Source organism: Streptomyces sp. NPDC050856 (assembly GCF_040653855.1).
In the GTDB taxonomy this organism is placed as follows: Bacteria; Actinomycetota; Actinomycetes; order Streptomycetales; family Streptomycetaceae; genus Streptomyces.
This window is the reverse complement of record NZ_JBFAGV010000018.1, coordinates 1-55,977: the sequence shown is the minus strand read 5'-3', so window position 1 is coordinate 55,977 and position 55,977 is coordinate 1. Positions and strand designations below refer to the sequence as shown.

General features: G+C 70.4%; 45 protein-coding genes, 1 tRNA gene and 11 pseudogenes (1 of these 57 only partly in view). 28 read left to right on the top strand and 29 right to left on the bottom strand.

The features are described 5' to 3' along the window. Window positions 1-183, bottom strand: the 5' portion of a protein-coding gene (locus AB0H53_RS18100) for a DUF4190 domain-containing protein (RefSeq protein ID WP_362113662.1). Its footprint begins 231 nt before the window's first position; only the first 183 of its 414 coding nucleotides appear in the window; the start codon lies at window positions 181-183; its stop codon lies beyond the left edge, outside the window. A 955-nt stretch (window positions 184-1,138) separates the two neighbouring features. Between AB0H53_RS18100 and AB0H53_RS18095 the strand changes: the two genes are divergently transcribed. Next, window positions 1,139-1,663 carry an RNA polymerase sigma factor gene (locus AB0H53_RS18095; protein ID WP_362113659.1) on the top strand — a complete coding sequence of 175 codons (525 nt, stop codon included), beginning with the start codon at window positions 1,139-1,141 and terminating at the stop codon, window positions 1,661-1,663. 132 nt (window positions 1,664-1,795) lie between these two features. After that, window positions 1,796-2,563 (top strand): hypothetical protein, encoded by a 768-nt coding sequence (locus AB0H53_RS18090; protein ID WP_362113656.1) that lies wholly within the window; start codon window positions 1,796-1,798, stop codon window positions 2,561-2,563. A gap of 95 nt (window positions 2,564-2,658) precedes the next feature. On the opposite strand, the pseudogene AB0H53_RS18085 reads toward AB0H53_RS18090, so the two are convergent. Beyond that, a pseudogene (locus AB0H53_RS18085) lies at window positions 2,659-2,786 on the bottom strand (ABC transporter permease); the annotation flags it as partial. Between the two features lie 208 nt (window positions 2,787-2,994). On the opposite strand from AB0H53_RS18085, the gene AB0H53_RS18080 reads away from it, so the two are divergent. Further along, window positions 2,995-3,633, top strand: a complete 639-nt coding sequence (locus tag AB0H53_RS18080; protein WP_362113653.1) for a PadR family transcriptional regulator — start codon at window positions 2,995-2,997, stop codon at window positions 3,631-3,633. Window positions 3,634-3,973: 340 nt separating this feature from the next. Here the strand turns inward: AB0H53_RS18080 and AB0H53_RS18075 are convergent, their stop codons facing one another. The 3 genes and pseudogenes from AB0H53_RS18075 to AB0H53_RS18065 all read right to left on the bottom strand — a co-directional run. Next, a complete protein-coding gene (locus AB0H53_RS18075; RefSeq protein ID WP_362113650.1) occupies window positions 3,974-4,561 on the bottom strand; it encodes a pyridoxamine 5'-phosphate oxidase family protein in 588 nt (195 codons plus the stop codon). Between the two features lie 197 nt (window positions 4,562-4,758). Beyond that, a complete protein-coding gene (locus tag AB0H53_RS18070) occupies window positions 4,759-5,199 on the bottom strand; it encodes a GNAT family N-acetyltransferase (protein WP_362113799.1) in 441 nt (146 codons plus the stop codon). 192 nt (window positions 5,200-5,391) lie between these two features. Further along, window positions 5,392-5,617 (bottom strand): annotated as a pseudogene (locus tag AB0H53_RS18065) (amidohydrolase); the annotation flags it as partial. A gap of 527 nt (window positions 5,618-6,144) precedes the next feature. On the opposite strand from AB0H53_RS18065, the gene AB0H53_RS18060 reads away from it, so the two are divergent. Next, window positions 6,145-6,309 (top strand): hypothetical protein, encoded by a 165-nt coding sequence (locus AB0H53_RS18060; protein WP_362113647.1) that lies wholly within the window; start codon window positions 6,145-6,147, stop codon window positions 6,307-6,309. Window positions 6,310-7,169: 860 nt separating this feature from the next. On the opposite strand, the gene AB0H53_RS18055 is transcribed toward AB0H53_RS18060, so the two are convergent. The 3 genes from AB0H53_RS18055 to AB0H53_RS18045 all read right to left on the bottom strand — a co-directional run bounded on the left by AB0H53_RS18055 (window position 7,170) and on the right by AB0H53_RS18045 (window position 10,971). Beyond that, a complete protein-coding gene (locus tag AB0H53_RS18055; RefSeq protein WP_362113644.1) occupies window positions 7,170-8,000 on the bottom strand; it encodes a glycoside hydrolase domain-containing protein in 831 nt (276 codons plus the stop codon). Window positions 8,001-8,836: 836 nt separating this feature from the next. Then, entirely contained in the window at window positions 8,837-10,057 is a 1,221-nt protein-coding gene (locus tag AB0H53_RS18050) for an MFS transporter (RefSeq protein ID WP_362113641.1), read from the bottom strand. Window positions 10,058-10,344: 287 nt separating this feature from the next. Next, complete coding sequence (locus AB0H53_RS18045; RefSeq protein ID WP_362113638.1) at window positions 10,345-10,971, bottom strand: helix-turn-helix domain-containing protein; 627 nt, start codon at window positions 10,969-10,971, stop codon at window positions 10,345-10,347. 175 nt (window positions 10,972-11,146) lie between these two features. Here AB0H53_RS18045 and AB0H53_RS18040 point away from each other — a divergent pair, with 175 nt between their 5' ends. Together AB0H53_RS18040 and AB0H53_RS18035 are read left to right on the top strand one after the other, a co-directional pair. Continuing rightward, window positions 11,147-12,268, top strand: a complete 1,122-nt coding sequence (locus AB0H53_RS18040; protein WP_362113635.1) for an aromatic ring-hydroxylating dioxygenase subunit alpha — start codon at window positions 11,147-11,149, stop codon at window positions 12,266-12,268. Beyond that, the gene (locus AB0H53_RS18035; protein WP_362113632.1) at window positions 12,265-12,894 is read left to right on the top strand and encodes a class I SAM-dependent methyltransferase; all 630 of its coding nucleotides are present in this window, start codon (window positions 12,265-12,267) and stop codon (window positions 12,892-12,894) included. Before AB0H53_RS18040 ends, AB0H53_RS18035 begins: the two co-directional genes overlap by 4 nt. A 447-nt stretch (window positions 12,895-13,341) precedes the next feature. Here the strand turns inward: AB0H53_RS18035 and AB0H53_RS18030 are convergent, their stop codons facing one another. Next, the gene (locus tag AB0H53_RS18030; protein WP_362113629.1) at window positions 13,342-13,935 is read right to left on the bottom strand and encodes a TetR/AcrR family transcriptional regulator; all 594 of its coding nucleotides are present in this window, start codon (window positions 13,933-13,935) and stop codon (window positions 13,342-13,344) included. Between the two features lie 117 nt (window positions 13,936-14,052). Here AB0H53_RS18030 and AB0H53_RS18025 point away from each other — a divergent pair, with 117 nt between their 5' ends. Next, window positions 14,053-14,661 (top strand): flavodoxin family protein, encoded by a 609-nt coding sequence (locus AB0H53_RS18025; protein ID WP_362113626.1) that lies wholly within the window; start codon window positions 14,053-14,055, stop codon window positions 14,659-14,661. A 42-nt stretch (window positions 14,662-14,703) separates the two neighbouring features. After that, a complete protein-coding gene (locus tag AB0H53_RS18020; RefSeq protein ID WP_362113623.1) occupies window positions 14,704-15,819 on the top strand; it encodes a nitronate monooxygenase in 1,116 nt (371 codons plus the stop codon). A 14-nt stretch (window positions 15,820-15,833) separates the two neighbouring features. Here AB0H53_RS18020 and AB0H53_RS18015 read toward each other — a convergent pair whose 3' ends face one another. Beyond that, window positions 15,834-15,983, bottom strand: coding sequence for a hypothetical protein (locus tag AB0H53_RS18015; RefSeq protein ID WP_362113620.1), 150 nt, complete (start codon window positions 15,981-15,983; stop codon window positions 15,834-15,836). A 127-nt stretch (window positions 15,984-16,110) separates the two neighbouring features. Here AB0H53_RS18015 and AB0H53_RS18010 point away from each other — a divergent pair, with 127 nt between their 5' ends. Together AB0H53_RS18010 and AB0H53_RS18005 are read left to right on the top strand one after the other, a co-directional pair. Next, a complete protein-coding gene (locus tag AB0H53_RS18010) occupies window positions 16,111-16,710 on the top strand; it encodes an isochorismatase family protein (protein WP_362113617.1) in 600 nt (199 codons plus the stop codon). 10 nt (window positions 16,711-16,720) lie between these two features. After that, window positions 16,721-17,629 carry a DJ-1/PfpI family protein gene (locus AB0H53_RS18005; RefSeq protein ID WP_362113614.1) on the top strand — a complete coding sequence of 303 codons (909 nt, stop codon included), beginning with the start codon at window positions 16,721-16,723 and terminating at the stop codon, window positions 17,627-17,629. 115 nt (window positions 17,630-17,744) lie between these two features. On the opposite strand, the gene AB0H53_RS18000 is transcribed toward AB0H53_RS18005, so the two are convergent. Beyond that, on the bottom strand, window positions 17,745-19,184 hold the full coding sequence (locus AB0H53_RS18000; RefSeq protein WP_362113796.1) for a dienelactone hydrolase family protein: 1,440 nt from the start codon (window positions 19,182-19,184) through the stop codon (window positions 17,745-17,747). Between the two features lie 570 nt (window positions 19,185-19,754). After that, entirely contained in the window at window positions 19,755-21,089 is a 1,335-nt protein-coding gene (locus AB0H53_RS17995) for a PLP-dependent aminotransferase family protein (protein WP_362113611.1), read from the bottom strand. A gap of 103 nt (window positions 21,090-21,192) precedes the next feature. Here AB0H53_RS17995 and AB0H53_RS17990 point away from each other — a divergent pair, with 103 nt between their 5' ends. Further along, window positions 21,193-21,969 carry a crotonase/enoyl-CoA hydratase family protein gene (locus AB0H53_RS17990; RefSeq protein ID WP_362113608.1) on the top strand — a complete coding sequence of 259 codons (777 nt, stop codon included), beginning with the start codon at window positions 21,193-21,195 and terminating at the stop codon, window positions 21,967-21,969. A 710-nt stretch (window positions 21,970-22,679) separates the two neighbouring features. Here AB0H53_RS17990 and AB0H53_RS17985 read toward each other — a convergent pair. Together AB0H53_RS17985 and uppS are read right to left on the bottom strand one after the other, a co-directional pair. Further along, on the bottom strand, window positions 22,680-24,152 hold the full coding sequence (locus tag AB0H53_RS17985) for an oxygenase MpaB family protein (protein ID WP_362113605.1): 1,473 nt from the start codon (window positions 24,150-24,152) through the stop codon (window positions 22,680-22,682). Next, entirely contained in the window at window positions 24,149-24,835 is a 687-nt protein-coding gene (gene uppS, locus AB0H53_RS17980) for a polyprenyl diphosphate synthase (protein ID WP_362113793.1), read from the bottom strand. Before uppS ends, AB0H53_RS17985 begins: the two co-directional genes overlap by 4 nt. Before the next feature lie 817 nt (window positions 24,836-25,652). Between uppS and AB0H53_RS17975 the strand changes: the two genes are divergently transcribed. Both AB0H53_RS17975 and AB0H53_RS17970 read left to right on the top strand, forming a co-directional pair. Further along, window positions 25,653-26,006: a hypothetical protein gene (locus AB0H53_RS17975; RefSeq protein WP_362113602.1), complete on the top strand. Its 354-nt coding sequence runs from the start codon at window positions 25,653-25,655 to the stop codon at window positions 26,004-26,006. A gap of 862 nt (window positions 26,007-26,868) precedes the next feature. Next, on the top strand, window positions 26,869-27,303 hold the full coding sequence (locus AB0H53_RS17970) for a nuclear transport factor 2 family protein (protein ID WP_362113599.1): 435 nt from the start codon (window positions 26,869-26,871) through the stop codon (window positions 27,301-27,303). Window positions 27,304-27,861: 558 nt separating this feature from the next. Here the strand turns inward: AB0H53_RS17970 and AB0H53_RS17965 are convergent. Beyond that, the gene (locus tag AB0H53_RS17965; RefSeq protein WP_362113596.1) at window positions 27,862-28,602 is read right to left on the bottom strand and encodes a class I SAM-dependent methyltransferase; all 741 of its coding nucleotides are present in this window, start codon (window positions 28,600-28,602) and stop codon (window positions 27,862-27,864) included. A 443-nt stretch (window positions 28,603-29,045) separates the two neighbouring features. Beyond that, window positions 29,046-29,633 carry a hypothetical protein gene (locus tag AB0H53_RS17960; protein ID WP_362113593.1) on the bottom strand — a complete coding sequence of 196 codons (588 nt, stop codon included), beginning with the start codon at window positions 29,631-29,633 and terminating at the stop codon, window positions 29,046-29,048. 9 nt (window positions 29,634-29,642) lie between these two features. On the opposite strand from AB0H53_RS17960, the gene AB0H53_RS17955 reads away from it, so the two are divergent. After that, window positions 29,643-29,774, top strand: coding sequence for a hypothetical protein (locus AB0H53_RS17955; protein WP_362113590.1), 132 nt, complete (start codon window positions 29,643-29,645; stop codon window positions 29,772-29,774). 321 nt (window positions 29,775-30,095) lie between these two features. Here the strand turns inward: AB0H53_RS17955 and AB0H53_RS17950 are convergent, their stop codons facing one another. The 4 genes from AB0H53_RS17950 to map all read right to left on the bottom strand — a co-directional run bounded on the left by AB0H53_RS17950 (window position 30,096) and on the right by map (window position 34,206). Further along, entirely contained in the window at window positions 30,096-30,710 is a 615-nt protein-coding gene (locus AB0H53_RS17950; protein WP_362113790.1) for a restriction endonuclease, read from the bottom strand. A 146-nt stretch (window positions 30,711-30,856) separates the two neighbouring features. Next, entirely contained in the window at window positions 30,857-31,066 is a 210-nt protein-coding gene (locus AB0H53_RS17945; protein ID WP_190043281.1) for a hypothetical protein, read from the bottom strand. Between the two features lie 488 nt (window positions 31,067-31,554). After that, complete coding sequence (locus AB0H53_RS17940) at window positions 31,555-32,112, bottom strand: DUF3291 domain-containing protein (protein WP_362113587.1); 558 nt, start codon at window positions 32,110-32,112, stop codon at window positions 31,555-31,557. 1,311 nt (window positions 32,113-33,423) lie between these two features. Continuing rightward, window positions 33,424-34,206, bottom strand: a complete 783-nt coding sequence (gene map, locus AB0H53_RS17935; RefSeq protein ID WP_362113584.1) for a type I methionyl aminopeptidase — start codon at window positions 34,204-34,206, stop codon at window positions 33,424-33,426. Between the two features lie 64 nt (window positions 34,207-34,270). On the opposite strand from map, the gene AB0H53_RS17930 reads away from it, so the two are divergent. The 3 genes and pseudogenes from AB0H53_RS17930 to AB0H53_RS17920 form a co-directional block, all read left to right on the top strand. Continuing rightward, window positions 34,271-34,573, top strand: coding sequence for a helix-turn-helix transcriptional regulator (locus AB0H53_RS17930; protein WP_362113581.1), 303 nt, complete (start codon window positions 34,271-34,273; stop codon window positions 34,571-34,573). Window positions 34,574-35,802: 1,229 nt separating this feature from the next. Then, a complete protein-coding gene (locus tag AB0H53_RS17925) occupies window positions 35,803-36,774 on the top strand; it encodes a GNAT family N-acetyltransferase (protein WP_362113787.1) in 972 nt (323 codons plus the stop codon). A 637-nt stretch (window positions 36,775-37,411) separates the two neighbouring features. Next, window positions 37,412-37,605 (top strand): annotated as a pseudogene (locus AB0H53_RS17920) (transposase); the annotation flags it as partial. 30 nt (window positions 37,606-37,635) lie between these two features. Here the strand turns inward: AB0H53_RS17920 and AB0H53_RS17915 are convergent. Then, a pseudogene (locus tag AB0H53_RS17915) lies at window positions 37,636-38,478 on the bottom strand (IS5 family transposase). Window positions 38,479-38,583: 105 nt separating this feature from the next. Next, window positions 38,584-40,005, bottom strand: coding sequence for a serine hydrolase domain-containing protein (locus AB0H53_RS17910; protein ID WP_362113578.1), 1,422 nt, complete (start codon window positions 40,003-40,005; stop codon window positions 38,584-38,586). Between the two features lie 349 nt (window positions 40,006-40,354). On the opposite strand from AB0H53_RS17910, the pseudogene AB0H53_RS17905 reads away from it, so the two are divergent. After that, window positions 40,355-41,734: pseudogene (locus tag AB0H53_RS17905) on the top strand (CARDB domain-containing protein); the annotation flags it as partial. A 1,626-nt stretch (window positions 41,735-43,360) separates the two neighbouring features. On the opposite strand, the gene AB0H53_RS17900 reads toward AB0H53_RS17905, so the two are convergent. From AB0H53_RS17900 to AB0H53_RS17890, 3 genes and pseudogenes are all read right to left on the bottom strand, one after another. Next, entirely contained in the window at window positions 43,361-43,756 is a 396-nt protein-coding gene (locus AB0H53_RS17900; protein WP_362113577.1) for a peptidase inhibitor family I36 protein, read from the bottom strand. A gap of 235 nt (window positions 43,757-43,991) precedes the next feature. Continuing rightward, window positions 43,992-44,140 (bottom strand): annotated as a pseudogene (locus AB0H53_RS17895) (IS701 family transposase); the annotation flags it as partial. 217 nt (window positions 44,141-44,357) lie between these two features. Continuing rightward, window positions 44,358-44,693 carry a hypothetical protein gene (locus AB0H53_RS17890; RefSeq protein WP_362113574.1) on the bottom strand — a complete coding sequence of 112 codons (336 nt, stop codon included), beginning with the start codon at window positions 44,691-44,693 and terminating at the stop codon, window positions 44,358-44,360. 718 nt (window positions 44,694-45,411) lie between these two features. Between AB0H53_RS17890 and AB0H53_RS17885 the strand changes: the two genes are divergently transcribed. After that, window positions 45,412-45,615: a cold-shock protein gene (locus AB0H53_RS17885; RefSeq protein WP_362113571.1), complete on the top strand. Its 204-nt coding sequence runs from the start codon at window positions 45,412-45,414 to the stop codon at window positions 45,613-45,615. 59 nt (window positions 45,616-45,674) lie between these two features. After that, a tRNA-Met gene (locus AB0H53_RS17880) sits at window positions 45,675-45,745 on the top strand. A gap of 846 nt (window positions 45,746-46,591) precedes the next feature. On the opposite strand, the gene AB0H53_RS17875 is transcribed toward AB0H53_RS17880, so the two are convergent. Next, window positions 46,592-47,245: a hypothetical protein gene (locus AB0H53_RS17875; RefSeq protein WP_362113568.1), complete on the bottom strand. Its 654-nt coding sequence runs from the start codon at window positions 47,243-47,245 to the stop codon at window positions 46,592-46,594. 538 nt (window positions 47,246-47,783) lie between these two features. Between AB0H53_RS17875 and AB0H53_RS17870 the strand changes: the two genes are divergently transcribed. Both AB0H53_RS17870 and AB0H53_RS17865 read left to right on the top strand, forming a co-directional pair. After that, window positions 47,784-48,152 carry a hypothetical protein gene (locus AB0H53_RS17870; RefSeq protein WP_362113565.1) on the top strand — a complete coding sequence of 123 codons (369 nt, stop codon included), beginning with the start codon at window positions 47,784-47,786 and terminating at the stop codon, window positions 48,150-48,152. 11 nt (window positions 48,153-48,163) lie between these two features. Beyond that, window positions 48,164-48,448, top strand: a complete 285-nt coding sequence (locus AB0H53_RS17865) for a hypothetical protein (RefSeq protein WP_362113563.1) — start codon at window positions 48,164-48,166, stop codon at window positions 48,446-48,448. Window positions 48,449-48,796: 348 nt separating this feature from the next. On the opposite strand, the gene AB0H53_RS17860 is transcribed toward AB0H53_RS17865, so the two are convergent. Beyond that, entirely contained in the window at window positions 48,797-49,834 is a 1,038-nt protein-coding gene (locus AB0H53_RS17860; RefSeq protein WP_362113784.1) for a YafY family protein, read from the bottom strand. Window positions 49,835-49,896: 62 nt separating this feature from the next. On the opposite strand from AB0H53_RS17860, the gene AB0H53_RS17855 reads away from it, so the two are divergent. The 4 genes and pseudogenes from AB0H53_RS17855 to AB0H53_RS17840 all read left to right on the top strand — a co-directional run. Next, complete coding sequence (locus AB0H53_RS17855) at window positions 49,897-50,481, top strand: DinB family protein (protein ID WP_362113560.1); 585 nt, start codon at window positions 49,897-49,899, stop codon at window positions 50,479-50,481. Continuing rightward, window positions 50,478-50,715: pseudogene (locus tag AB0H53_RS17850) on the top strand (VOC family protein); the annotation flags it as partial. The gene AB0H53_RS17855 and the pseudogene AB0H53_RS17850, both read left to right, overlap by 4 nt. Window positions 50,716-51,018: 303 nt before the next feature. Continuing rightward, a complete protein-coding gene (locus tag AB0H53_RS17845) occupies window positions 51,019-53,067 on the top strand; it encodes a PA14 domain-containing protein (protein WP_362113781.1) in 2,049 nt (682 codons plus the stop codon). Between the two features lie 34 nt (window positions 53,068-53,101). Then, a pseudogene (locus AB0H53_RS17840) lies at window positions 53,102-53,515 on the top strand (transposase); the annotation flags it as partial. A 57-nt stretch (window positions 53,516-53,572) separates the two neighbouring features. Here AB0H53_RS17840 and AB0H53_RS17835 read toward each other — a convergent pair. Beyond that, window positions 53,573-53,794, bottom strand: a pseudogene (locus tag AB0H53_RS17835) (IS701 family transposase); the annotation flags it as partial. Window position 53,795: 1 nt separating this feature from the next. Here AB0H53_RS17835 and AB0H53_RS17830 point away from each other — a divergent pair. Both AB0H53_RS17830 and AB0H53_RS17825 read left to right on the top strand, forming a co-directional pair. Next, a pseudogene (locus AB0H53_RS17830) lies at window positions 53,796-54,007 on the top strand (indole acetimide hydrolase); the annotation flags it as partial. Window positions 54,008-54,453: 446 nt separating this feature from the next. Then, on the top strand, window positions 54,454-54,873 hold the full coding sequence (locus AB0H53_RS17825; RefSeq protein WP_362113557.1) for a hypothetical protein: 420 nt from the start codon (window positions 54,454-54,456) through the stop codon (window positions 54,871-54,873). Between the two features lie 662 nt (window positions 54,874-55,535). On the opposite strand, the pseudogene AB0H53_RS17820 reads toward AB0H53_RS17825, so the two are convergent. Further along, window positions 55,536-55,625 (bottom strand): annotated as a pseudogene (locus AB0H53_RS17820) (IS5/IS1182 family transposase); the annotation flags it as partial. Window positions 55,626-55,977 lie beyond the last annotated feature (352 nt).

The following is a 55,977-nucleotide window of genomic DNA, read 5'->3' as shown; positions in this document are numbered from 1 at the left end:
GATGCCGAGAACGAGGGCGAGCAGACCCAGCACCATGCCGCCGAAGACGGTCCAGAACAGGAGGATCGCCGCTACACCGAGGACCAGCGCGGCGATCGCCAGTCCGTTGCTCCGCTTCACCGGCGAGTCGGGGTGGGTCTGCGCGTAACCGTTCGGCGTCTGGGGGTGGCTGGAGTAGGACACGCCATCACGCTCTTCTCTTGATTGTCCGTTCCGATGCGTCGTCGTGCGTGCTCCTTTTGCCCCCTGGTCGGCGACCGATGCACCAAGGCGCCACCCGGGTGGCGCTCGGCGGCACACCTGCCGGCCCTGCCCGCGCAGAAGCCGGAAAATGGCCGCTTGATCAGCGGACAGGGGAGGGTTTCCCCTCTGAACTGCTGGACCAGCTACTCGCCGCCCAGGCGACCCCGCACCGGTGAGCCCGGGCGCCGCCCGGTTCGACGGGGCGTCATACTCCGGCGACGCCCGGTTCGGCGCCCTGCCCCGCTCGGCCGGCGTGCCGGAGGCGGAGTTGTCCGGTACGGAGCTCGGCGCCGGTGGCGGAGTGGATGCCGTACACCTGGCGCCGCACGACAGTGCCTCGACCGGCGGCCCGGTGGGCACGCCGGACCTACGGCACACCCGTCAGGTCCACGGCGCCGACGTGCGCGGTCATCGTGCCCGAAGCCCGGGTCGCCGCACCGGCCGTGGCCTTCGCCAAGCAGCGACGCCGCCGCGTGGTCGACTGTCATACCCCCGTCCGGGCGCTGATCGCAAAGGCGCTGACCTTTCGGACGCTCCGGGGCGTTATCGCCACGGGTTGCTGGGAAGAGCGGCCGGCTTGCGAGGCGGGCGCCGACTCGGAACTGGTTCATCGCCGGAGGGCTGGCCTTCGGCCTCGCCGCCCGGCGGGCCTGGTGCCCGCGAGCGGGAAGCGGCGCCCGGGGAGCCATCCGGGCGGACGCGGAAGCCCGCCCGCGAGATGCCGGGCCGACTGCTCCCGTGAACCACCCCGGGGCCTGCGGGGAACAGAGGGTGTGAGCACACCCGCCAGAGACGGAGACCTTGTGACCGGCCCACCGGACCCCGCAGCGGTGACGGCCATGACGACTCGGCCGTCATAGCGCGGTCCCTGGACCGCCCCGACGCCTTCGCCGAGTTGTACAACCGGTACGCCGCCGACATCCACCGGTACGCCATCCGGCGGCTGGGCGACACGGCCGCCGACGACATCACGGCCGATACGTTCCTTGCCGCCTTCCGCGGCCGCGCCCGCTACGACCTGGGCCGTGCCAACGCCCGCCCGTGGCTCTACGGCATCACCGCCAACCTGATCGGCAAGCACCGCCGCACCGAGGTCCGCGCCCTCAACGCGCTGGCCCGCACCGGGCGCGACCCGGTCGCCGAGTCCTGGGTCGACCACGCCGACGACCGGGTCACCGCCCAGGCCGCCCACGGGCCTCTGGCCGGCGCCCTGGCGTCCCTGTCGGGCGGCGACCGGCACGTGCTGCTGCTGGTCGCCTGGGCGGACCTGACGTACCAGGAGGTCGCCGAGGCGCTCTCCATACCCGTCGGAACGGTCCGTTCACGGCTCAATCGGGCGCGCAGGAAAGTACGGGCCGCGCTCGGCGAAAGCGACCCCACCCTCGTACACGACTTCGACACGGAGGTCACCCATGGATGAGATGCGGACCCTCCAGGACTTCCGCGCGGATGCCCCCGCCCCCGACCGCGCCCGCCTGGCACCCGGCCGCCAACGCCTTCTCGACGAGGCCGAACGCCCCCGGGTACGCCCCCGGGGCGGTGGCTGCTCGCGGTGGCCGGTGCGGCGGCGGCCGTCACAGCGGCGGCCGTCCTGGTGGCACAGGTCGTGCCGCCGGCGGACACGCCACGGGTGAGGGCCGAACAGGCCGCCGTTCCCGAACCGGCCGGCGGGGAGTGGCTCTACGAGAAGACTCTGGTCCGGCAGTCGACGCTCAACTTCCGCGACGATCACAATCCCGTGCCGCAGAAGGGAAAGCCGCCGTACTGGACGTCCACGGAGGAGAACTGGACCCAGTACGGCAGCGGACGGACCCGCAGAACGCTGCCCCACGGAGCGCTGGACCCCGTGATCGGCGAATCGGAACCCCCCAAGAGTCTTCGGCAGAAGGTGGCGGACCTTCCCGATGAACCGGAACAACTGCTCCGGGCTCTCAAGAGGATCGACCGGCTCGGTAGCGCGTACCAACGGGTCTGCTTCACTTATGCGGAAGTGGACGCCATCCCGCCCGATGTCCGCCTGTCGCTCTTCCGCGCCCTCACGACGATCCCCGGAGTGGTGGTCCGGGGGCAGCCGGTCGAGGACGCGTTGGGCAGGCCGGCCCTGGCCGTCCACGCCTCGGACGACAACCCGTTCACCAAGGAGACCCGACGCCGGGAGGAACTGCTCCTCGACCCCGAGACCTACGAATACCGGGGCAAGCGCACGATGATGCTCGTCGGCGGCATGATCGACTCGAAGGTCACGACCGAGGAAACCCTGCTCAGTATTTCGGCCGTCGAGAGGCTCGGGGCCGTGGACAAGCCGGGAACGCGCCCCTGACCGGTTCCGCTCGCCCGCTCCGGCACGGGGGTGCGGGGCGGGCGAGCGGGGACGGCGGCGCCCGGGAGGTGTGACCGGTTCGCCCGAGCCTTGAAGTCGCCTTCGACACCCTGTCCGCCGCGATCAGGTAGCTGCACATCCGCAGCGTCAGCACCGGGAAGACCAGCCTGACGACCACCTGTACGGGCTGGCGTGCCCAGTGGGCCAGTTCGCGTCTGGTCATGGTCCAGGAGTCGGTGGCCGCCCAGCCCGGCGTCGAGCCTGGGCTTGCGTCGTGCTCACACCGTGCGTCGCACTCATGCCACGTCCTCCTTCGTCAGGTGCATGAGACCTTCGTCGAGCGTCGGCCGCTACCGCGGTGCCCTCCGTGTGGGCGGCTAGTCAAACTTGTATAGATAGGCTAGTCAAAGTTGTCTACAAGGGAGACGGTCATGTCAGCGATCCGGCTGCTGGTCCTCGGCGCGGTCCGCCAACACGGACGAGCCCACGGCTACCAGGTACGCAACGACCTGGAGTTCTGGGGCGCCCACGAGTGGTCCAACGCCAAGCCGGGCTCGATCTACCACGCGCTCAAGCAGATGGCGAAGCAAGGGTTCCTCCTCGCGCACGAGGTCGCGCCGAGCACCGTCGGCGGTCCGCCCCGTGTCGAGTACGAGATCACCGACAAGGGCAACGAGGAGTACCTCACGCTGCTGCGCCAGGCCCTGACCTCGTATGACCAGCAGATGGACATGCTCTCGGCCGGCATCGGATTCATCGTCGACCTGCCGCGGGAAGAGGCCGTCGCCCTCCTCAAGGAGAGGATCACAAGGCTTGAGGAGTGGCGGTCCGAGGTCACCGAGTACTACACGCCGGAGAACGGACCCGAGCAGCTGGGACACATCGGCGAGATCATGAACATGTGGGTGCACTCGGCTGACGGCGGCGCGGAATGGACGCGCGGGTTGATCGGGCGGATCGAGGGCGGCGCGTACACCTTCGCAGGGGAGGGCGAACCCTTCGTGGGCGTGCTCGGGGACGACGAGCCGAACCCGTACGCGACGGGACCGCACCCCGAGGACAACCGCTAGCGGCGCACCACGGCGGCGGCACCGGCGGCGATGTCGCCGCTCAGCGGTGGGGGCGTGCGGTGCGGATGCGCGCCAGGTCCTCCTGCCGTGTGGTTCCGCCGGCCGCCGGGAACATCCCCGGGACGAGATCTTCGCCGAGAGGGTCAGCACCCGGGTGCGGTCCGCCCGAAGTTCGAGGCCGCGCTCGCCGCCGCCCGGGAGATCAGGCCCACGCCTCGCACTGCTGGGTCACCTCCACCCTCTACGAGATGAAGCGGCTCGGCCGCGACACCGCCGAGCCGACCGCGCTCGTCGGCCACCTCGCGGGTATCACGGCCGGGGTAACCCCCGAGGGAGAGGCTCAGAAGTTACTGGGCGGCAGCGGAAGAGGCAGTCCGGGCAGGCCGTCGATGCTCTGTGCGATGTGGTCCTTCTTGGAGAAGTACGCGCTCAGCGAGGCGTCGTCCTCACGCGAGAAGCGCTTGCCGTGCAGGTCGCGATCTTCGTCGTACGACATGAGGGGCACCCCGTATCCGCAGGAGTCACGGATGAGTTCGGCCGTCACCACGATGATCGCGCGCAGCCCGTGCCGGGCCGGGTCGGTGTCCGGGAAGTGCGCGAGCAGTTCCTTGAAGCGCGGGTCGTCACGGAAGACGGGCTCGCCCCGGCCGTGCACCCGAACGATGTTGGGCGGCCCCTGGAAGGCGCACCACATCACCGTGACCCGGCCGTTCTCCCGCAAGTGCGCGATGGTCTCGGCAGTGCTGCCGGCGAAGTCGAGATAGGCGACCCGCTTCTCGTCGAGCACCGCGAAGGAGCCCGTGAGGCCCTTGGGGGAGAGGTTGACCGTGCCGTCACCGGCCAGCGGGGCGGTCGCGGTGAAGAATATCGGCTGCTGCTCGATGAAGGTGCGCAGCCGGCCGTCGATGCGCTCGTAAGTCTTTCCCATGCCTAAGAATTATGTAAGGTAACTCTTCGGTTGTCTAACGAATCCGCCCGGCGCAGTCGCCAGTCTGCGTGACCTGGTCCATCGACACGGTTCGCGCGGCCCGGGTCGTCCGGCTGGTGGCCGCGGTCTGGCCCGCTACCAGCTGTTCGACTGTCGCCATGCCCGGAGGGACGAGCTTCGGTCCATGTCATGCCTGGTCAGGAAAGCCGTGAGCCGATCCAGGGGATGGTGTCCCCCGGCAACAGGTAACGCTCGGTCTCGACGAACCCGTGCTTCCGCGCAAACCGCAGGCCGTCCTCGTTCGATGACAGGACGACGGTCTCGATGACCCTGGCACCCAGCTCCCGCGCCCGCTGGAGCCCACGCCCGTAGAGCGCTTCGCCGAATCCCTGTCCACGGTGAGCGTCGAGCACCCGGGCGATCACTGTCGCCGTCACGGTGTCGTCCGTCGGCGGGCGTACCGTGCTGCAGCCCACGAGCGCGTGACCGAGATACGCGATCTCCAGGTGGTGGCGCTCGGCACGTTCCCGTATGTCTTCCAGAGACAAGGCATGGGTCGGGATGATCACGTTGTGGACGTGCTGCCAGTCCTGGAAAGTGGCATCGCCGTCAGGCTGTTGAAAACGGAGAGCAGACATCCAGGAAGAAGACCTGACCACCCCTCGGACGTCAACTCCTTGTGCCGACAAGCCACCGCTGGCAGTCACGCGCCCCGGTGCCAACCGAGACAACCCCTTCATGTCACGGCCCTCGAGAACCGGCTCCGATCTGCACGGAGGCGCCATCGCGCGGCCGGGCGTGACCGCGTGACACCCGATGCCGGAAGGAGACGCGTGCTCCAGGGCCGGCACGAACAGTGCGGGATGCTGCAGGAGCACCCGTCCCAGGCCCCGCAGCCGGTCCGGCGCCGCCGCGCGATGCGCGGCGGTCGCCTCGTCGGCCAGCCGGTGGGCCTTCCCGGCCGTGGGCGCGTCGGTCCGGTAGGGGGCAGTGCGACGGCGAGGGGCCGACCAGCTGCACGTCGACGCCCTGCGCGTCCATCCGGGCGAGCCGGACGAGACCAGTTCTCGGGGCGGTCCTCCTCGTCCCGTACCGCCTCGCGTGCGGACCACTCCGCGCAGGTGCCGAGCAGCGGCCCTGGTTTTCCGTGGTGCTGACGCTTCCCGCGCTCGCCCTCGCTGGCTCGACCCCTTCGCTCCGGAGCCGTGGTCGACTTCGCTCCGGAGTCGTGGTCGACCGGCTCGGCCACAAGCGCCTGCTCATCGTCGCCACGGCCCTCCGCGCGGTGTTCGGAACCGCACCCCCGCGGCTGGACTCCCCGCACGGGATCCTCATCAGCCGGGTCCTCGTCGTGTCGCGGAAGCGGCCACCATGACCGCCTGCGCCACCCTCATCGGCGACCACCGCAGCGGAGCACTCCGCGCGGCGTCCAACGGGTGGAGCGGGCGACCGGGTCCAGCGTTGCCGTCTTGCCCGGCCCCCACCGGGTCGGCCGTGCCTGTGCTCGCCGTGCGTGTCGTCCTGTTCGGACCCATCCTGGAGGCCGGGCTGTGAAGCCCCCAGACCGCCTGACGGGAGGTTCTGTGATCCTGCTCGCCCTACTCGTACCGGTGGTGATGGTGGCCTTTCTCTTCGCTTCCGATGCGCTCATGGACCTCCTCTCTCCGCCGCAAGCAACCACAGGCGAGGACGTCCCGGTAACCGGCGAGCGGGCAGTCCTCGTCGGTTCGGCGGATGACCTGGTGTGATGTCGCCCGCGTGGGGGACGCGCGCCGATCGGCGTCCTGAGGAGGCCTCATTCGGTGAGCCGGTAGCCGTACGGCCGAAACCCTGGGGGCGGCCGATGTGCGCCGGCCGGTTCACCTGCGATACAGTGGATCTTGGACGGGCCGCCTGCGGGCCGGATTACGCCCATGCGTTGGTCGTCCAAGGAAAGACGCCCCGCTTCCTGCGGGGAGATGCAGGTGCAAGGCCTGCCCAGCGCTCCAGCACGAGCCCAGCCCCGGCAGGTCGGGGCTGGGCTCGTTTTTCTGCGCGGCACTGACCCTCGCACCACCTCCAGTGAGGCTAGCCGCCCACTCCAGCGCGAGCGCGACGAGCTCGTCCGCGGTGAGCTCGGCGCGCCTGCTCCTGGCCCGCGCCGGCGCCCCGCCGCGGGCACCGACGGATGTGCCTCTCCTCATCGCGCCGGAGGCGCGCGTGCGCTGCCCGCTGGTCAGGGTGCGGGATCGCAGGACATTGACGTCCAGGCCGGTGATCTTCTTCTCGGCCTCCACCGGAGCAGGGCCCGACAGCCCTCCCGCCGGACCAGGGACTCCGGTCGGTACACCCGTGCGGCGGAAAGCCGCGACCGTCGACGCGTCGCCGGGGCGGGGGAGGTGGAGCAGCGCGACTCGGCAGCGGCGTCGTTCCTGGTCCTCGCCGTCCTCGCCGCTGGCCTGCCGTGCGCCGCTCGACGCACAGCGCCGCGCCCGTGCGCACGCCACCCGGCCGGCCCTCGGCGGGTTCGGCCGGGCGCGCGTCGTCCCCCTGACCGGGTTCGCTTCCTGGCACGGCTCCCTTGACAGCCCCCCGCCTCAGCCGTTGGTCAGGCCGTCATGCCGGCCGGTCAGCCGATGATGGCGACCGGGGCGTCCCAGGCGTTGCGGTCGACGTTGATGGTGTGACCGCCGCGGGTCTCCTTGCTGTTGGCCTTGTACTGGTGGCCGCGGCTGTGGCCGGTGTACAGCTTCGGGTCCCAGGGCCAGTCCTTGGTGGTGGTCTCCTGGCCGTTCCACAGGGCGTACCAGAGGTTGCCCGGCAGGTCCGTGCGGTCCTTGGCGGTGGCGATCGCCTTGGCGCTGGAACTGCTGAAGCCGTAGAGGCCGGCGCGGTAGGTCTTGGCCCGCAGGGTCTTGGTGAAGGACCGCACGTAGGTGAGGGTGGCGTCGTTGCACACCTTGTCGGCGATGTCGTACGACTCCATGTTGAGGTAGATGGGGCTGCCGGCCTTCATGCCGAGCGCCGAGGCCTTGGCGACCGCGTCGTTGGCGTTGCTCACCCCGACCGAGGCCGCGTTGGCCGCGGTGAACCTCTCCTTGCTCCCGCTCTTCTGGCAGGGCGGCTGGGCGCCGACGTACAGGGGGATGACCCGCCAGCCGAGCGTGTCGACCGACTTCACCCAGGACTTGGTCAGGTTGGGCTGGGCGCAGCCGCGGTTCTTGCCGCCGACGTAGACCGCGACACCGCCGTAGTAGGCGTCCCTCTTCCACGCCTTCATCGCGGTGAGCGAGGGCGCCGTGCAGGCGTCGAACGCCCGGCCCGTGTAGGTCTTCTGCGCCGGCCACGCCGAGGCGGCCATCGAGGTCTGCGCCGCGATCCCGGCACCGGCCACGACGACGACACCCGTCGCGGCCAGAGCGATGTAACGGTTCTTCCTGGACAACCGGTGCTTCGGCATTCCCCACCCCATACGACATGTCACAGCGGGCTCCGGTACTCCGGAGCGGGACCGCAACCGGTCCCGGCCCAGTCTCGCAGGTCGCGCCCGCGGTCGTTCCACCGCCGCGCCCGGTGCCGCCGCGACCAGACCCGCTCGTCTGCGGCGGGTACCACGCGACAGGCCCGCGAAGGGGGAACCGCGGCAGGCGCCGGGGCGGTGCGGAACATCTCGAACCGGGCGAGCGCGTACCCCTCCGAGATCCTGCTGGTTGCGGTGGTCCCCACGAGCCCGTACGTCTTCCCCGCAAAGTGGGATCGGTCGCAGTTCTGCCAAGTTCGCCGGCGCCCCGGTGTTGTCCGTCACTCGATGCCAGTGCCGCCGAGGGCGTTCGGCACCGAGGCCCGGGACGACCACCGCCGGGACTTCCGCCGCTCGCCGCGGCCACTGAGGAAGCGACGCGCGGTCTTCGTCCTGACCTCTTCGTTGCCGGGCCGGACGTCGACGGCTCGGGTGATCGCGAGGCCATGGGCTGGTCCAGCCCTCCGGCCTCCGACGGTCCGCTACTACGTCGCCGGCCGTGCCCGGCGCACGGCCGGACGCCGCACGGCTCGCTGGTGATGCCGCGGATCAGTCGCCCGTTCGCGGCGGTAGTGCTCACGCGGCTCGCCACCCGGCCCGTGTTCCTCGTCGGACCGACCTGGCGCAGTGGGAGGGTCCCCGGTCTGGACGGCTGCTGGCTGTCCGTGTACGCATCGCTGGCACGGGAGCGGCATGCCGACAAACCTGTGCGGTGTCACCGGTGCTGGGGGAGTGCCTTCGGCCGCGGTCGGCATCGTGATGCCCGTTCTGCGGCCTCAGGAGGTGATGCGTTCGGGAGTGGGCGCTGCGTTGACCGGTCGAGGGCCGATGAGGGAAACGAGACAACAGAGTGTTCCTGAGGCGATGAATGCCGTGGTCGTCGAGAAAGTGCCCGCGACGCTTCCCGCGAGGGGTGATCCGACGGCTTGGCCGACGGAGATCATCGCGAAGGAGAGGGCGATGCCGGCGGAGGGCTGCCTGTGGAACACCCGGATGCTCCACACGAGGTAGATGCCGGTGAGGAGGATGTAGAAAGCGCCGAACGCGGCGGCTGAGAGGAAGGCGAGCGCCGTGCTGTCCGGGGTCACGGGGAGCAGCGCGATGGCCCCGCCGAAACCCAGCAGGCAGCAGCGCAGCGCGGTGGGCAGCCCCCAGGCGCCGACGAGCCGGCCGGCGAGACCGCCCGCCAGGCCGGCGATGCCGATGACCATCCAGAAGATCATGGAGACCGGGGTGGTCATGTGCCCTTGGGAGACGACCAGGTCCCGGGAGAAGGTCCAGTACACGGCACTCACCAGTCCCATGGCAGTCGTGGAGAGCAGCAGCGGTGCCGTCGTGCGGTTGACCCATTCCGCGGTCCTCCTCGGGCCGGTGGGCCGGGGTGGCGTCAGGGGTGTGGGCCCGGTGTCCCTGCCGGGCAGGACGGGGACGCACCACAGGGTCACTGCCAGGGACACCGCGGCGAAGGAGAACCACGCCGCCCGCCAACTGTCGCCCACCAACAGGGCCGTGGGCCCGGAGACGAGTACCCCGATGCTGGTTCCGGAGTTGATCCAGGTGTTGGCGGCCCCCTGCCGGTGCTGCTGAATACGCCGTTCCACAGCGTCGCCCATGGGCGGCGAGGCGAAGCCGGCGCTGACGCCTGCGACGAGGATGGCCGCGGCGAGAACGGTCCCGTCGGGAGCGGCGGCGACGAGGCACATCCCCGCCGTGCAGATGAGGCCCGCCAGGGCGACGACGGCTCGTGGCCCCAGACGGGGACAGACATAGCCCGAGGCGGCGATGGCCAGGCAGTACCCGACGTAGGAACCCGCTCCGATGAGCCCCAGAAGGCCGGGGGTGAGGTCGAAGTCGTCGCGGAATTCGGGCAGGAACAGGCCGTAACTGAACCGGGCGAGTCCGTAGCAGACCGCGATCATCGCCAGCCCGGGCAGGACGAGGGGCAATCCGATGCCGGACAGAAGGGGTGGGGAGGAGGCGCGCGATGGCGTGTTCATGTGGGCTCGTTCCGATCCCTGCGGCCGTCCACTGCGTCGGTCGTGTCCGGCTGCGACGACTGGACCGACCGGTGCGCGCTGTCGACCGTGCGCGGTTTCCGGCGACGGCGGGGCGGCGGTTTGAGCCCCAGCCTGATGGCGTGAGCCGCGTGTATGCCATAGGCGAAGTCTCCGCAGAAGCGTAAGAACGTGCGCAGAGGTGTCATGGCCCCGCCTTCCCGGTCGCGATACGGCCTGTGCGAGTGCAGCCTTCCCGGTACTCGGGTATACATACCGGTATAGCTAATCTATGGCGTGGCGCACGCACTGTCGATGAGAACACGAGCCGCCAGGCGCGCACGTACGACCGGATCGGGCGCGACATCGCTCGCCGAAGAGGCGCACGCGCCGTCGTGCAGCATCAACAGCTGCTCGGCCAATGCCCCGGGGTCGGTGGCGTCCGCGGCGTCCGCTGCCTCTTGCAGCCGGGTCAGCATCCAGGTCTTGTGCTGCCTGGCGATCCGCCGGCCCGGGTGGCCCGGGGGAAGTTCGGTACAGGCGCGAGCGAAGGCGCAACCGCGGCGGTTGCCTGCCGTCATCCACGCCTGCAGGACGTCGAACATGCCCAACAGCTGGTCTCGGGGAACGCCCCGGCGCTCGGCGAGGAGAGCACGCAGATCCGCGCGCCACTGCTCATCGCGGGCCCGGAGGTAGGCCACGATCAACTCGTCCTTGGAGCCGAAGCGGTCGTACAGAGTCTTTTTGGTCACTTCCGCCTCGGCGGCGATCGCCTCCACCCCCACCGCCTGGATGCCCTGTTCGTAGAAAAGTCGCGAGGCGGCCGCAAGGACCTTCTCACCTGCCGGTGTGAGCCGCCGCGCGGAGCCGGCGCTCTGGCCCGGCCCCGATCCGAGGCCCCGATCATTGTTCGTCATGCGATCGACTCTAGCGGTGCTCAAGACGCCTGCCCCTACCTAAACCGTTCTGGATACCTGACCGGAAACGGATCATCTGCACGCAGCGGAGGTGGGTACGTGTCACACGAACACCGCCGACAACACCAGTCACGGAAGGTGACCGACGTTGCAACCCGAGGCCTATGTAGATCCGATGCGATACGTCGAAGGAGAGCGCCTGGCGGAACGCGCCGCCCTCCCCGCGACCGCCTACACCAGCCAGGCCCAGTTCGAGCGCGAACGCGAACGCGTCTTCACCGAGTCATGGGTCTACGCATGCCCGGTTCGTGAGGTCTCCCGGCCCGGTGCCGCCATACCGGTCGAGGTGGCCGGCCGACCTGTGATCATCACCCGCGATTCGGACGGCCGCCTGCACGCCTTCCACAACGTCTGCTCGCACCGCGGAACCAAGCTGCTGTGCGAACCGAAGGAAGGCCGCAAGACGCTCGTCTGCGCCTACCATGCCTGGATCTACTCCCTGGACGGTCAGCTCATACGAAGCCGGCATTTCGCCGGGGTCGACCGTCATGACCTTCCCGACCTACCGGCGGCCGAGTTAGGTCTGAAGCCCTTGGCGGTGGGCGAGTGGCTCGACTTCGTTTTCGTCCACTTCGACCCTGCCGCCGCACCGCTGGAAACCGCCCTGGCACCGCTCGTCGAACGCTGGCAGCCCTACGACCTGTCGCTCATGCAGCACACGGCACACCTGCGCTACGACTTCCAGGCCAACTGGAAGCTGATCGTGGAGAACTTCCTCGAGAGCTACCACGTGCCGTTCATCCACCAAACGCTGAACACCTACTCACCCTTTACGGAGCGGTACCAGCTCCGGCTCTCCGAAGACCTCATCGGCATCGGACAAGGGCTCTACGCCCCCGCCCAAGGAAACGAACAACAACTCCCCCGTTGGCCCGCCGCCAGTGATGACCTGAGGGCGGAGTACTTCTCGCTCTTCCCCAACTTCCTCATCGGCCTCATGCCGGACCACCTCTTCGCCTGGCACCTCGACCCCCAAGCTGCGGACCGCACCGTCGAGCATCTCGACTTCTACTTCGTCGGGGACGCCGCACACTCCCCAGCCTTTGAGAACCAGCGCACCGCAACGCTGGAGAACTGGAAGCAGGTCAACGACGAGGACTGGGACATCGTGCAGCGGATGCAGATCGGCTGCTCCTCTCCGGCTTTCGACCGTGCCGTCCTCTCGCGCCGGATGGAACGCAACATCAACCACTTCCAGGAGAACGTCCTCCAGCACACCGGAGAGGTCACCCAGTGAAGACAAGCCATGACGTCATAGCCCGCTCCCACCAGCTCGACGGCACGCCCGATCAGCTCACCGCCTACTACGGCTCATGGGCCACCACATACGAGCGGGACGTGCGCAACGTCGACTACCAGGGCCCCCGTATCATGGCCGACCTGTTCACCAGCCTGCAGCGCGACGGCACCCCGACCACCGCTCTGGACGCGGGCTGCGGCACGGGACTGATCGGATCGCAGTTGGCCGCGCGCGCGGAAACCACACTCGACGGCCTCGACCTCAGCCACGCGATGATCGCCGAGGCGGCGAAGACCGGCACGTATCGGCTCCTCACCAGCGGTGTCGACCTCAATCTCGGACTGAGGGAGATCTCCGCCCACACCTACGACATCACCCTGTGCTGCGGAGTCTTCACCCCCGGACACGTTCTCCCGGTAGCCGTGGAGGGACTCCTCCGCGTCACCCGCCCGGGTGGATACGTTCTCCTCAGCACCCGCAAGCGGTACCTCGAAGAAACCAACTTCGTCGAGCACCTGAACGAACTCTGCGCGGCGCAACGCACGGAAGTCCTCCAGCGCCACGTCGACCAGCCGTACACCGCCGACGAGACCGCCGACTACTGGGTACTGGCGAGCCGGTGACCACCGCCGGCCCCTTACCCCCGGCATGATGTGCGCGCTTCCGCAACGGCGCCCGCCGGCCTCAGGGCCCGATACCGAGTCCTACCGGCGCATCGGGGCCGACCGGGCCGACGCCCAGGGACCAGGACGGGTGCACCGCCGCCCCGAAGGGTCAAGGCCCCGGTCAGCTCCTGTCGCGGTCTGGGTGGCGGCTCGTGAGACCGAAATGACGGAACCGAAGTGGCTCAAGAGCGTCAGAGGTTGAATCTGGCTCCACTCTGCGCTCATGGCGCTGCACGGATGTCGGACGTCGGGATACGGTCCGGGGGAGATGCGGGGGAATGAGCTTCCGGCTGGCGGCGTACGCCGTGTGCATCGACAACGGGCGGGTGCTGCTCGCCCGTCACACACCACCCAACGGCGAAAGCAACTTCCTGCTCCGGGAGGGTCGCTCCTGCCGACGGCTCCCTAGCTCCGCAGGAGCCGGGAGACCTGCGGCCACAACCCGTCCATGACGGACGGGTCGTTCGCCAGCTTCGCGAACATGACCATGCCCTCCAACTGGGCGAGAACGGCGCGGGCGGTGGTGCGGGTCGCGGCCGATCGGGGGATGGCGCCCTGCTCGGCCGCATCCGCCAGCGTGGCGTGCACCATGTCGATCTGCTCGTCGAAGATCTCTGCCAGCCGGGCCTGGACGACCGCGTCCTGGGTGCTCATCTCCAGCGCCAGATTGCCGAACAGGCACCCGCTGACCGCGCCGCCCTCGGTCTTCGCCGCGCGCTGGGCCGCGGCTTGGTCGAGGAGGAGCTGCTCCAGCCGGTCCTCCGCCGGCCCGTCGCCGCGCAGGGTTGCCCCCCAGGCGGACCGCTGGGCCGCCCAGTGCGCGTTGATCGCCTCGATCGTCAGCGCCTGCTTCGACTCGAAGAAGTGGTAGAAGCTGCCCTTCTTCACATCGGCGCGGGCACAGATCTCGGCGACACCGATCGTGCCGTAACCCCGGCTCAGCATCAGGCCGCAGGCCGCGTCCAGCAGTCGTTCCCGTGCAGTGCTCGTCCGTCCCATGGCGTGAGTATACGGCCGGTCAACTACGAGGATGGCTTTTAGTTGACCGGTCGTCTATGGTCTCGTCAGGTGGTGGGTGCCTGCCCACCGACCAGCCCGATCCGTGAGGACTTCACCATGCCCGAGAACATCACCGTCGCCGTGGCCTTCCACAGCGGCTACGGTCACACGGCCCGCCAGGCTCGTGCGGTCGCCGCCGGAGCCGGATCTCTGCCCGGAGCGCGGGCCGGGCTGTGCGACGTGGCCGTCGTGGACGACCATCTGTGGGAGACGCTGGCCGCCGCCGACGCGATCGTCTTCGGCACACCGACCTACATGGGCAGCCAGTCCGCCGTCTTCCAGGCTTTCGCCGAGGCCAGCGCCCCGGTCTGGATGGAGCAGGGCTGGGCCGGGAAGCTCGCCGCCGGTTTCACCAACTCCGCGGGCGTCAACGGCGACAAGCTGAACGTCCTGGTCTCCCTCTCGCTCTTCGCCGCTCAGCACGGCATGAACTGGGTCTCGCTGGGTCTGCCGCCCGGCGGTGAGTACTCCACCGCGGGAACCCCGGAGGACCTCAACCGCCTCGGCGGCTTCCTCGGCGCGATGGCCCAGTCACCCTCGGAACTGGGCCCGGACGACGCCCCCTCCGGGTCGGATCTGCGGACTGCCGAGCATCTCGGACGCCGGGTGGCCGAGACCGCCCTGGAGCAGGTGGCGGGGCGCGCTGCGCTCACTGTCGCCCGGTGAACGCCCCAACCCGAGCCCCCCTCAACTCCAAGGACGACTGGCATGACCGATCGAAAGCACTCCTGGACCCGTGGCCGGCTCGCCGAGCTGCTGGGCCTCGATCTCCCCATCGTGCAGGGCCCGTTCGGCGGCGGACTGTCGTCCGTGGCGCTCGCCTCGGCCGTCTCCGAGGGCGGCGGGCTCGGCTCGTACGGAGCACACATCCTCACACCGGACGGCATCGGCGAGCTCGTGGGTGAGCTGCGGAAGGCCACCACCCGACCCTTCGCCGTCAACCTCTGGGTCCCGCACCCCGACGAAGCCGCGGCACCGCCCGACCGTGACCGCAGGGCCCATTACGCCGAGCTGCTGCGCCCGTGGTTCGAGGAACTGGCCCTGCCGACAGGGACGTTGGAGGATCCGCCACCCGCTCCCCGCTTCGATGAGCAGATCGACGCGCTGCTCGCGGCGGAGCCGCCAGTGATCACCTTCGTGATGGGCATCCCCGACACCCGGGTACTCGACGAGGCCCGGCGCCGGAGCATCCGGACCATCGGCACCGCGACCACCGTGGAGGAGGCCCTCGCCATCGAGGCGGCAGGCATGGACGCCGTCGTCGCCTCGGGCAGCGACGCGGGAGGGCACCGCGGATCATTCCTGCGCCCTGTCAATGAGTCCCTCGTCGGGACCTTCTCCCTCGTCCCCCAGGTCGCACAGGCCGTTTCGATCCCCGTGGTGGCCGCGGGCGGCATCGCCGACGGCCGGGGCATCGCCGCGGCGCTGACGCTCGGGGCGGACGCAGTGCAGATCGGCACCGGCTTCCTCGCCACCGATGAGTCCGGCGCGAGCGCCGTCCACCGGGCCGCGCTGCACGGCCCCGAGGCGCGTACGACCGTACTGACCCGAGCCTTCTCGGGACGGCTCGCGCGAGCCGTCCCCAACCGCTTCATCCGTGGGGCACTGGCATACGAGAACGAACTGGCCCCCTACCCGATCCAGTACGCACTCACCCGCCCGCTGCGCACAGCGGCCGCGGAACGGGGCCTGGCCGACTACGTCAACCTGTGGTCCGGACAGGCGGCAGCGCTCACCCGGCCGCGCGGCGCCCGCGCCTACCTCGACGAGCTCATCGCCGGCACCGAGGCGGCACTGCGCCGCCCGGCGACCGGGCACGGCTGAGACGCGAGCTGCCGTCACTGCGGCGGGCGGTTCTTCGACACCGCTCCGCGCGGAGCGGTGTCGATGAACCGCGCACCGCGGCACAGCTCGCCACGTCGGCGCGAGGGCTGCGAGGGCAGGACGGCCTCAATACGGCCCACCGGGCCGGCCTGATGGAGAGCCACTGCAAGGAAGCGTTGCCCGGCCGCTACGGCGCAGGCCGGGCAGCGCCTGCACCGCTGACCGGATCGGTCCGCTGCCGGACCCGATCCGGCCTGTCGATGCCCCGCCCGGCGGCTCAGGCTTGGAGACATGATCCGAGCACTGATCGTCATCGATGTCCAGGAGTCCTTCCGCGCCCGTCCGCTCTGGGCGACCACCTCCGACCTGAGGATCGCCGACCAGGTGAACCGGCTGGTCCGGCTCTCCCGCCGAGCCGGAGACCTGGTGGTGTGGATACTGCACTCCGAGCCCGGCACCGGTGATGTCTTCGACCCGGCCCTCGGCCATGTCCGGCTGATGGAGGAGCTGGAACGAGCGGATGGGGAGCCGTTGCTGCACAAGACCTCACACAACGCCTTCACCACCACCAACCTGCAACAACTCCTCACCGGGCGCGGCATCCGCGAACTCACCGTCTGCGGCATCCGTACCGAGCAGTGCGTGGAGACCACCACCCGCGTCGCCAGCGACCTCGGCTACCGCGTCACCTTCGCCGTCGACGCGACCGCGACCAATCCCGTCCCGCACCGCGACGCGCCCGCCGACCAGAGCGTCGCCGAGCTGCTGGCCGACCCCCGCACGCTGGCTGCCGAAGAGGTCATCAGGCGCACCGAGTGCGCCCTCGCCGGACGCTTCGCCACCATCGCGACGGTCGACCAGCTGGAGGCAGCAGCGGGACGTCAGTCATGATGACCGAATCGTGAGTCACATCGCCTTGTTCCTGGTGCCCGGAGTCCACTTGCTGGACCTGGCCGGCCCCGCGCAGGTCTTCTCCACGGCCGCCGACTTCGGGCACCCCTACACACTCTCGTACGTCGCCGAGCAGCCACACGTCCCCACCGCCCAGGGGCTGCCGCTGGTGGCCGGACTCGACTGGCCCGAGCTCGGACCCGATGATCTGATCGTGGTGCCCGGCTGGCGGACAGCCACCCTGGCCGACGCCCCAGCCATCGCCGCCGCCTCCTTGCAGGCCCTCCGGGACCACCACGCCAGGGGCGGGACTGTGGCCAGCGTCTGCGCCGGAGCCGAGGCGCTCGGCCGGGCCGGCCTGCTCGACGGCCGCCGTTGCACCACCCACCACGACGTGCAGGACGAGCTGGCCCTGCGCCATCCCAGGGCGGTGGTGGTCCGCGACGTCCTGTTCACCTCCGACGACCGGGTGATCACCTCGGCCGGCATCGCCAGCGGCATCGATCTGGCCCTGCACCTGGTCGCGGCCCGGCACGGCCCGGCGGTCGCCGCCCAGGTGGCCCGGGACATGGTCCTCTACGCTCGCCGCAACGGCCATGAGCCGCAGTCCAGCGCGATGCTCCGGCACCGGTCCCACCTCGACGACACCGTGCACCGCGCCCAGGACCTCATCGACACCCGCTTCGACCAATCGCTCCCGCTGCCCACCCTGGCCTCGGCCGTCGGCGTGAGTGAACGCACCCTCACCCGCCTCTTCAGCCGCGCCACCGGGCTCACCCCGCTGCGCTACCAGCAGACCCTCCGCCTCGAACGCGCCCAACACCTCATCAGCCATGGCGCCACGATCGACGCTGCCGCCCGCTCAGTCGGTTTCGAGGACCTCCGTATGCTGCGCCGCCTCCGCGCCCGCCCGGCCTGACTGCGTCAGGTGATCGAATGCCTTTGGGTGGCAACTGACTCGCGGGTGGCACCCGGGACCACACTCCGGTCGGCGAGGGGAACGGCCGTGCCGTCGGCTGCCGCAGCACAGCTGATCAGCGGCTGTCGCCCGGGTGGTGGACGCTGAGGTCGCCGTAGCCGGCCAGAACGCCGGCCAGAACGCCGGCCAGGTCACCGGGTTGGTGCCGCAGGGTGGTGTCCAGGAAGGCGAGCGTTGTCGCGGCGACGACATGCGGGCTCTCGGTGCGGCCCAGGGAGCCGACCAGCGAGGGCACAGGTGGCAGGTACAGGGGGCCGTCCATGAAGGTGAGGTGTGCGGCGCCGGGGATGGTGAGCCGGTAACTCGTCACGGTGTTGTGCTCAAGGGCCATGGTGAGGCGGGGTATGTAGCGTGGGTCGGTTCCGGGGGTGACGGCCTGGGTGAGCGCGAGCGCCGGCTGGTGGAGGGAGGGGGACGTGGGGCCGTGGGGGTAGCCGTCCAGATCCACGACGGCATCGAACCGGTGGTCCTGCCGGGCTGCCCGCAGGGCGGCAGCACCACCCATGGAGTGGCCGGTGACCGCGACCCGACCGGTGTCCAGGCGTCCGGTCAGCGGGCCGGCGGTACCACCTCGGCCCAGCCGGTCCAGTTGGGTGAGGACGAAGCTGAGGTCGGCTGCCCGAACAGCCGTCCAGCCGGTCGACAGCACGGCGTCCCGGTCCCGGTCCCCGGTGGAGGCGGTTCTGGTGTGCAGCGTTCGGCCGTCGGTGAGGACGACGACGGCGGAATCGTACGGGTGGTCGAGGGCGGCGACCAGATAGCCGTGGCTGGCCAGCTCCTCCGCCCAAGCGGTGTTCTGGGTGCGCACTCCGCCCGATCCGGGAGAGAACAGCACGACCGGGAACCGTCCGCCCCTGTCGGCCACCGGGGCGTTGAGGACCGCACGGGTGTGGGCACGCGCGACGCCGTCGACCAGGAAGCCGGGCAACCCGACCTGGCCGGCGAGGGCGTCGGAAACGGTGCGCGCCTCGTGCTCCGTGCGTCCGAGGTACTGGGCCCGCCGCGTGCCTGCGGGGCTCTTCCGCGCGGGATACCAGAGCTGGACCACGACCGTGCGCCGGTCGTGCGGATCGGCGGTGAAGGTCTCGGGGCGGCGTGGGTCGGTCCACTGCACCACGCGGGTGCCGACCGCGAAACGGCCTGACGGCTCGGGAAACACGGGTACAGGAAAGGCCCAGGCGGCCACCGGACCCATGGCGATCAGGCCGACGCAGGCCACCGACCCGGGCAACGCCAGCCACCATCGGGCCCGCCACATCGGCTTCCCGGTACGGCGTCGCAGCAGGGGGGAGAGGGCGAACGGCAACGTGACGGCAGCGCCTGCCAGTACCGGCAGCATCTGCCAGCGGATCCCCACCCCACTCAGCACGATCGCGGACAGCACGAGAACCGCCCCCGCCGCGATCGTGACGCCCGGGCGGGCGACGGGGGGAAGCCAGCGTCCCACCACCAGCGCGACGGCACCCAGCAAGGCAAGAACTTCCAGGGGGGACATGTACAGTCCCGCGATGATTTCGGTCACCCGGCCATCCTCGGGGCGGGGCACGCGATGCACATCGACCCCGGGTCGCCGTCGCATGCGACGGGAGTCGCAGGCCGAGGGCACCTCCCGTACGACCGGAGTCGCATCCAGGCATCTCGCCGGTGCAAGCGGAGCCGCGGTCGCGCACGCCAGGTGAACGGCCGCCTTGCGACCGCGGGAGTAGCGGGACTCCTCCTGCGGTCGTACCTCGGCGCGATCCCATCGGACGGTGGACTCATGTGCTTCGCGGGCCGGCGGCCTACCAGGGCCGGTGGTCTTCGGCCGGGAGCGGACGAAGACCACCGGCCCTGGTCGTCGCGGCGTTCCGGCACTTCGACAACCGCGACGGCATACCCCCGCTTCATGGCCACCGTCTGATCGCCGACCGGGGCGCAGCGCCCGGACGGTACCTGGAACGCTGTGGGTTCCCGCTTCCCCGGTCCCGTGCTCAGCGGTGGTGCGCCCTGGTCGGGCCGAAGGACGGCAAGGTGAGACGAACCAAGGTCTGCGCGGATGCCGAAGAGGTAGGCGGTCAGCAGGTCGTCATGGCGGGATCGCATCGATCACGTCCCGCACGCGTTCCAACACGGCCCCGAGTTCGTCCCGGGGCGGCGTTGCGAGCGCCAGCCGGAGTGCTCGGGGGCGGTGAGGGCCGGTGGCGAAGGCGTCTGCCGTGGACACGAGGATGCCTGCTCCGGCCAGCAGGTCCGCGACGTGGTCCGGACGCTGGTGCGGTTCCAGGCCGAGCCAGACCATGTAGGAGACGGGATGCGCCGTGAGGGGCATTCCGGCGAGTGCGGTGCGGGCGATTCCCTGCCGGGCGGCCGCATCGCCTCGGCGGTCCTCCTCCCAGCGGGCGACCGTGCCATCGGCCAGCCAGCCCGTGGCGAGCGCGGTGATGAGTCCCGGAGCGCCCCATGCCGCCAGGCGAAGACTCCTGGTGACGGTCTCCACGTAAGGGCCGGGCAGTACGGTGAAGCCGAACCGCAGGCCGGGAGCGGCGCTCTTGGAGAGTCCGGCGACGTAGCAGGTGCGTTCCGGGGCGAGGGCCCGGAGAGGCGGAGGCGGTGACGAGTCGAGGAACGCGTAGGTGCCGTCCTCGATGAGGAGGCAGTCGTGTGAACGGGCGATGGTGACGAGGCGGTCCCGCTGATCCCGGCCGAGGACCCAGCCGAGCGGGTTGTGCAGGGTGGGGATCGCATAGATCCCGCGGACGGGGCGTGTCCGGCACATGCGGTCGAGCGCGGCGAGGTCGGGCCCTGTTTCCGTGAGCGGGATCGGTGCCATGTCGAGTCCGTGGGCCGAGGCGAGCAGCTTGATGCCGGGATAGCTGAGTGCGTCGACCGCGAGGACGTCACCGGGCCTGGTGAGGGAGCGCAGCACGGCATCGAGCGCCTGTTGGGCGCCGCTCGTGAGCAGGACGTTCGCCGGCGCCGTGTCGATGCCTCGCTCCAGCAGGTAGGTGGCCACGACCGCCCGCTCGTGCAGGTGCCCGCCCGGCGGGTTCTGGCGGAGCAACGCCTCCGCCTCACCCGAGACGGAGAGCGCACGCAGCGCCTGCCGCAACCGGTCGGCCTGGCCCTCGCCCAGCGGCTGGTTGAACGACAGGTCCGCGACCCGCGGCACCGGCAGGGCGCGTGACGGCTCAAGGCCGTCGTAGCCGGATTGCGTCCGCACGAACGTCCCGCGTCCCGGTTCCCCCACCACCAGGCCCATGGCTGCGAGTTCGGCGTAGACGCGGGTGGCCGTGGCCAGTGCGATCCGCCGTTCGCGGGTGAGAGCGCGGTGTGTCGGGAGCCGGGTGCCCGCCGGGAGCCTGCCGGACCTGATCGACACGGCGAACTCGTCGACGATGGCCTTGTAGGACGGTGGCCGCATCTGGCACCTGCATCCATCTGTATCCAGGACAATAAATGGAGCGTCAAAGGTTACGGCTCCTAGCCTCAGCACGTCCAAGCCCAGGCGGAACGGAGCGGTCGCCATGACTGTCCACATCGACCAGGACGAGTGCGTCGTCACGGTCACCATCAACCGGGAACACAAGCTCAACGCCCTCGACTACCCGACGATCGACGCGCTGCTCGCGGGCCTCGACCGCATCGACCGCGACGACTCCGTGCGGGCGGTGATCCTGACCGGTGCCGGGCGCAGGGCGTTCAGCGCGGGAGCGGACATTCCGTCGCTGGCGGGAAGCATCGCCGGGGGGCCGGAGAGCGCCCTGCGGGAGATCGTCCGACGGGGACACGCGCTGACCCGGCGGATCGAGGAATTTCCCAAGCCTGTGATTGTGGCCGTCAACGGGCTCGCGTTCGGCGGTGGTTGCGAGATCACGGAGGCCGCTCCGCTGGCAATCGCCGCCGAGCACGCCACCTTCGCCAAGCCCGAAATCTCCCTCGGCTTCCCGCCGCCCTTCGGCGGCTCCCAGCGGCTGCCGCGGCACGTCGGCCGCAAGCGCGGCCTTGAGATGATCCTGACCGGTGACCCGATCCCGGCCGCGCGGGCCGCGGAGATCGGCCTTGTCAACGTTGTGGTACCGGCCGACGAACTCCTCGAAGCGGCACGGGACCTGGCCGACCGGATCGTCAGGCACGCGCCGACGGCCGTGGCGGCGTGCCTGCGCGCGGTCACCCGCGGCATCAACCTGCCCGTCGATGAAGGGCTTGCGGTCGAGGCGGCCTGCTTCGCCGCCACCGTGCCCACGGACGGCGTGCGGACCGGCCTGCGGCGATTCCTCGACCGCACGGCTGCGTCCCGCTGAACAATCCCGTTCCCGGAACGCCCACGTGACGTCTTCGCCGCCGGCTGCCGCCCGGTCGCATTCCGTGCCGCTCGGTCCCGTCCGGCCGCCGCCGGAGCCACGGCTGTCCCGGCGTCCGGCCGTGGCCGCGCCGGTACGGCCACTGCACCCAGGCCTGTGAAGCGTTCTGCTCCCAGCGCGCCCGGACATCGAACGGTATCGCTCCCACATGATCGACAATCAGCATGACCCGGCCTTCGTCGACGGTTGCTTCCGTAGCCTCGCAGGGATGCGCTGACGGATCGCCCGCCGGGCCGGCCGCCACGCCGTGACCGCTGCCGGGGCCGCGTCCGGCACGCCGTGTGCGCCGCAAGCGGCTGGGACCGGGAATCGTGCGACTGGGCGGCCGTCGCGGCTGCCGTCGCACCCAGGGTGGCCGGTCCCAGGAGTTGAGCCACCGCCGATCCCCCTGCGGCCTCAGAGGTAGGTCGTCGGTAGCGCGCCGGCACGCGGCGCGTAACCGGCTGGTCAGACGCCTGCCCGGGGTCGGCTCCGATACGGCCTACCGGTTCGGGCTCGTGGAGCGACCGCATCACGCCTACAACCTGTGTCGGGCCACCGGGCTCGCCGCCCGCCTGGGGCGTCGGACCATCGCGTCCTGACGCTGCCCTCTGAGATCGTGTTCTTGAGATCCCCGGCAGAGTCGGCTGCTGCCCCCGAAGAGACACCCTCTAGGCGTCGGCGAGGAGGGGGTCGTACGGGGTGCTCGTGCGGCGGCCCGACATGAAGGAGAGGAAGTCACCCACGAAGGCGCTTTGGCCGTAGGTGCCGTCGGTGGCCGTGAGGTCGCGGTGGAAGGCGGTGCGGAAGAGGGTCCGGTACTCGTCGGCGTCGATGGTCCCACTGCCGTCCTTGTCGGTGGCGTCGAAGAGCACCTCGGCGACGCGGATGAGCGCGGGTCCGGCGAGGGAGGGGACGGCGGCGGCGTACTCGTCGGCGCTGACGCGGCCGTCGCCGTCCGTGTCGAGGGCGGCCTGGAGCTCCCGCCACCAGGCGGCGAAGGCGTCGTAGAGCCGGGTCTCCTCGGGTTCGTCGAGGTCGAGACGGGTGGAGAGTTCACGTGCCATCGCGGCGAGGTCGGGCCAGTCGAGGTGGCCGTCACCGGTCTGGTCCAGCACCTGGCGGAAGAACTCCTCCGCCGAGCGTCGGCCTTCCTTCTTGGCCGCCGAAGGTGCCGGGGCGGGGTCGAAGCCACCGGCATCGCCGCCCAGCGGCGCGAGGAGGCGGAGCAGGGCCGAGGCCCGCTTCATGCGGGCGCGCAGGGCGGTCACGGTCCGGGCGCGGGGGTCGTCGCTGCCGGGTGGGAGCGAGAGGACTTCGATGATGCTCTCGGCGTTGATCCAGCCCTGGGGCAGGAAGCGGGCGAGCCCGGCGGTGAGGTAGGCGCCCTGCATGAGGATCGGGGCGCCGGGCGTCTCCGGCAGACCGGCCCGTCGCCGGTACGGTTCGGGGAGCGAGGCGACGGTGATCGCGCCGAGGAGCGGACCGGCGACGGCCCGGCCGGCCGCCCACAGCGTCGGCGCGCCGTCGAGCAGTGCCGGGGCGGGCAGGTGGTCGAAGAGCCGGTAGAGGATGACACGGGCCGCCTCGGTGTCCTCCAGCTCGTCCTCGACGACCCGGTCGAAGTACCGCCAGAAGTCGCGGAGGTCCTCGGGGAGCTCCGCGGCGTCGCCGTCGAGCGCGGCGAGGAATCCGCGGTACTCGGCGTACATCCGCTCCATCGTGTCCTGGTCGAGCGGCTGGCCGCTCAGCCGGCACATGGTGACGGCGCTCTCGAATAGGGTGGCGACCACCCAGGCGCGGGTCGAGCGGTCCATCGCGTCGTAGGCGCGGCCGCGGGAGTCGGAGCCGCTGATGCGGGCGTGCAACCGGTTGAGCCGGGCGGCCTCCCGTTCGCGTACCGCCGGGTCGGCGCCGAACATGCGCCGCATGCTGAGGAAGGTGTTGCGCAGCCGGCGCCAGGGGTGCGCGACGAAGGTGGAGTTGTCCACCAGGGCGGCGCCGATCTGCGGGTGGGCGGCCTCCAGCACGGTGGCGCGGATGATCGCCAGCGCCCAGCGCGGGTCGTCGAAGAAACCGCGGAACTGCTTCTCCGGGCCGAACAGGGGCACCTCGCCGGCCGTTCCCGTGGTTCCGGTCGTCATGATGAGTCTCCGTTCGTCCTGGGCGGCACGCCGCCGAAGCGACGGTCGCGGCGCCGGTAGGTGTGCAGGCAGGCGAGGAAGTCGGGGGCACGGAAGTCCGGCCAGAGCACCTCGGGGAAGACCCACTCGGCGTAGGCGACCTGCCAGAGCATGAAGTTGGAGATGCGCTGTTCGCCGGAGGTGCGGATGACCAGGTCCACGTCGGGGGTGTCGGGGAACGGCAGGTGATCCGCGAAGAGCCGCTCGGTCACCTCATCAGCGGGCGTCCCGCTGCGGATCAGCGACCTCGCCGCCTCGACGATGTCCCGGCGCCCGCCGTGGTCGAAGGCAACGGTCAGTGTCATCCCCCGGCTGTCGGCGGTCAGCGCCGCCAGGTCATCGAAGTCCCGGGCCAGTTCGCGAGGGATACGCGGGTCGGCGACCCCCAGGAAACGGCAGCGGATGCCACGGGCCAGCAGCAGCGGCGCGTGCTTCCGCACGACCCGGCGGACCAGCCGCATCAGGTAGTCGACCTCGGGACCAGGACGGTTCCAGTTCTCAGTGGAGAAGGCGTACAGGCTGAGCCACTGCACGCCGGCGCCCCGGGCCGCCTCGATGATGTCGATGACGGTGGCCTCGGCAGCCCGGTGGCCCGCCGTGCGGGGAAGCGAACGCCGTTGCGCCCAGCGGCCGTTGCCGTCCATCACGCAGGCCACGTGCCGCGGCACCGCACGCGCCGCCCCATCGTCCCGCCGCTGCTCATCGGGCCCTTCGCTCCGCCGTTCCCGGCCCGGCCCGCCGCCCGGCCGCTGCCCGCCAGGCCGGTCACCGTGCTCCCGCCCGTCCGGCCGGTCCTCCGTCGCCGCGCGTGCGCGCGGGACGCCCTGGTCCGTCACGCCCGCCCCGTTCCGTCCGGAGCGGCACGACGGGCGGCACCGCGCTCGGTCACGCCCACCCTGTCTCACCGCCCCCGCCTCACCCGCACCCCACCGGCGCATTCCCTCCCGGGAGTCTGTCAGCGTGACAGGGCCCTGACCGGCCGAACGGGTGGCCGTCACCCTTGGAACGTACGTCCGAGTCCCTCGCACCGGCGTCGGGTGGCCACCGCTCGGATGGGCCCGGGGGCGGCGCGAGGTGACGCCCGGCCGACGTCCGGTCACGGAGATCGCCAGGATCGACTGAGGAAACCGCTGGTCACCGCCGTGGCCACGTCCTCGTCCCGGGCCCAGAGTGTGGATCGCCGTGAAGGCGGGCGCGTCACCAGCCTGGTCCGCTGTGACCGCCAGAGCCAGGTGCCGTACATGGGGCGAGGAGAGACCGGGGCGGGCACGGTGTCGACTGAGCGGCCCCAGGTCCGTCGTGGCCCGGGCAACGCCCGTGCTCGACAAACCCGTCGTCCTGCGGGGCGGATTGCTCAACAGCGCGCGCAGGAGTGAAGCAGGTATTCGTCAAGGGTGGCGGGGGGAAAGATGATGCGACCTCTTGACCTGCTCGCTTCTCAGGCTGCGAAAGGATTCCCTCGTGCATCAGTTGGCGGATCGAAACAAGTACATGGGGTTTCTGTTCCTGCGCATCGATCCTTCCTACTTCGAACTGGGTAGGGAGGGCATTCATGAGGTCTCTGTCGCCCATGCGCGGGATCTCGCCAAGTGGGCTAAACAGCTGACCCACGTCGTGACGTCTGGTCTCAACGGCAAGTACGACCAGATTACTGTCATCGAGGCTGACACCCTGGAAGAGATCCACGCGGCGGCGACTGACTTCCGTATGGGAGCAAAAGCCAAGTACATTGAAGTCAGTGATGTCATCGTGGGTGTCAAGGCTCCGCCACGAGGTCTGGCCAATCGCACCGCTGAAACCACCGAGCCAGTCTGAGCCCGGCAATCGCCGGGGCTCCGCGCTACCCCGAGCACGCGGCCGGGAACGCGCCGGCCAGCGGGAACCACGAGTGTGACTGCGGCGGCGATCACCACTGGAGCACGGACGTCCGGGGGCACCGCTTCCCGCCGCTTCCGTCGGGCTGCCCGGGGAGATGCCTGGACGCAAGAAGCACGCCCGTCCGGCCATCCCGCGGACCACCTCGGCCGACCCGGGTCCGGGGGCGCGCAGTGGTGGTGGTGCCTCCGCGGAGCCGATGCTCGCCCAGGCCCGGGCGGCGGTGCCGGCACCGGGCGTCCTGCCCGGCGGCCTGGCGTTCGAGGACAGGTTCGACGGCTACCGGGCGCTGCCGTTCACCTCGGCCGGGCCGGGCGGCCCGACGCTGCCAGTCGCGCCGCGGCTCGCTGATCCAGCGACACTTCCCCGACCTCATCACTGCCCACGGCGGGGCGACCGGCCGGATCGCCGCGCCAGCGGTGGCTGTTGCCGCTCGCCGTTCCGCTGTCGTGCTGTTTGTGCCGGGATGCCGCTGGTCGGCCGCCGCCGGCACACCGCCGAGCCCGGCTCCTGAGCGCCTCTGCCCGCCGTCCGCCGGCCGGTCGCGGTCTGCCGTCGGGCAGCTGTCCGCTGTGCCGCCCGTCCTGGCCCCGCCGCCGGCCGCCAGTGCTCTGCCGCTACCGTCGGCCGCCGCGCCTGTCGTCGGCCCAGTGGTGCTCGTCTCCCTGGAGCCGGGCGCCTCCGGGGCCTGGGGGCCGGAGGGTGGCACCACTTCCGGAAGTCACATGGCTAATCAACTTTGACTACGCGCCCGTCAGGGCATACGGTCAATGGGAGTCAGCAATCCGCACAAGGGGGACCCATGACCGTGCTGCCCGACACCGGCTTCTCTCCGTCCGCCGAGGACCGCGCGAGCCTGGAGGCCTGGTTCGCCGCGTACGACTCGGCAAGCGCCCAGCGCGACATCGGCCGCATGGCCGACATGGCGGTCTTCCCGCTCAACCTGGTCAGTGACGACTCCCAGGGCGACGGCCGTACCGCTCAGTGGACCCGCGAACAGTTCGTCGACACCATGAGTCAGGTCATGAGCGAAGGAGGCGACGAGACGATCTCCTTCGAGTCGACCCGCACCCCGGTCTTCCTGAGCCCGTCGATGGCCGTGGTGTTCACCGACTCGACCATGACTGCCGGCCAGGAGAAGCGGCAATTGCGGTACGCCGACATCCTCGTACGGCGAGGGGGAACCTGGGCCTTCCAGACGATGGTCCAGAGCGGCTGGGGCGATGCCCTGAGCTGACCGCCCGACGGGGGTTCGGAGCAGGGCCGGTGTTGAAGAGAAGGGTGGCGGCCCCGGCGAGTGCCGGCCCGGCCGCAGCGACAACGGCCGCCGCCTCGACACCAACGCGCGGGTCGTCGGCGGCGTACTGCGCATGACCGGCGAGGCGAACGGCGACGGTGGCTGGCTCGCCTCGCCGTACGGCCAGCGTACGGCCGCTGGGAGGCGCGCCTACGCTCCCGGGCCATCGCCCCGACAACGGGCGGCAGTACCACCCGCTGCTGATCCTCTGGCCGGACTCCGGCGAGCATCCGCAGCACGGTGAGCCGACCACCTGGATGCGCACAAGCACCACCGCGCCGTGCCGGAGAGGACGAGCCGACGGTGTTGTCCCGGATCGCGGCGGCGACCTCCAGCAGCGCGTGGGCGGTGGCGCGGCGGCGTCGGACAGCGGGGCGCTCCCTCGCACTGGTTCGGCCGATCGCGGCGACGCCTGAACCCCCGGTAGGGGTGACGCCTGCACGTCCGACAGGAGGTTCAGGGCAGGTACGGCTCACCTTGACAGCCCGGTGGCCGGCCTCAGATTGGCTTGCGCCACACGGAGATGTGCTTCGCGGAGTCCTGGGTGAACGGCGCCCCGTCCCAGTCCGCGACGCGACGTTCCAGCTCGAGGCCGGCGATCCGGGCCATCAGGTCGAGCTCGGCCGGCCAGGCGTACCGGTGCCGCGAGTCGCCGCGACGGTAGCGGCCGTCGTCGCCGTCCCGGGTGAAGTGGTGCGAGAGGAGAATCTGCTCCACCAGGTCGAAGGTGTCGAAGCCGAGATGCTGCTCGGAGACGTCGAACGGCACCGCGACCTGGCCGGGCGGCAGGAACCGCAGCGGCGGCACTCCCAGCTCGATGACGAATCGGCCGCCGGGCCCCAGATGACGTGCGGCGTTGCGGAAGCACTCGACCTGCTCGTCCTGCGTCAGCAGGTTCGTGATGGTGTTGTAGACGAGATAGACCAGGGTGAACTCGCCGGGGACCACGGTCGTAGCCATGTCCCCGACGGCTACCGGGAGTGTGCTCTCGTCGATCTTGCGCCGCAGAACTGCTGCCATGTGCTCGGACAGTTCGATGCCCACGACCGGCACGCCGCGTTCCCGGAGCGGGACGCCCACTCGTCCGGTTCCGATGGCGAACTCCAGCGCCCGGCCGTCTCCGGCGAGTTCCGCGAGGAAGTCCAGTGCCGGTCCGAGTACGGCAGCCGAGGCCATTTCGGTCTCCTCGGCGTCATAGCGCTCAGCGGTCGCGCGGGTCCACAGTTCACTGCTCGTCATGGGCAACCACTTTGCCGGGTACCGAGAGGCGCTGTCGACGTGTTTGTCTTCCACCGGTTCCCATCACCCAGTTCGGAGCAGCCAGGTACAGACCTCTCAGAGCACCTTCCGGCTCGGGGTGCGACACCCCGACAGTGGTGCGGTCGTTCCTCTCGGCGCGGCGCCCTGTCGGTGCCTGGACCCGCCGCCGGGCCGACATCGCGTTTACGGCATGCAGCAGCTCGGCGGCCAGGACGATCCGGGCGCTCGGGCGGGTAGGTCATCGGGGGCCGGCCGGCCAAGGCGGTGAAGCGCCGGCCAAGGCAGTGCGGGGCACCCCGGTCTTCGGGGCCAAGGCTTTCCCGCACTGCGCTGACAGCCTCTCAGCGATCAGTGGTCACTGGGCGCGAAGTCCCGGACCAGTGCTTCCTGTCCTGTCGCGGTGACCCGCTCACCGGAGGTGGTCAACAGGGGAGAGTGGTCCTGCCCGCAGCGCCGGTGGAGCCGGTGGTGCCGTCCGCGAACATCGTGGCTGCGGTGCCGTTGCCGCCGGGCTTGCCCGGGCACACCGGACTGGCCGCGCCGCCGGCACCGCCCGTGCCGCCCGTGCGGCCGGCGCCGGCCTTGGAGGCGCCGCCGTTGCCGCCCTTGCCACCGGCGATACCGGCACCGGCATTGCCCATGCCGCCCACGCCGCCCTTGCCCCCCTTGCCGCCGAGCACGGAGTCACCACCCAAGCCGCCACTGCCGCCGTTGCTCTTGGCGCCACCGGCACCGCCCGTGCCCCCGACCCCGCCGACGCTCGCGATGCCGGTGGCGTGGCCACCACCGCCTCCATTGCCGCCGTTGCCGTCGGCACCCGCGGCGCCACCGGTGCCACCGAGGCCGCCGATACCGCCGAGAGTCCCGACGCCGTCGGCGCCGTTACTGCCGGGGGCCCCGGCTGCATGGTGGGTCCGGGCGCTGACCGTACCGGGCTGGGCGGAGGCGAGGGCGGGTGTGAGGGTGAGGCCGGCTACAGCGATCGTGGCGATCAGGAAGGTCGGTTCCACTGGCCGGAGATGGCCTGCGGCGAGCAACCCGGCCGACTGGGCCGCCTGCTCGCCACCACCGGAATGGGCACCTCCCTGTCCGCCTACGCCAGCGTCGAGGCCGCGCTCGTCGCCCGCCGGGGCAACCGCACCACCGCCTGAACCCCCTCGTCATTTCGCGGAGGCGGCATCAGCGAGCAGCACGCCAACCTTTCTGGGCCGACGGGCTGGACACGTTGGCGCACGTTCGCATCGCACTGTCCACGCCGCGCCGGGCCGGCTGTAGGGGCGGACCACTTCACCGCTCGGTGCGATCCGGGATGACTGCCTGCCGCTGGCAGCACCCGGCTTCGCCGTTCCCGACGCCTGAGCCTTCCCAGCACGCGATGTCCGAATCGCGCCGGCCACCGCGATCAGCGACGCAGGTACCGGGACTGGCTCACCGCACGCGAACACCGAGCACGACTCACGGTGCCGCTTGACCTACCAGGGAGCGGGACGGCGGGGGGAGGGAACCGCACCCAGGAGTTCCCACAGCGGAGTGGAGCCGGCGGCCCACTGGGCGAGCAGGTGGCGGTCGACCAGGTGGAGTCGCTGGGAGCGGGCGAAAGCTACGGCTTTGTCCGTGAAGCGGCCGTTGGTGACCATCACGACGACGTCGCCGTTGTGGACGGGCCTGCCGGTGCCGTTGAGGACGTGCAGGTCCGGGGTCCCGACAGCGGAGCCGGCCAGTCCGGCCCGCCGATGTTTACATTGGATCACCCACAGGCGGCCGAAGGGATCAGTGGCCTTCACGTCGGCGCCGTTGTCACCGGCCCCACCGACCCGGATCGCCCCAGGGCAGCCGTCACGGCGCATCAGATCCCGTACGGCTTCCTCGAACTGCCGGTGGTGGAGGGCGTCGATCTGCGGCAGCGCGTAGCGCAGTCCCCGCTCCCGCACCTGGTCCCAGCGGATCATCTCCCGGCGCCGGTGCATCCACACCCCACCGGCCGCCGCCGCGATCAACAGCAGCACGACCGGTACCCAGGGGTGCGCGGCCAGCCACCGCAGCGCGCCGATGACCAGGCTCCACACCACGGCGAGCACCAGGAGCAGCAGCCCGCCCTGCTCCCAGCCGGAAGCCCGCCGCCGGCGGTGGGGAGCCGTGCGACGCCTCGGCGCGGGCCGGCGTCGAGAGGCGTGAGACGTACGGCGCCGGCGTGGGGCGGGGGAGCGGCGAGGACCCGGCCGGGGTCGCGGGCTCATGTGCCGGCCTGCGAGATGCCGCTCACCAACTGCTTGATCACGTTGAAGATGCCCTGGCCCAGCGGGGTCGGCGCGATCACGATGCCCAGGGCCAGGACGAACAGGGCGGTGTTGCGTTCCTCGACGCGGCTCCTGGCCTGAGTCCTGCGGCGTAACCGCATCACCACGATGATCGCGAGCAGCACTCCCACGTTGATCGTCATCATGCGAAATCCGCTCCCACCCACTCTCGTGTCCTGCACACTTTCCCGGCCTCCGCGAAGCGGCCGGGGACCAGTGCAACGGACTGCGCACCCGGGCCGCAGCCGGTCGGCGAACGTTGGCGAGAACCCCGCCGGACGCTGTCCGGTTACCGCCCGGACACCCGTTCCCACAGGTGAAGAGGGCGAGGAACCAGCCGACCCGACCAGCCACTGCGGTCTGACGACGACCGGCTGGCCACGGTCCGACACGACGTAGAGGCTGTCGTGCGGCCGGTTCGGCGGGGTGGTTGGCGCAGTTCCCCGAGGGGGCGGTCACCTGCCCGACACGCGGGCGCCCCGCGATCCCCGTCTGCCCTGTCGCGCCGAGCCTGGCGGACTCCCACCGCTTCTCGTGCGTGATGTCGGATTCTCACTGCGTCGCGCGCCGAGCGATGTTCGCCGTCAATCAGTCGAGGCGTTCGACAGCGAACCCAGTCGTTCAGGCTTCCTTGTCAGCGAACCTGGTCGCTCTTCGGCCCGATGCCTTTGCTACTGGTCGGAGTTCCGTCCGGGGTGAACGGGTGGTGGAAGGTGAAGGCGTGCGGCGCGGAGCCGTGGTCGTGAAGGTGCTCCAGCCTGGAAACGCCGTCCTGCCAGGTGGGTATCACGCCGTCGGAGACCCACCACAGCACGTTATTCGGGTGCCCTGTCCTCTCGAACCAGTCGTAACGCCTGTTCAGTGCCTCACGGTGCAGACCTGTGTAGACGGCTTCGAAGGCGGGGCGCAGGCCGGTCCAGAGTGAGAGGGTCGCGGCCAGGGCGGTGGTTTCCAACGTATGGCCCTTGCCGTACCAGGTCGGTACGACGAACTCTCCCCATGCGCCCCAGTCCGCCCCGAAGAGCGCCCCCCGGTCACCGTCTGCCGCTTCAGCACGCGCGAGATATCCGGGGTGCTGGCTGATCTTCCGGTAGACGGCCTCACCGATGTCGTAGAACTCGCGCGTGAGAGGTGCGGGATCTGCGAGAGGTGACTTCAGGACGCCGAATGTGTACAGAGCAATATGGGTCATGCGTCTCTCCCTGGTTCGGGGGTGCCTGATGTGGACCCGGTTCGGTGGCTTACGCACGGGGGCGAGGATTCGCGGGGCGTGACCGACTCATCCCGTTGCGGGTGGCTCAGCCTGCGGAACCCCCTGCGCGATCGTGGGCAACCGCCGAAGACCAGGTGAAGGTAGCTGCCTCTGCGGGCCATGTCGAAGTTGCGTTTTCCCCGTCCAAGTGGCCTCTGGCACAAGCCCTTGCGGGGCGACGCCGGCGGCGTCGGCCGAGTTGGATGACGCAGCGACCGGGTTCGCTGTCAACGGACGAGCGACGGTGTCTGCGAGGAGACGGGCTGCTGGAGGCGGTGTCCCGGGTTCGCTTCGAGTCGGTGCTCCCGAGCGGCACTTCACGCCGTACCGTGGGCAGCCGCACTTCACGGGCTGGAGGCGGGCGGTGACGACGCAGTCGCTGGTGGGGTTCGAGTCGTGACTGGAGCGGGACCGGGTGACGCCCCTCGATCATGACCGGAGGGCGGGGTGCGGCTGGCCGCGCAGCTGCTGCTCCGGGTCACACGGCAGGGGAGACGCGCCGGACCTCGCATGCGCCAGGCCACTTCGCGCGGTTGGAGGACGGCTCGGGTCCGGTCGTCGATGTCCGGCCGGCGGACCGGGTCGGCCCGGAGGACGCGGTGGAGTTCTCGGCGACCGAGTCGACGTGCCAGGAGATGGGCGGCTGGGTCCTTCGCGCTGGTGCACGAGCCCGATCCCGTGGAGATGGCCGACGTCCGCTGCCTGTCTGGCTATCGGCATCCCCACAACCGGGTCGGCGACGTCGCGAAAGCCCCTGACCCAGCACCATCGCGCTGGGGCCCGGCAGCGGCCGGGTCCCAGCGCCCCGACTCGGAGGAACAAACAGGTGCACAGCCCATGGCTCAGGCGTGCGTGCCTGGGGGAGAACCTCGGCAAGGGCACCGCGGCCTCGGGTGACATCACCGGCTGGCAGGACGCCCAGGGATTCGCTCGCGTCGACTCGCCCGGAACGGGATTCGCCCGGTGTCACCTGATGGCCAACTTCATCGGCGGAGAGAGCGTGGGCGTCGATGGCGGCAGCCCTTGGGGCAGGCGTGGAGTGCGCCGTTCGAGGCCGTGGCGCCGGTCCGGGGCTCCGCTGGGCCAAAGACGGCGAGAGCTTCGCGGGCCGGCGCCACTGTGCGACGGCTCCGGACGACATCAGTTACGAGTCGTGACGGGAGCGGGACGATCTGATCCTGATGGACCGCGATCCGGAGGTGGTGGGGATCATCTCGCAGGCGTTCCGCGCTGACAGGATGGCACTCGGCCTCACGCCCGCGCCTGCTTCGGAATGGTGAGGATCTCCGCTCCCTCGTCGGTGATGGCGATCGTGTGCTCGCTGTGTGCCGTCCTGCAGCCGGTGGCGCTGCGGAGGGTCCAGCCGTCGGCGTCGGTGACGAGTCGGGCGGTGTCCGCCATCACCCATGGCTCCAGAGCCAGCAGCAGTCCGGGGCGCAGCGTGTAACCGCGGCCGGGCCGTCCGGTGTTCGGGACATGGGGGTCCTGGTGCATCGTCGAGCCGATGCCGTGACCGCCGAAATCGGTGTTGATCGAGTATCCCGCTTCGGTGAGGACCGTGCCGATGGCGTGGGCGATGTCGCCGATCCGCGCCCCGGGCCCGGCGACGGCGATCCCCGCGGCCAGCGCGCGTTCGGTCGCACTGATCAGGGCGACGCTCTCCGGGGGCCTCGTGTCGCCCACGATGAAACTGATGGCGGCGTCGGCGGCGACTCCGCCCAGGGAGACGGCAAGGTCGAGGGTCAGCAGGTCGCCGTCGGCGAGCGGATAGTCGTACGGCCGCCCGTGCAGGACCGCGTCGTTGACGGCGGTGCAGATGTAGTGGCCGAACGGGCCGCGTCCGAAGGACGGGGCGTAGTCGACATAACAGGACGTGGCTCCCGCCTCGACGATCATGTCCTTGGCCCACCGGTCGATGTCCAACAGGTTCGTGCCGATCGTGCTGCGGCTCTTCACCGTCTGCAGGATCTCGGCGACCAGGGCGCCGGTGTCTCTCGCCCGCGTCAGCAGGGTGGGGTTCAGGATCTCGATCATGGGGCGCCTCCTCACGGTACCAATAACTATACCGGCCATACTGTACCGGTATAGAATTCGTGCCATGGTCAGGTTGCCGCTCACTCCCGAAGAGGTCGAACGCGGACAGCGTCTCGGCGCCCTCCTGCGCCGGGCCAGGGGAGAGCGTTCGATGCTCGATACCGCGCTCGCCGCACGCATCTCGCCGGAGACTCTCCGGAAGATCGAGACAGGCCGCGTGGCCACCCCCGCCTTTCCGACCGTCGCGGCGATCGCCGAGGTCCTCGGCCTCTCCCTCGACGCGGTGTGGGCCGAGATCAGCGGAGGCGAACGCCTCGTCGGGCCCACCGGCTCCACCCACCGCTCCCCGGAACGGCTGGCGTCCTGAGCGATGCCACAGCCGCCCTGACAGGCGGAGCGGTCGGCGAAACGGCGTGGACCAAGCCCGGCGTCCAAGAGACATCCGGGCGGGCCGTTGACGGCCTTCTACGGGGAAGGACTCCGATCGCCGCCTGTCACCCCTGCCCCAGCCGGCCGCCGGCATCCTCCGTGCCTCCGGGGGACGGCTGCCCGGCTGCGGGACGCCGCTCTCCCAGGTGCTCACGGACGGGTCCGGCTGACCCGCTCAGGTTCCTGTCGAGCAAACGTGCCTCCGGTGTCCCGTATCCCGCCGCCTCCCTTGCCGTACGCGCGTGCGTGCGTGCTGGCCGACGTCCACCAGCCAGGCCCGGCCCGCTCCCCCCAGCGGCGCCACCAGGGCCGTGCGACTGCCGGAAGGGCGCCCCGCGGTCGTCCGCCGCCGCGCGCGCGCCGACGTCGCCGTCTGCCTCACCGCCTCGTCCCGCGGCATTGCCGACGGCCACGCCAGGCTGGGGCCCTGGCCGCGCTGCTGCGCCCCGACGCAGTCCGTGGCCCGGAGGTCATCGCGTCCGCATCCGGTTGCCGGCCCCCGCGCCCCGCCCCGGTCCAGCCGCCCGCCGTCCCCTCCCGCCCGCGCGTTGACCCACCGACCCTCCACCGGCCCCGCCACGGCACCCGCGACGCGTCCGCGTCTTCAGCCCCTTCTCCGGCCGCTCACGCGCGAGGCCCGCATACCCCGGCGGCCCGCGGACCGCGCGCCCGTCTGTCCGGTCGCCGTGTCCGTCCCGCCGCCCGCCCCCGGCTGCGCCGCCGCCGAGCCGTCGCGCGGCTTTGCGCCGGCCCACGCCCCGGGTCCCTGGTCGCGACCCTGCCGTCCATCCCGCCACCCGCGCGCCCCGCGGGCCGTACACCGTCCCGCCCGCCGCCTGCGTGCCCGCCCCACGGCCCGGCGTCCGCTGCCGCTGCGCGTACCTGTGCTCGCACAGTGCCGTGCCGTGCACCGGGTGCGTCGCCGCCGACGCCGCCGGAGGCGTCAGGAGCAGCCCACGGCGTACGCACCGGGGCGCTGCAGCACCCTGCGCCCGCTTCTGCCGGCGTGTTGAGTTCTCACGGATCACGACAGCGGTTGTGCAGCACTCGAAGGAGGGCGAGGCAGACCGGCTCGGTCCTCGATCCTCGGGGGTGTCGCCGGACCGTTCACCTCGCCTCCGGCGCACCTCCGTGGTGCGATGGAGCAGGGGTAGGAAGGAGAGAGTGATGCTCCCACCAGCAGAGCAGCGCAAGAGTGGCGCGGCCCCGGTATCGGTCCGCCCGCTGGACGAGGCGGACCTGGACCGGGCCGATGAGATCTGCAGGGTCGCCTTCGGGACCTTCCTCGGGGCACCTGATCCATTCGGGACCGTCGACTATGTCCGCACCCGCTGGGCGGCCGATCCGCGGGCGGCGTTCGCGGCGACGATCGAGGGCGAAGTGGTGGGATCGAACTTCGCCGCCAACTGGGGCAGCGTCGGGTTTTTCGGACCGCTGACCGTACGTCCGGATCTGTGGGACCAGGGCATCGGCAGACGTCTGATGGAGCCGGTCATCGACTGCTTCGGCGCCTGGGGGAATCGCCACCTCGGCCTGTTCACCTTCGCGCACAGTCCCAAGCACCTTGAGCTCTACCGCCGGTACGGCTTCTGGCCTCGATTCCTCACAGCCATCATGAAGAAACAGGTGACAGACGGTGCCGCGGCCCCCGGCCGAGTGCTCTACGGCCAACTGCCCGCCGCCGAGCGGCCCGACGCGCTGAGCCTCTGTCGCGCACTGACCGGAGCCGTGTACGAGGGTCTGAGCCTGGAACGCGAGATCGTGGCCGCGCACGCGCAGGGACTCGGTGACACCATCCTGCTCCATGGCGCGGGCTCCGAGCTCGACGGGCTGGCCGTCTGCCACTGCGGAGCCGGGTCGGAGGCCGGCGCGGACGTGTGCTTCGTCAAATTCGGCGCCGTACGTCCTGGTCCGGAGGCCGCCGACCGGTTCGAGCGACTGCTCGACGCGTGCGAGGGACTGGCCGCCGAACGCGGGCTGGGGCAACTGGACGCCGGCATGAACCTGGGCCACCCGGATGCCTACCGGCGCATGATCGACCGCGGTTTCCGGACGTGGTTGCAGGGCGTGACCATGCACCGGCCCAACGAACCCGGATACAGCCACCCTGACGCGTATGTGATCGACGACTGGCGCTGACCAACCGCCGCGCTCGGTCCGCTGGGAAGGCCCGGTGCTGTCAGAACCCGTGAACATTCCGAGCCGATGCCGACGGCAAGACCCTCGTGGCCCACTGTCTCACGGTCGACCGGCGGCCTGCCGTTGATGGTGATGGTCACCCCGGCCGAGCCGCACGACTCCGCCGTGGACAAGGAAGTCACCGGGGACGTGCCGCTCGACGGGCCGTACGCGCGCACCGCCTGGTCGATGCCGGCGGTCTCCAGGCGCTGGAGTACATCGGCGACGTCCTGGTGCTCCCCGAGGAGGACCTCCTCGCGAAGCGGATGACGGTCCGGGCGATGGCCGTGTCCACCGCCGGGCACAGGGCGTCGCGTCGCGCGTGACCGGGCTGCGGACAGAGTCCGCGCGTCAGTGGCCAACCCTCGTCGCCGTGCCGCCTTGTCCCTGGACAGGGTTCGCTACGTACGACATCCCGCCCGGAACGGGACAGCGCCCGGGGGGGAATCTCTGTTCCCGGGCGCTGGCCCGGGTTTCCGTCTCGGCTCAGGCCGTGGCCGCACCGTACCGGGCTCCGGCGTGACCGCGGACGTCGGCGAGGAACCGGTGTGGGTACGACCACGACCACCTGCGGCGATGGTTACGCAGGCGCGGCACCACACACCGCATCGCCCGCAGGGGCATCGAGTCCTCCACTCGCCTGGGCCGTCACCGCTGGACCATCGAACGCACGATGTCCTGGCTCACCGGATGCCGCCGCCTGCACCGCCGCCATGAACGCAAGGCCGAGCACTTCCCGCCTTCATCGGCATCACCGCCACTCCCATCGCCTACCGCAGACTCATGAAGTGAAATCACGTCTTGGACCGACCGGCAAATGGGTCATTTGAGGCGCCGGGTGGTGGGGCGGCCGTCCCAGCGGTAGCGGCTCGTTGCTCGGGGGCTGAGCATGCGGAGCGTGACAAGAGCGGCGGCGAGGTGGAGGTGGAAGTCCACGGCCTCGCCGTTCCTCTCGGTGCAGCGCCTGAGCTTGCCGTAGTCGTTCATCCACGAGTGCGTGCGCTCGACCACCCAGCGCTTGCCTACCTGGAGCGGGGCCGGCACTCCCTTGCGGGCGATCTCGGCCGTGCACCCCAACTCTGCTGACCGCGCACGGGACTTGGCGCTGTCGTAGCCGCGGTCGAGGTTGACGTTGACGGCGTCCGGCAGCGGGCCGACCTGCTCCTTGGCAGCTTCCAGGGTGGGTCCGAGCAGGGGTGAGTCGTGCCGGTTGGCTCTGTCGGAGACGATCCCGAGCGGGACACCGCAGCCGTCGGAGGCGACCGAGCGTTTCAGTCCCTGCTAGCCCCGGTCGACAGGGAAGCGCCCCGCCTTGTCGCCGCCGGACGGGGCCTTGGTGATACAGCCGTCCACCGAGATCTCGCCCAGTCCGAGGCCGATCATGCGGTCGTACGCCTCAAGCGCCAAGGCGCGCACCTTCTCGGACATCCCCAGCCCGGCCCACTCCTTGCGGCGTCGGATCGTCCGGTCGGAGCATCCGGCTGTGGAGATGCGTTCGTAGCCGGAGCCGTGGACCAGTACGAGCACGATGTGCTCGAACACCGTCCGGTCGGCGATCCGACGGCGGTGACAGCCCAGCGGGTGGTCCGATACGAACTCTCCCCGGGCGGGCAGGAGTGCGGCGAACTGGTCCCAGAGGGGTTCGAGCAGGCAAACTGCGGGCACGGCCCGTCCTTCGTAGTCACTGAGTGCACGGTCATCGCGTCCCGCTTCCTTGCGGGTCCTGCGCCGCGCGCGGTGCGACGTCACCCGCGATGACATGACGCCGCCTCAGTCACACAGGACTGCCATCTGCGCCTTCATCAGTCCCTTGCTTCGCGGGACGGGCGGCTCACCCTTCAGGTCCGCGGCGAGGTCGTAGACATTGATGGCGAGGACCAGCTGTCGCTCACCGTCGGCGGTGGTGAGGGACACGCTGGTGAAGCCGGGTCCGCCGCCGTCGGTCTCCCAGACACTGATCGGCCTGTTGTCCGGCTCCGATCCGCATGGCACGTCCATGCGTTGCACGCCGAGTCCGTACGCCGGCGCGCCGGGGAACTGCACCGTGGTCAGGAGTTCGCGCTGCTGGGCGGGGCGCAGCAGCTTGCCGGTGAACAGGGCCCGGTGGAAACGGGCCAGGTCGTCGACCGTGGAGATCATGGCGCCGGCGGTCCAGTCGTACGACGGGCTGAATCGGGTCACATCGCGTCCCGTGAGGTCGTAGCCGTGCAGATGAGGGCCGTGAATGGCCGGGTCGGTCAGCGGGAAGGAGGTGGCCTTCAGGCCGAGCGGGGCGAGAATCCGCCGATGGATCTCGGAGGGCGCGCTGTGCCGTGTGACTGCCTCGATCACCAGACCGGCGAGTAGGTAGTTGGTGTTGGAGTACGACCAGCCGCCGCCGGGCGCGAACAGCGGCTTGTGCCGGACGGCGCGGGCGATCACCTCCCGAGGCGTTTGAACGTGGTCCCATTCGTGGCGCTCCAGGTAGGGGGCGAAGAACTCCGGCTCGGTGGTGGGGTCGTAGATGCCCGAGGTGTGGTTGAGCAGTTGCCGGATGGTGATGGCCCTGCCGGCGTTGCCGTTTCCCCGGACCACGCCGGGCAGCCATTTCTCCACGCTGTCGTCGAGCGAGAGCCGTCCTTCGCCCTCCAGCTGCAGAAGCACCGTCGACACAAATGACTTGGTATTGCTGGCGATCCGGAACCGCTGGTGCGGCCGGGCTCGCTCGCCGCTCGCCGTGTCCGCGAGTCCGGCCGCCATCCGTGACTCCCGATCTCCGCGCCTGGCATACGCCACGGCCCCCGGGAATCCGTCCGCGACCGTCTGCGCGATGGCCTCCTTGAGGCCGACGGGCGGCGGGGCCGACGCCCGCTCCGTCGCGGCCGCCGGGAAGATCCCTGATACCGCCACCGCGCAAATCCCCGCCAACAGTGCTGCTGCCCCCGCACGTGCCTTCACCGATTGCTCCTGTTTCTGTTCCCTGTGCCGTTCCTGCCCCAGCGTGCCGGGCCGCCGCACCGGTCGCCCATCCTGCTGACGCCCGGGTTGATACGGGGGCTGTCCCCACCCCACACCGTCCTGCCCCTCGCCGAGTCTGTGCATGGCGAGGTCCTGACCAACGGTGCCGAGACCCGGGCGAGGCCAATCAAACCGCGTCATCCCGACGAACTGCAGGAAGGGCGACAAGCGCGCGTGGATGTCGGCGAGTGCCATGCTGGTCGGCTCTCGACGTCAACCTGACACCGTGCAACTTCACCCACTCGTGTCGTGAGGGAGCGTGACCAGGCGAGTGTTTTCGGCCGTTCGTTTGATGGCGCTTGGTTTGTGTGGGTCATGTGTGCATCGGTGCACCGGTCGTCGCGGTCCGCGAGCGCGACGCGCCGCGCATTTCTGAGTGAAGAAGCTACTCAAACCCGTCGGACAAGGATGTCTTAGACAGAAGATCGGTCACTTTCCGACATTATCCGCAGTCGCTGTACTTCCTGTGTGCTAACGGGCCGCAAGTCGTCACCTTGAGGCGGCCGACGCTGCGCACAGAGAACACCCAGCAAAGGGGAAGACAGTGACCACTCCCACCCCACTCCGTGTCTCGCTCGTCAACGGCAGCTTCGAGGAACCCTCCGTCACCGACGTCGAGTTCCTGCCGGATGCCTCGCAGGCGCAGGAGCCCCGCCGGGTCCCCGGCTGGCTCACCACCGCGACCGACCACAGGATCGAGCTGTGGCGCTCCGGCTTCAACGGCGTTCCGGCAGCCCACGGGGCCCAGTTCGCCGAGCTGAACGCCCACCAGGTCTCCACCCTCTACCAGGACCTGCCGACCACACCAGGCACGAGACTGTACTGGCGGCTGTACCACCGCGGGCGTCTCGGCCAGGACACCATGGCCCTGGACATCGGCGCACCCGGAGCCGTCGTGGAGCAGCGGCGCTTCACTGACGGCAACACCGCCTGGGGCTACTACACCGGCACCTATACCGTGCCGGCCGGCCAGAACACGACCCGCTTCGCCTTCCGCTCCGTCTCCGCCGCCGGAGGAAACCAGGGCATCGGGAACTTCCTGGACGGGGTGTTCTTCGGCACCGCACCCCGGGTTGTGCTCACCAAGAGCGCCATCCCCGAAGGACCGCTGGAGGTGGGGGACGTCATCACCTACCGCATCACCGCCCGCAACGAGGGCGGCGGCGCGGCCGAAGCCCTCACCCTGACCGACGCCATCCCGGCCGGCACCACCTACCTGCCCGGGTCCCTGCGCATCGTGGCAGGACCCAACACCGGGCCGAAGACCGATCAGGCGGGGGACGACCAGGCGTACGTCGACGCCCAGGGCGACCGGGTCGTCTTCCACCTCGGCAACGGCGCCACCAGCGGCCAGCCCGGCAGCCTGCCCAACACCGAGGCGCTGCCCGGCGGTACCACGGTGGAGTACCGGGTCACCGTCGACGAGGCCAGCGGCGGCGGACGGATCACCAACACCGCTACCGCCACCTACGAGAACCGCCTTGGCTCCACTCCCGAGCCGCTGACCGCCACCTCCGACGAGGCGGTCACCGAGGTCCGACCGGCCTCCAACCTGAGCGTGGTGAAGGCGGCCGACGCCACCACCGTCACCGTCGGCCAGGTCGTGACCTACCGCATCACCGTCCGCAACACCGGCCCGAACCAGGCCACCGGCGTCACCGTCACCGACCAGCTCCCCGGCGACCTCACCTTCCTGTCCGCCACCGGTTCCCCCGGCACCTACGACCCGGCCAGCGGCCAGTGGACCATCGGCGACCTCGCCAGCGGTGCCACCGCCACCCTCACCCTCCACGCCAAGGCCACCGAAACAGGACCGCTCACCAACACCGCCACCGCCACCGCCAACGAGAGGGACCCCCGCCCCGGCGACAACACCGACGCCGTGACCGTCTGCGTCGAACGGACCCCCTCCTGTGACCCCTGCCCCCCACCCGGGCCCGCCCCCTGCAATCCGTGCACCGACACGCCCATCGACTCGGCCCGCTGCAACGCGCTGACCTCCACCGCGTCGGGCCTGCTCGTCCCGCAGACCCGCGTCACCGGGATCACCGGCCCGGCGCCGCGCCGTATCGCCGACGACCGGCAGTCGATCGACGTCGTCGTGAACGCCCCGGATGCAGGTGACTGCCCACAGACCTACACGATCAAGGCATACCTGACGCCCCGCCACGGCCAGGTGGGGCCCGTCCCCGACGTCAACCTGTTGCCGACCCGCACCAGCGACACCTGGGCGGACACCGACCTGCGGGTCACCCTTCCCGAACCGGGGGGATACCTGGTGGTCGGCGACATCAACACACAAATCTGTGCGACCGTCGACGACGCCGGAACCACCAACCTGTGGACCACGGTGCGCCTGGTCGATCAGACCGGCGCCGAACTCGGGCGCCGCCACTCGGCCCAGCACCAGTTCTCGGCATCGGCCACCACCCGGTTCCAGCACTGCATCAACGGCCCGACACCCCTGTCCAGGCTCGTCACCGTGACGCCGACGCAGGGGTCGAGAACGGTCCGCGTACAGGCGATCCTGCAGGGCGGTGGCCCCGGCAACGGGCTGACCGGCGGGTCCACGATCGAGGGGTCGGAGTTCCGGGGCAGCCGATCCCACCTGACGTACGTCAAGATCAGCGACTGAGCCCACCGAAGTACTGCCCCGGCCGACGACGCTTCAACGGCCGGGGCAGCCAGGGAACACATCGCATCTCCAAGCGGCTGGGCCACCACCGCTGGGTGGTCAAGAGGACGGTGTCCTCGCTGGCCGGGTAAGGGCCCTGCACCGCCACTACGAGCGCAAGGCCCCAACACCTTCCGGCCTTCGTCGGCATCGCCGCAGCACTCATCAGCCGGTGAGGCAGCGTCGGCCGCCCAGGACTCGGCTGCCGAGGCAATCGCACCGGCCAACACCGCCATCACGATCGGTACTCCGTACCGCGAATCTGATTCTGCGGCAGTCTTCGCCGTCCTGGTCGGCCAAGCGGCGAAGACCCTAGCCGAACAGCAGGCATCGGCGGCCACTGCCAAGGCGAACGAGGCGGCCAAGGCCACCACAGCTGCCAAGGTACTGGCTGACAAGGCCGCCGGCGATGCCGAGATCGCAGCCCAGGCCGCGACAGCGGCCGCGGCGGACGCCACCGCCGCGCTCAAGCCATGGCCCCGGCCCGTGCTTCGGCCGCCGATGCCCCCGGGCCGCCGACGCCGCCAAAAGGCGGACGTGAAGACGAAGGAGTACAGCACCCAGGCCGGGACGGACGCCTTCCACGCCGACAGCGCGGCCAAGGATGCGTCCCGGCATGCAGCTGAGCCCGCCGGCCGGAGCAGCCCTCGTACACTGCTCGGCACCCCGCCCCCGCCACACCGCGGGGCCCGTCCCGTGCCCCGCCGTCCGCGCTGTCGTCCGGGTGGCAGCCGGCCGAGGCCCGCTGCCGGTGCCCGGGATGTCCGGCTGGCCGTCCGCAGGCCGGCCTGCGGACGGCGCTGGCCGCCACCGGCTGCTCGTCGGCCGCCCTTGGAGTCGGGCCCCGTTCGAGTGGAAGCCGCGACCCGTGTGCGGTCAGCCGCCGATCTCGTCCTTGGGGTGCAGACCACCCATGCAGACGGCCCCGTACGTACCGAAGCTGTCGCCCGCGTCACTGCTGAACTTGCCGGGGCCGATCGTGCCGGCGGACTTCCATCCGAGGTCGTACTCCCAGATGACCGCGTTGACTGCCAGGTTGTTCACGTACGACCGTACGGCAGACATGTGATACGGATCGCCCCAGATATGGAAGCAGGCCTTGGTGCTGGTCGAGGTCAGCCGCAGGTCGCTGTAATTCTTGCCTTCGTACAGGCACAGCTTTCCGGACGGGCAACCGCCGATCGCTGCCGCCGGCGCCGTGGCGGCGGCGAGACCGCCGACTGCCATCGCCAGTGCGCTCATCGCGAGGGTGGCCTTACGAACCCATGCCATGTTGAGCCCTTCGTTGATACTGGGTGCGCTCAAGGTGCCGTAGAAGCATAAATTTGTTCGAACGTGGAAGCCGGATCAGACCGCCCGATCTGGCCGAAACATGTCTCCCGCCCGCATCTTGCGGCTTGTTCTCGATGGCTACCGAGGAAACGCGCGCGGAGCACCTGGCGCTTTCGCGTCGCCGGCCGTCCACGGCTGCGGCCCGTGGCCCCCGCATGACCGGCCTCTTCCCCGGCGTCCAGCCGTTCTTCCTCTCAAGCGGAGCAATCAGCCCCCGTAAGGCCGACTCACGCGGCTCCGAGCTGCTAAAACGGTGCACGAGCCGCTCGGGCACGGCCTTCAGGCCCCCGCCCACGACCGGGTATCCGTAAGCTCCCCACCCACAACCACACCAACGACCCACCTGCCCCACCGTCCGGCAAAGACCGTTGCAGTGCAGAGTGCCGGCAACGCCCCAGGCAGACTGCGGCGTCGGCATCGGTCTCGTCCCGACAGACTGGACGATCAGAGCTTCCATGGTCTTCGTCCTCCGCACGGCGAGTGCCCGGTACTGGCTTGCGGGGCGGACGGTGTCGCGGGCAGCGCCTCATGCGGCGGCCGGTCATGCGTGGCTGAGAATGACCAGTAGTGCCGTGCCCTCGGCCGCGACCTGCGCGGCGAGCGCTACCTGTCGTACCCGTACCGGCGGGGCGGCCAGGGAGACGACGAACGCCGCCGTGGCGAACCCGGCACTCCACGCAACAAGCCACCCCGGCAGCCCGGCACACTGTTCGCCGTAGGTTACGCACCGCGACGCCCGCTCCGACGCCAGCGTGAGCACTCCTGTCGCCAGCATCGCGGGCACGAACAGGACGGCCGCCCAGGCGGCCCACAGCCGGGTGCGGTCCCGCTCCGAGGACGGGGCCTGGCCTGCGGGGACGTAACGGGATGCGTTCATGGCTCCATCCAATGAGGAGCCGTCGGCGCCGCGCAGCTGCTCGGATACTCAGGCCGAGGGCGCACGTACTCGGCGTCAGGTTCCCCGGTCAGGTTCACATCGCTCCAGTCGGCGGGGGCGGGGAAGGTGACACTGGGCGGCCCACAGAGGTGCTCGCGGAGCCGCCGGGCCGACCGAGTCCCAAGGCCGCCTTCGCCTCGTCGGCCCGAGCACGAGCACTGGCGAGACTGAGGGACGCCGAGGACCGAGGCAGTTCTCCGCCGCCTGTGTGGGACGACGACCCTCCTTGACGGAGGAGCGCGGAAGCAGCGGCGGTCTGGGCCACCGCACGCGAGGACACCAACCGGTGACGTGGTTCGCTGCCCCCTGGCGAAATGGGACGACCTCACTGTGCCGGCCCCGTCCTGGACACATCGGCAGCCTCCACCGGCGGCGACGCCGAAGGGGGGAGGCACCGATACGGCTCCGTGACCCGACCGGCGCGCACGGTGGAGGGGCAGTCCTGGGGAAACGTCGTCAGCCCCCAACTGGTCCCCGGCCTCACACGACCACACCACGGACCGTCGGGCCGTCCTTCAGGGACGCACCAGTGGGCGGTAGATCGAATAGCTGTGCCACGGTCGGGGTAAACGGACGCTGGGCGCCCTTCCTGACGGAGGGACCCCGTACGTACCCCAGCCGGGATCTTTCCCCGGTGAGAACACAGAAGGACAGCAGCATGGCCAGTGGCACCGTGAAGTGGTTCAACGCCGAGAAGGGCTTCGGGTTCATCGCCCAGGACGGCGGAGGCCCGGACGTTTTCGCTCACTACTCCAGCATTACCGGCAACGGCTACCGGGAGCTGGTCGAGGGAGAGAAAGTCAGCTTCGACATCACCCAGGGCCAGAAGGGCCCCCAGGCCGAGAACATCGTCCGCGGCTGACAACCCTGAAAGACCACCGCTCCGGTCGTGGCCCTTGGTGCAGAGTGGCCACGACCGACGCGGGTGGAGCAGCTCGGCAGCTCGCTGGGCTCATGACCCAGAGGTCGCAGGTGCAAATTCTGTCCCTGCTACCGGGAGAGGGGCCCGGATGACGCCGGGCCCCTTCGCGGTGCGGCTGCGTCACAGGGCTTCGTTCGAAGGCCGGTCCGGTAGCGGAGGCTACGAAGCGCCCACCTCCACACCAGCCCTGGGCAGCCCCTCAACCCGCGCTGCGGTGACGCCCGGCCAGACAGATGCTGTGGCGTGCATGACTGCTCCTGGAAAGCCGTCGGACAGCAGCGCAATGGCACCACCCTGGGTGGGCGGCATCGGCGGAGCCGTGCCGTCGCTCCCCACCTCCTTGCGAGAGGCGGGCGCATGTCCGTCTTCCCGCCTGCCCCGCCGCCCGAGCCCTCGAGATGCCCACCCGTGTGCGTGGGGAGCCGGGACGGTTCCTGTAGCCGCGACGGTGACATGGGGGACGCACGCGAGCCAGCAGCCCTTCCGTCACATGTGTCGCCACGCACCTCCTCGCAGGCAACGTCGACAAGGCCGACGGCGTCCAGCTGACGAAGAACGAGTGCAGGACCAAGGGCGTCAAGTCTCACCTGGACGACCACAAGACCCGGGTGGCGCTTGCCTTCGACCCTGTCCGGTACGCACACGCCAGGTACCTTCCACCGGCGGCGACCCGATCCGCGCGCATTCTGCTCGCACCCGAGTGCCACGGCGTTTCGCGCGCTCACTGCACGCGCATCAACACCAAGGACGGGCTGATGTGATGCACATGGTGTCGGTGCCCAAGTTCTCCGAGGCTCAAGATGACACGGGGGCAGGCGCCCGACACAGCGTCTTCCTTGAGCACTCCTTGCCATCGACGGTACGAAGCCCCGGGGGCATGACTCCCGGAGCGGAACGGACGTGCTGACGACATGGCTCAGGGCCTGGCGTACCAGCCGCTCTCGCCGCCGCCTTCCGACGGGTCGTACGACTGGTGCAGTCCGAGCAGCGCGGCCACCAGCCGGGGATCCCAGCTCGCGTCGAGGACCCGGTACTCGTCCGCGACCCCTCGAAAGACGAGGCGCGCCCGGCGTGAGGAGTCGCGCCAGACCACCCTGCGCGGCTTGCCGAAGGCGTCGTCGCCCTCGCCGAGCAGGGACAGGAGCAGCCACACCAAACTCACGGGCAGGCCGACGGGCCACCACACCGCCCACCAGAACAGGCGCCCACGGAAGCCGCGCACGGAGTGTCCGGTCACCGACTCGACAGTCCAGCGCGCGCGGGCGCAGCGCAGGGCGCGTCCGCGCCGGTACGTGATCCGGCCCAGCGGGGCGCCGTACAGATCGTCGACGCGGTACACGGCGGGGACTCCGCTCACGCGCGAGCCAGTCTCCTCCGTCGACACCCGGGCGATCGCGGTCCCGCCCTCACCGACGACGTCGAAAGTACGGGCGAAGGGGTGTGCGGCGCCTCCGTGGCCGTCGGGCACGCGGCGCAGTAGCCCGATGGTGATGTGCCCTTCGTCTCCCGCCCCGTCGCCGTGGCGGACGACGACCGGCAAGGACGTCCCGTACCGCACGTTGTACATCATTCGCCCCCGCGTCACGCCCTGCCCTTCCCCGCGTCGCCACACGGCGGCGCTTCCCGCCCGCATGATCTCATTCGCCGTTCAGAGACATCCGGGGGGAAGCCCCGGGCCACGAAAAGCCACTTCACCCGGCGGCATGCATCAGGGCATGCACCGGTTCGTGCCCGAAGGGGCCATCGGGAGGGAGAGGAGGCGCAAGTGGCGCTGACGGCCAGTACGCGTCGTCGCTCAAGGGCGCCGGCACCGGCTTCACCGTTTGTCGCTCTCCCCAGCGCTGACCGGACGCTCTCCATACCGGCCCCGTCCGCCGCACCTCGGCAGCCGGGGCCGGGGGTGGCCGCCCGGTCAGCGGAGACCAAGCGGCCGGCCCTGGAGAGGCACGCCCGTGATGGCGCCGACGCGGTCCACAGGCCCCGCGGACGCCGACCGCCACCCTCGCCGCCGGTCCCGACAACCCGCCCGTCCTCATCACGCCGGACCTGCACCTCGCGCTTCCCGCTGGTTCGGCCATCCGGGTTCGCTGTGGGGACATGGTGCCCGCGTGACTCTGGATGCCGCGCGGGTGATTTCCGGTGCTCCCATCGGGAGTTCGAGGTACTTCGGTTCCGACGAGTACGCGGTCACGTCGCACGTCCGGTGGGCTCTCCGGATGGCGGACGGCATCTCTCCGGGCGCGGGGGTCGATGTCGTGCTCTATGGGAAGTCGGCCGAAGGCACGAGTGCGGACAGGGACATCGCCGTGCGTACGCGTGTGGAGCCGGAGTCGCTGGAGGAGTGGGCTGGTGAATGGGCGACGATTTCGGACACCGGCGGCCTCTCCTTCCTCTTCCTCGAAGACAGGTGCCCCGCCCACTCGCGTGGAGAAGGTGTTCGCGGCAGGTGGCTCCCCCGACCAGCCGCCCTCCCGTAGCAGTGCGCGAGGTGATCGCGACGCTGCGGGAGACGCCGGAGCCGCCGTTGGTGCTCCAGTCGGACAATGAGCCGCAAGAGGAGGTGGTGGTGGTCGCGATCCGCGACGCGGGCCCGCACGCGGCCTTCTGGCAGTTGTTCGGCTGGAGACACGCCATGGGCTACGACTTCGGGATCCAGCAGGGGTTGTACCGCGGACGCGTGCTGCCCAACCTCGCCGTGCACTTCCGTGTCAACTGGAGCCACCGCGCCGTCGCCCGGCGCTTCTCCCGCTGGCGGAAGACGACGCCGGGCTGACGGTGGCGCCGGCCATGACGCAGGAGAAGCGGCCCAGCTCCGCCGGGCCCGGGGTCCCGTGCTCCTCCGGCGGCGGCTGCTCCACCTGCTCCTGACGCGTAACCTCACCCGGCCTGGGGACCGGCACCGGCCGCTCCGGCGGTTCGGAGTCCTCGTCCGAGTGCACGGACGCGAACATCCAGTTGGCCGCCGACATGTGGTCGACCACGGCGGCCAGCAGATAGTCGGTGACTCACCACTCCGCCGCCTCGCCTTCCCGTCTCCTGCCGTACGGCCGCCGCGTGGGTCACGGAGACTTCTCCAGCACGGCCGCGGGCCTGTGGACAGAGCCCGGACCCGCCCAAGTGCTCAGGACGGAGGCCTCGCTCCGCGCTGGCGTGCTTGCGGCTCAGGACCCTCCATGTCCGGCACGGGTGAGGTCGTTGTGCCGGCCGACAGCAGTTTCTGCGCCAGCGCGCGACAGCGTTCTCCGAGTTCCGGAGGGTCGAGTATCTCGAAGTCGTGCCCCAGCAGGAGTACGTGCATGAGCACGGCGTCGAGGCTGGCGGCGCCACTGAGCACCTCGCAGAACTCGCTCCCGCGCTGTCGTACGACGGCCGCCGACGCCGGAATCTGCGCGCGCACCGTGTCGGCCGACGCGTGCACGAGGAAACGCGCCTGATGTCGGTAGACCCGGCTCGCCACGCCCTCTTGCACGTACGTTGCCGCGTCGGGCGCCGCGCGCGGGCGGAAGCGCCAGGTACGTGCGGACACGTCCGTCATCCGGTCGACGCGGAAGCTGCGCCAGTCGGCGCGGTCGAGGTCATAGGCCAGGAGGTACCACCGCCGGTCGGAAGCGACCAGGCGGTACGGCTCGACCCGCCGCTGTCGCACCTCGCCCCCGGACGGGTAAGCGAACCCTGCCTCGACCTGGTCGCGACAGGCTCTGGCCAGAGCCATGAGTGCCTCGGGGTCGACCGGCGTGCGGCCTCCGCCGAAGGACTCCACCGAGCCGGAGAGCGCGCGCACCTCATGCCGCAGCCGGGCGGGCAGGACCTGGTCGAGCTTGGTCAGCGCCCGGAGTGCGGCATCGCCGGCGCCGGCGACCGCGCCGCCCGCGCCGGCGAGCAGCGATACCGCGGTGGCGATGGCCTCCTGGTCGTCGAGAAGCAGCGGCGGCAGATCCTGCCCCGAGCCGAGTTGGTAGCCGCCGCCGACACCCTGGCTGGCATGCACCGGATAGCCGAGCGTGCGCAGCCGCTCGACATCACGCCGTACCGTACGCGGCGTGACCCCCAGCCGGTCGGCGAGCTCGGGGCCGGTCCAGACCTTGCGCTGCCGCAGCAGCCCGAGCAGGGTGAGCACCCGCTCCGTCGTACCCCGCTCGCCACCGTTTGCCACGTCCATGCCGTCCACGTTGCCAGAAATAGCGGACCGTTCCTGTCCGCTGGAGGTGGCACGGTGGCTCCATGGACGCAAACGAACTCGACTGGAACCGGACGCTGCGCGAGCAGTGGGAGTTCCACTGGAACCATCAGCTCCGAGCCCGGCTCAAGGGCCTCACCGACGAGGAGTACTTCTGGGCGCCGGCACCCGACGCCTGGAGCGTGCGCCCGCGCGGCCGCACGACGGCGCCCGCGCAGCTCGGTGCCGGGAACTTCACCATGGACTACGCCCCCCAGCTGGTCCCTGCGGCCTTCACCACGATCGCCTGGCGGCTCGGTCACGTCATCGTCGGCGTGCTCGCCGCGCGCAACGCGGCACACTTCGGCGCACCGGCGGCATCGTACGAAACCTGGGAGTACGCCGGCAGCGCGGCCACCGCGCTCGACCAACTCGAGACCCAGATCGACGTCTGGCTGGCCGGGGTGCGCAGCCTCGGCGACGCCGGGCTCCGGGTCCCGATCGGTGAGAAGGAGCCCTTCCCCGAGATGCCGATGGCCGACCTGGTGCTGCACATCCACCGCGAGTTGATCCACCACCTGTCCGAGGTCTGTCTGCTGCGCGACCTCTACCTGCACACGAAACCCGCTACGAACGGAGCAGCCCGATGAGCCGCCGCATCCAGGTCACCTTCCACGCCCACCCCCCCCGCGGGCGCTGTCGCCTTCCGGCGCGACGTACTGGGCCACCTCCACCCCGGCCCGCCCGGAGCCGACCTGCCCGAGGGCACCGACCCGCTGACCGCGTGGGACGACTTCCTCGTGCGAATCGGCGTACCGGAGCAGCAGCGCTACACGAGATCGGCCATCGAGGACCCGGACGGGCACGGCCCACGGCTGTTCTTCGGGCGCCCCGGCCTGCGGAGCCGCCGGCCGCCCGCCCGAACCGCCACAGACACCGCCGCCTACAAGGCATCCCGTATTCCCGGGCAGCGTGACACCCGGGCAGTCACACCCCATCCCGCGGTCCACGAACCGGCCGCGCACCCAACACCGGCCTCCCCGGCGACAACCGGCACCCCGGCAAGGGGCTCGCCACCAACGAAAACTTGCGGCTGCGGGGCAACCCTGCCCCGTCCTCGCGAGTCACACAGGCGTCTGACATTTCACGTGATCCGCTTTGGTCCGAAAGGGGCCCCTTTCTCTGTGATGACTCGTACCCGGCTGAGCACGCTGGCCGCGACAGCCGCCCTCGCCGCCGCCGGCGGCCTGATCACCGCCGCCCCGGCCTCCGCAGCCGTAACCTGCACCTCTCCGGTCTGGACGGCGCAGTACTTCGCCAACACCTCCTTCAGCGGCACCCCGAAGCTGACCGCCTGCGACCCGGCCATCGCCGAGAACATGGGTTCCGGTGACCCGGCCGGCGTGACGCTGCCGAACGACAACTTCTCGATCCGCTGGTCCCTCACCCGGGACTTCGGCTCCGGCGGCCCGTTCCGGCTCTCCGCGGCCACCCAGGACGGCATGCGTGTCCACGTCGACGGCGTGCGCAAGATCGACCTGTGGAGGAACGTCTCCACGACCGCACGCAAGACCCTCGACCTGAGCATGCCGGCCGGCCGCCACACGATCCGCGTGGACTACGTCGCCTGGACCGGTTACGCCTACGCGGGGTTCACGTACGGTCCTCGCACCGAGGCGAGCGTCGACACGGTCAAGCCGCTGTCGCCCACCGGCCTCACCGCCGCGTACAACCGCGACACCGCCAGGACCACGCTGCGCTGGACGGCCAACAAGGAGATGGACCTCGCCGGGTACCGCGTGTACCGCCGGCTGAGCACCACTGAGTGGGCGAAGGCCAGCGGCAGCTCGCTGCTCACCTCCCCGTCCTTCGTCGACGCGCCGCCCGCGACCGGCCAGACCTTCCTGTACGAGGTCCGCGCCGTCGACAAGGCCGGCCGCGAGTCCGCCGGCAGCCCCGACGTGAGCGCCGCGACCGTTGACCGCACGGGTCCGGTGGCGCCGACGGGGATCACGGTCCAGGGCGACTCGTACATCAACACCCTGCGCTGGCAGGAGGTCGGCGACGCCGCTCGCTACGAGGTCCACGCGGCCGACACGGCCACCGGCCCGTTCACGCCGCTCGGCAGCACCAGCGGGGCGATGTACGAGGACCGCAGCGCTCCGGTGAACAAGAACCGGTACTACCAGGTCCGCGCGTTCGACGAGGCGGGCAACGCGGGCGCGTTCTCCGCCACGGCGATCGGCGACGGTGTCGACCGGACACCGCCGGAGGCCCCCACCCACATCACCGCGGACGCCCGTGGGGACGGCAGTCACGTCTACTGGAACATGCCGGGCGAGTTCTTCCAGGACCACGACAACGGCGGGCACTTCCGCGTCTACCGCTCGCCTGGCGCCACGCTCGACCGGACTCAGCTCACGCGCGTGACCTGCACGCACTACAACGTGCAGGGCTCCGACCCGATGGAAGGGCACTGCACGGACACCGGCATGAGCAAGGGCGCGTACTACACGTACGCGGTCACCGCGGTCGACGCGGCCGGGAACGAGTCCGAGCTGTCCGGCCCGGTCACCGTCCGCACCGCTGACAGTGTCGCGCCCGGCCCGGTCACCGGCGTGAAGGCCACCCCGCGCAAGGACGGCGTGCTGGTGAGCTGGGCCGCCTCGACCGAGGACGACCTCGCGGGGTACGGGGTGTGGACCGGCGTCCGACAGGACGACGGCACGGTCAGGCGGACCTCCTCCGACTGCCGGGAGGGCACGGCCGACCCGCTCGCGGTCCTCTGCGGCAACCTGCCGGACGGAGAGTCGTACGTCTACGCGGTCGTCGCGAAGGACCGCTGGGGCAACGCGCTGCGGCCGAGCGACCCGAAGGTCACCCTCGTCGAGGCCACCGAACTCGACGTCCGCCCGTCCATGCCGGCCGAGCGGGACTGGGAGTTCGGCACCGTGGCTCATGACACGCTGACCAGCTCCTCGCCCTCGTCCAACTGGAAGTGCGACAACACCGCGCTGTGCGGCACGGTCGCGGGCTACCGGATCAACCGGTGGAACCCGGCGACCGAGGCGTACGAGCCCCTGCCCGGCGGCCAGCTGTCCGCGGCGACACGCAGCTTCATCGACACCACCGCGACCAGGGGCGACACGTACTTCTACACGCTGGAGGCCCTGGGGGCCGACGGCAGCGTCGCGGGCGTATACCCGTGGTACACCGTCGTTCAGGACCGCGTCTGAGGGATTCGGATGCCATCGCAATCGGTTCGCCAGGCTGTCGGTTGTGGTGGGGATCGTTGAGCGGCTGGTGCCGGACGAGTTGTGGGAACTGTTCCAGCGGGTGGTGCCGGAGGCTCCGTCGCGACCTCAGGGTGGGCGGCCGACGTCGGCACGGCGACCGCGAGGTGCTGGCCGCGATCGTGTTCATGGCGACATCGGGCTGCACGTGGCAGCAACTTCCCGCAGCCTCCGGGCCGTCCCGGGGCGACGGCCCACCGCTGATTCACCGAGTGGACGAAGGCACGGGTGTGGGCCAAGCTGCACCGCCTGGTCCTCGACGAACTCGGCTCCCGCGGCGACCTGGACCGGTCTCGCTGTGCGATCGACTCGGTGAACACGCGTGCCCCGAAAAGGGGAACTGACAGGTCCCAGTTCTGTTGCTCGGGGCAAGTACGGCTCAAGAATGCACTGGTGCGGGCCTGGTGCTGGCGTCGTCGGCGCCAGGTCGACCGGTGCAGGATGTGCTGGGCCGGACCTCGACGCGTGCCCAGTCGTGGATCCGCGGGCCCTGAGCCCCGCTGCCGCAGGAGCGGCGCTTCCATTTCTGCCGGACAAGGCCGTTGAACAGGTCGTGGAGGGGATGGTCGACAGCCCAGCGGGTGACCACGGTGTCGTGGCGGGTGGTGGCCATGACGTGAAGGACGTCCGCCCGCTCCAGCTCCGACCGCCAGCCTTCGCTGAACCCGTAGCGTCTGTGCACCGTGACCAGCTTCGTGGGTGTACCCGGTGTGGCCGTACCGACGGGGATCGTCGACGGGCTCCCCTGGCGGAGTGCACATCGTCGGGCGCGCGTTCCGGGAGGACCTGTGCCTGTGCGCGTGCGCGCGCGGCCCAGGCGATCGAGGACCGGCTCGGAGTTCTCACACCAGTCGACCCGCGCGTGGGAGGACGGGCTTATTGAGCCCTTAAGCCATAGAGGGCAGGCACATCGGCTTCCCGGCGTGAATCCGGAGTGTGGGTACGGCACCCGGGCAGCGGCCCCTCGGCCAGCGGCGGTACGGGCCGTCCTCCTGGGTGGTGCGGCCGAACTCGACGTTGGCTCGCCAACACTCCAGTTCCCGCGGCTGCCGCGCAGCCGTCGTGCGATGCCGCTCCGGTCCCCGGGCCGCTACTGGGGCAACCACCAGAACCGTATCGAGTGGGACCCGATCAACCGTTGGCACTACAACATGGCGGGCAGCAGGGAGCACGACAATGTGAGAGGCGGCCCGTTGCACGCGGGCAAGGCAGGATTGCGGAAGGTCTGGCGCTGGTCCTGGCGGCGTTGGCACTCTGCGCAGCTTGGGGACCGGGCTGCGGCCCGGTCCCCATCCCTACCTGACACATCCCGAAGGACGAGGGACACGCATGAAGTTCACCACCACGACCGACGCGGAGATGGAGATCTTCCTGTCCGTCGTCGGGAAGCACCTCGGTCAGATCGGCGCGGACGCCGCAATCGATCTGCATTCCGACGAGCCCATCGAAGAGGCGGAGCCCCGTATGGTCTTCGAGGAGATGTCGGGGGAGGTCCAGGCATCTCCCAAGAGGAGCAAGGACCCCCTCATGGGTGTCTCGGTCGACCTGAGGTCGGCGACCGGCCTGCGACGATTTTCCCTTCTGGGACACCGCACCATGGGTTGCGAGGCATTCGTGGGCAACAAACTGGTCTTCACCTCCATCGAGAACGAGCGCATCGTCTGGCTCGACCTGCCGCCGGCTGACGTGTCTGCACTGGAAGACGAGGCACGCGCTGCCGGCGCTCAGGGTTTGACGCGGCTTGCCTAACTGGCCCCAGAAAGACCAGCGGGCCACCCTCCGGCGGTACCGGGCGGGGCTGTAAGCAAGCGTCCGAGCAGGTAGAGCCAGCTGAAGGAGGCTCCGGAGCGCGTCCTCCAAGCAACAAGAAGGCCCGGCCTACGGGAAAGACCTTCCGTAGGCCGGAGCTTTCTCCGTCACCAGGCCGGCTAGACCGGCCCAGCCGGGCGCGCAACCCATGTGTCGGCGAGGATCAACGGTCCCGCCCCTTCGCCGAACCGCCGCAGCCAAACGGGGCGCTTACACCACTCTGTTGCAGAGTTACCCCACGCAGCACGGCGGCTCCCCCCCCCCCCGGTACTAACGGATCGGACCCCGCAGTGGAAGTACTCGTCGGGAGGACAATGCCGGGCTGGTCCTGGATTGCAAGGCCGTCGTCTACCACCATGGTCTCCGCCGGGCAGGCCCACCCTCATGCCTCTCATGGTCCACTATTACGTCACCGGCCTATCCCCGCTCATGGCCAGGCGCCGCACGCTTACCTTCGTGGACCTCTTGGCCAAAGGACATAGCGGACCGCTGCGTGGTCGCTGGTTACACGGTGACCGAGCAGGAGCAGATCGAAGAAACACCCGGCTGGTGGAGGCCGTGGTGGCCGAAGCACTTGAGCTTGGACTCGGACAGGTCCAGTGGGGTCGGCCGCCTCTGCTGCCGCGGCACGTGCGGTTGGCCCACCGGTTCTTCGGCTCGGGGACAGTGTGCTCGATCTGACGTCGCCGCAGGGCCACGATCCACGGGGCAGTCGGGGACGGCGAGCTGGTTCCAGTCGGTGCCGGTGCCGAGGCTGCCGACGACGAAGGGGAGTTTCACGGCCGCGTCCTGGGCGTGGCCGCGTCCACGGTCCGGGTCGCGCACGGCGACGAGCATCGGGCGGAACGTGTCGACGACGGCCGGGTCCTTGGGGGGGGGAGAGGGTGCCGTGGGCGTGGGCCGCAGCGGTAGATCATCGGTCGGTTTCCTGCTCGGGGGTGAGGTGGGCCCTAGGCAGTTTCGTTTGGATCAGTCGGTCGTTGGTCCGGGTGTGCCGTTGACTGATGCGCAGTGGGCGCGGATCGAGCCGTTGCTCCCGGACCG

Bases quoted from the DNA above. Each gene is read 5' to 3' on its own strand.
- AB0H53_RS18040 (WP_362113635.1), top strand. From the start codon at position 11,147: ATGCGATACGTCGAAGGAGAGCGCCTGGCGGAACGCGCCGCCCTCCCC.
- AB0H53_RS18075 (WP_362113650.1), bottom strand. From the start codon at position 4,561: ATGGGAAAGACTTACGAGCGCATCGACGGCCGGCTGCGCACCTTCATC.
- AB0H53_RS18020 (WP_362113623.1), top strand. From the start codon at position 14,704: ATGACCGATCGAAAGCACTCCTGGACCCGTGGCCGGCTCGCCGAGCTG.
- AB0H53_RS18025 (WP_362113626.1), top strand. From the start codon at position 14,053: ATGCCCGAGAACATCACCGTCGCCGTGGCCTTCCACAGCGGCTACGGT.
- AB0H53_RS18070 (WP_362113799.1), bottom strand. From the start codon at position 5,199: ATGTCTGCTCTCCGTTTTCAACAGCCTGACGGCGATGCCACTTTCCAG.
- uppS (WP_362113793.1), bottom strand. From the start codon at position 24,835: ATGGACGGCAACGGCCGCTGGGCGCAACGGCGTTCGCTTCCCCGCACG.
- AB0H53_RS17930 (WP_362113581.1), top strand. From the start codon at position 34,271: ATGGTCAGGTTGCCGCTCACTCCCGAAGAGGTCGAACGCGGACAGCGT.
- AB0H53_RS17860 (WP_362113784.1), bottom strand. From the start codon at position 49,834: ATGGACGTGGCAAACGGTGGCGAGCGGGGTACGACGGAGCGGGTGCTC.
- AB0H53_RS18030 (WP_362113629.1), bottom strand. From the start codon at position 13,935: ATGGGACGGACGAGCACTGCACGGGAACGACTGCTGGACGCGGCCTGC.
- AB0H53_RS17900 (WP_362113577.1), bottom strand. From the start codon at position 43,756: ATGGCATGGGTTCGTAAGGCCACCCTCGCGATGAGCGCACTGGCGATG.
- AB0H53_RS17985 (WP_362113605.1), bottom strand. From the start codon at position 24,152: ATGACGACCGGAACCACGGGAACGGCCGGCGAGGTGCCCCTGTTCGGC.
- AB0H53_RS18050 (WP_362113641.1), bottom strand. From the start codon at position 10,057: ATGAACACGCCATCGCGCGCCTCCTCCCCACCCCTTCTGTCCGGCATC.
- map (WP_362113584.1), bottom strand. From the start codon at position 34,206: ATGATCGAGATCCTGAACCCCACCCTGCTGACGCGGGCGAGAGACACC.
- AB0H53_RS17955 (WP_362113590.1), top strand. From the start codon at position 29,643: ATGGCCTGCGGCGAGCAACCCGGCCGACTGGGCCGCCTGCTCGCCACC.
- AB0H53_RS17855 (WP_362113560.1), top strand. From the start codon at position 49,897: ATGGACGCAAACGAACTCGACTGGAACCGGACGCTGCGCGAGCAGTGG.
- AB0H53_RS17885 (WP_362113571.1), top strand. From the start codon at position 45,412: ATGGCCAGTGGCACCGTGAAGTGGTTCAACGCCGAGAAGGGCTTCGGG.
- AB0H53_RS17845 (WP_362113781.1), top strand. From the start codon at position 51,019: ATGACTCGTACCCGGCTGAGCACGCTGGCCGCGACAGCCGCCCTCGCC.
- AB0H53_RS17965 (WP_362113596.1), bottom strand. From the start codon at position 28,602: ATGACGAGCAGTGAACTGTGGACCCGCGCGACCGCTGAGCGCTATGAC.
- AB0H53_RS17940 (WP_362113587.1), bottom strand. From the start codon at position 32,112: ATGACCCATATTGCTCTGTACACATTCGGCGTCCTGAAGTCACCTCTC.
- AB0H53_RS18055 (WP_362113644.1), bottom strand. From the start codon at position 8,000: ATGCCGAAGCACCGGTTGTCCAGGAAGAACCGTTACATCGCTCTGGCC.
- AB0H53_RS17990 (WP_362113608.1), top strand. From the start codon at position 21,193: ATGACTGTCCACATCGACCAGGACGAGTGCGTCGTCACGGTCACCATC.
- AB0H53_RS17890 (WP_362113574.1), bottom strand. From the start codon at position 44,693: ATGAACGCATCCCGTTACGTCCCCGCAGGCCAGGCCCCGTCCTCGGAG.
- AB0H53_RS18000 (WP_362113796.1), bottom strand. From the start codon at position 19,184: ATGTCCCCCCTGGAAGTTCTTGCCTTGCTGGGTGCCGTCGCGCTGGTG.
- AB0H53_RS18045 (WP_362113638.1), bottom strand. From the start codon at position 10,971: ATGACGAACAATGATCGGGGCCTCGGATCGGGGCCGGGCCAGAGCGCC.
- AB0H53_RS17925 (WP_362113787.1), top strand. From the start codon at position 35,803: ATGCTCCCACCAGCAGAGCAGCGCAAGAGTGGCGCGGCCCCGGTATCG.
- AB0H53_RS18010 (WP_362113617.1), top strand. From the start codon at position 16,111: ATGATCCGAGCACTGATCGTCATCGATGTCCAGGAGTCCTTCCGCGCC.
- AB0H53_RS18080 (WP_362113653.1), top strand. From the start codon at position 2,995: ATGTCAGCGATCCGGCTGCTGGTCCTCGGCGCGGTCCGCCAACACGGA.
- AB0H53_RS17945 (WP_190043281.1), bottom strand. From the start codon at position 31,066: ATGATGACGATCAACGTGGGAGTGCTGCTCGCGATCATCGTGGTGATG.
- AB0H53_RS17910 (WP_362113578.1), bottom strand. From the start codon at position 40,005: ATGGCACTCGCCGACATCCACGCGCGCTTGTCGCCCTTCCTGCAGTTC.
- AB0H53_RS17995 (WP_362113611.1), bottom strand. From the start codon at position 21,089: ATGCGGCCACCGTCCTACAAGGCCATCGTCGACGAGTTCGCCGTGTCG.
- AB0H53_RS17875 (WP_362113568.1), bottom strand. From the start codon at position 47,245: ATGATGTACAACGTGCGGTACGGGACGTCCTTGCCGGTCGTCGTCCGC.
- AB0H53_RS17970 (WP_362113599.1), top strand. From the start codon at position 26,869: ATGACCGTGCTGCCCGACACCGGCTTCTCTCCGTCCGCCGAGGACCGC.
- AB0H53_RS17825 (WP_362113557.1), top strand. From the start codon at position 54,454: ATGAAGTTCACCACCACGACCGACGCGGAGATGGAGATCTTCCTGTCC.